Here is a 57671-nt window from a genome sequence, read left to right as displayed (position 1 = left end):
GGAGGAGCGGCCCGCCCGTAGATCGAGGAGCGGGCGGCGCAGCCGCACGCGTCACGAGATCGGAGTTGCGAAGGGTCCAACCGGTTTCGTGACGGTCACGCGCCTTCGGCGCGCGGCCTCCTCAACATTGAGGATGGTGGTGGTGGTTCCGGGTCCGTGGCCTGGCCTTCTCCTCGCCCGACTCTCACGATGTCATTCGTAGGACTTGTCGGTCACGGTTCCGGGGCCGCTGCCGTTGGTTCGGTCGGAAGGGAAACTCGCCGAAGGACACTCCAAACGAGACGCCATCAGAGCCCTCAAGCGCTACCTCTGCCGCGAGATCCTCGCCGCCCTCAAACACGACCTCAACCCCACTTGACATCCATAGGACTGTCCTACGGACTCCCGCCGACCCAGGAGCGCCCCCCGTCCGCAGATCGAGGAGCGGCACCGTCCGCAGATCGAGGAGCGGCCCCGTCCGTAGGTCGAGGAGCGGGCGGCGCAGCCGCACGCGTCACGAGATCGGAGGAGCGAAGGGTCCAACCGGTTTCGTGACGGCCACGCGCCTTCGGCGCGCGGCCTCCTCAACCTACGGACTCCCGCCGACCCAGGAGCGGCGCCCGTCCGCAGATCGAGGAGCGGCACCGTCCGCAGATCGAGGAGCGGCCCCGTCCGTAGGTCGAGGAGCGGGCGGCGCAGCCGCACGCGTCACGAGATCGGAGGAGCGAAGGGTCCAACCGGTTTCGTGACGGCCACGCGCCTTCGGCGCGCGGCCTCCTCAACCTACGGACTCCCGCCGACCCAGGAGCGGCGCCCGTCCGCAGATCGAGGAGCGGCACCGTCCGCAGATCGAGGAGCGGCCCCGTCCGTAGGTCGAGGAGCGGGCGGCGCAGCCGCACGCGTCACGAGATCGGAGGAGCGAAGGGTCCAACCGGTTTCGTGACGGCAGCGAGCCTCCGGGTCGCCGCCTCCTCAACCTACGGACGCGGCCGCGCTCACGCGACCTGCACGAACCAGATCTGGTGCATCCGATAGACCATCACCGCGCAGGCGAGGATGGCGATGCCCACCACGAGCGTCTGCCACTCGCCGCGCTTGTCGATCAGTGCCCACATCACCGCGGCCGGCGGGATCAGCAGCGCCGAGATCAGGTAGACCCAGTACTCGAGCAGATCGCCCGTCGGCCCACCACCGAGGATCGGGGCGACGAACGAGGCGACCGCCTGCACGATCAGCGTGAGGAACGCGATCGCGGCAGCACCCAGGATCCAGTCGTTGAAGGGCTTCCGCGCGAAGCCGACGATCGCGACGCCCGCGCCGATCACGCCCAGACCGATCGCCTGCGCAAGCATGAGCCAGCTGATCATCAGTGCACCTCAGTCGGTCGGGAAGTTGGTCACCGGCAGCAGCCGGTTGCCGGAGACTCGGGCGATGCCGATCAGTCGTTCGCCATGCACGGCGGCGACGATGCCGGCCTCCCCCTCGAGCGCGGGCGTCTTGCGACCGTGCGCGAGGTTGGCGGCGCGCTCGTCGTCGAGCTGCGCGACGGGCAGGATGCGGGCCGCAGCCAGTGCGGGCGGCACGAGCAGCTTGGCCGCGCCCTCCTCGGGCAGCGCGTCGGCGATCGGCGCACCATCGACGTCGAACGGGCCGACGTGCGTGCGGCGCAGCACCGTCAGATGCCCGCCCACGCCGAGCGCTTCTCCAAGGTCACGCGCGAGCGCCCGGATGTAGGTGCCGCTCGAGCAGTCGATGATGACGTCGGCCTCCGCACGGGCCCCGGGGCGAAACTCGAGCAGCTCGAACCTGGAGACGGTCACCGCGCGCGCCTTGAGCTCGACCTGCTCCCCCGCCCGCACGCGGTTGTAGGCGCGCTCACCATCGACCTTGATGGCGCTGACCGACGAAGGCACCTGTTCGATGTCACCCGTGAGCGCCGCAATCGGGGCCGCGAGGTCGTCGCGCGTGACGTGCGACGCATCCGCCGTCGTCGCCTCCTCGCCCTCGGCGTCATCCGTCGTCGTCGCCGCTCCGAGCGCGATCGTCGCCGTATAGGTCTTATCGAGGCCGACCATATGGGTGAGCAGGCGTGTCGACGGCCCGATGCCGAGGATCAGCAGGCCCGTCGCCATCGGGTCCAGGGTGCCGGCGTGCCCGACCTTGCGGGTGCCGAGGGCGCGGCGCGCGCGGCTCACCGCGGTGTGGCTCGTGATGCCCTGCGGCTTGTCGACGAGCAGGATGCCGTCTGGGCTGGCGGGGGCTGCTGACACCCTGCGAGCCTACCGGCGGCTAGCCTGGCCGACATGGCGGCGACGAGTGAGCAGACCCCCGCGCGGCAGCGGATCGCGGTGATCGGTGCAGGTGCGATCGGCGGCACGATTGCGGCTCGGCTCGATGCCGTCGGGCACGACGTCACCGTCACCGCGCGGGGCGAGAACCTGGCGGCGATCCGCGAGCACGGGCTGCGGCTGAAGGGCGCCTTCGGTACGCATGTGGCGCGGGTGACGGCACTCGAGGTGCTGACCGAGGCCCCGGATGTCGCGATCCTGGCAGTCAAGGCCACCGGAGCGGTCGAGGCGCTGGAGGCGAACCGCGCTGCACTCGAGGGCGTGCCGCTGCTGGTGGTGCAGAACGGGCTGGGCGGAGAGCGCGCCGCGGCACGGCTGCTGGGGCACGAGCGCGTCGCCGGCGGCATCTCGCTGATGGCCGCGAACTCGCTCGAGCCCGGTGTCGTCACCGTGACCGCGGACGGCGAGACGATCGTCGGCGGCGTGGAGGGTGCGCGGTTCGCCACGCTGCTGACCGAGGCGCTGCCGACCAGCGAGACGCCCTCGATCGAGGGCGCGCAGTGGACGAAGCTGCTCATCAACATGGTGAACGCGATTCCGGCCATCGTCGGGCACTCGGTGCAGGACGTCATCCGCGACCCGGGACTGCGGCGCGTGATGCTCGCGTCGATGCGCGAGACCGCCCGCACGGGACTCGCGGCTGACGTGCGGTTCCAGCCGCTGCAGGGGCTCACTCCCTTGCTCGTGCGCATGGTCGCCTTCGCGCCGCGGCGCATCGCGCAGCAGGTGCCGCTGCGCATCGGGGAGCGACTGGGCGAGGTGCCGAACATGGGGTCGACGCAGCAGTCGATCCGGCGAGGGCAGCTGACCGAGGTGGATGCGATCAACGGGGCCGTCGTGGCGGAGGCTGCGAGGCTGGGCCTGGAGGCACCCGTGAACGCGGCACTCGTGGAGCTCGTGCACGCGGTGGAGCGCGGTCGGGAGTTCATGGCGCCGAGCGTGGTGCGGCAGCTGGCGTGAGTGGATCCGGTCTCGTGACGCGGGCGGCCGGAGGCCACACGCTCCTCGACCTACGAGGGTCGGACCCCGTCTCGTGACGCGGGCGGCCGGAGGCCGCGCGCTCCTCGACCTACGGGAGGCGGGTCAACACGAGTCGGCGAAGGACTGGAAGGGCTTCCGCCAGTCGGTGTTGTCGACGATGAAGGTGGCCTTGCTGCGCGGCTCGCTCACTCGCTCGTAGAGGTCGTGCGCCTCGCGGTAGCGCGCGTGCGACGCGTGGTGCACGTCAGGATGCGCGCCGTCGCGCGCTCGCAGGCGCTCGCCGCGCACGCGATCCTCCGTGTCGAGGTAGACGACCGCGTGCCACTTGCCGGCCAGTGCGGGTCGCTGCAGGAAGACACCGTCGACGAGCAGCACCGCATCCTGGCCCGCCGTCTGCCACTCCATCTCGACTGGGGCATCCCGATGCAGATCGAACGCGGCTGTCTGAAAGCCCGTGGAGCCGCCCATCCGGAACGGCTGCAGCAGCACCCGATCGAGCAGCTCGGTGTCGAAGGCGTCCTCGTAGTAGCCCTTCGAGGAGTGGCGGCCCTGTCGGTACCGGAACGCCTGCGGGCGATGGAAGTCGTCGACCGAGGCGCGGAACGCCTCGACGCCTGCGCGCGCGAAGGCGACCTGCAGCGCATCCGCGAAGTGCGTCTTGCCCGTGCCGTCGCGTCCCTCGACCGCGACCAGTCGTCTGCCGCGCGGATTGCGGCGCACCATCAGCTCGGTGAGCCGCGTGTAGAGCTCCTTCTGCTCGGGCGTCCAGGACGCGGCCCTCATGAGCAGTGCGCTGTCGACCATGCCGCCAGCCTAGGTGGAGGTCGAGCGACTTCGGGGCCGGATCGCGCTCAGGTGACCGGCATCGGCGCCGCCACGGGGCGCCGACCATACGCGAGGCGCCGCAGCAGCGCCTCCGCGGGGCCGCGCTTGCCCCGCACGTCGAGGACGAGCGCGACCACCGCCGTCACGAGCCAGACGCCGACCGCGAGCCCGGCTGCGCCCAGCGGCGTCAGCGTGTCGCCGAGGCCGAGGCCCCATGCCGCGAGCAGCGGGGCGAACAGCACCGACTGCAGGAGGTAGCTCGTCAGCGATCGCTTGCCGACCGCAGTGACGGCGCGCGTGACGACCCCGTGTCGGTCGCCGAGGCGGCCTGCGACCAGCCCGATGAGTGCGGCATAGCCGATGCCTCCGGCGACGCCGGTGAGGCTCGATGCGCCCATCGTGGCCCAGGAGATCGCCGTGTCGAAGAGGAGCCCGGCGAACTGCATCGCAGCGAGCGCCCCGCCGAGCCAGCCGACCGCGATGCCGCCGACGGCGATGCGGGCGAGCAGCATCCGATGCTCGCGCGGGCGATCGAGCAGGCCGCTGCGCGCGGCCAAGACGCCCAGCACCACCGACAGCGGCACCGTCAGCGTGATCGCCTGGAGCGGCGTCGCGACGGCCCACAGGCCGAAGCTCTGCAGCATGAAGAGCAGGTAGTTGCTTTGCCCGGTCGGGTAGTCGATGGGTGGTGCGGCCATGACGCTCATGTCGCCCGCGATGCCCGTGCTCAGCACGGCGCCGCTGACGATCGAGAAGAGCGCGGAGGCGGCCAGCAGTCCAGCGAGCACCCACGCGACCACCCGCAGTGCGCGGTCGCTGCGACGCAGCAGCAGCCACGTGACCAGCAGGCCGACGAGGCCGTAGGCGCCGACGATGTCGCCGAACCAGAGCAGCAGCGCGTGCACGGCACCGAACGCGACCATCCACCCATGGCGGATCTGCAGCACGCGGCGAGCCTCGCGCCACGGTGCTCCTGCGGCTGCCTGGCGGCTGTACATCTGCCATATCCCGTAGCCGAACAGGAACGCGAAGAGCGGATACACCCGGCCGTCGATCGCGACCAGGGAGATCAGCTGGTAGACGAGGTCACCGCCCGCGTACCCGACTCCATGTGCATTCGTGACGCCGCGTTCGGCGACAGAGAGCCACCACGGCACGTTGGCCAGCGCGATGAGCAGCAGCATGATGCCGCGAGCGAGGTCCGGCGCGAGGCTACGCCCACGCGCCGCGGTCGCGGCAGCGGCATGGTCGACGATCGGCTCGACGTGCGGCACGAGGTGCGGGCCGACCTGCGGCGTCGCACCGATGGGGCCGGGGTTGGTCGGCACGGTCACATCCCGACGGTACCGACCGCGCCTCTACGCTGACTGGATGCTCGGTGGCGAAATTCTGCAGGCGCTTGCCGCCTGGTATCGCGAGCACGCTCGCGATCTCCCGTGGCGGCGCCCCGAGTTCGATGCCTGGGGCACCGTGGTGAGCGAGATCATGCTGCAGCAGACGCAGGCATCGCGCGTCGCTGTCGAGATCGATCGCTGGCTCGCGCGCTGGCCGACGCCCGCGGATCTCGCCGATGCCCCCACGCACGAGGTGCTGCGGCAGTGGGGCACGCTCGGCTACCCGCGTCGAGCGCTGCGGCTGCAGGACACGGCGCGCGCGATCGTCGAGCGCCACGGCGGCAAGGTGCCGAGGGATGTGGATGCGCTGCTCGCGCTGCCTGGGATCGGCGACTACACAGCGCGCGCGGTCGCGGTCTTCCACTTCGGCGACCGGCATCCCGTGGTGGACACCAACGTGCGGCGCGTGGTCGCTCGCGCCGTGCACGGGCAGGGCGAGGCGGGGCCCGCCAAGCGGCGGGACCTGGCAGACGTCGAGGCACTGCTGCCGGTAGAACCGGGTGACGCATCCGTGATCTCCATCGCACTCATGGAGCTCGGCGCCCTGGTCTGCACCGCACGAGCGCCCGATTGCGGCGCGTGCCCGATCGCGGACGCGTGCGCGTGGCGCGCCGCCGGCTACCCCGTCTTCGAGGGGAAGCGCGCGCCGCGGCAGTCGTCGTTCGCCGGCAGCGACCGGCAGGTGCGGGGCACGGTACTGCGCGCGCTTCGCGGCGTCGACGTGCCGCTGACCGAGGCGGAGGTCGCGCAGCTGTGGCCGGATCCCGAGCAGCTCGACCGCGCGGTCGTGTCACTGGCAGCTGACGGTCTCATCGTGCGCGAGCCCGGCGCGATCCGCCTGCCGGACTGATTCGGTCTCGTGACGCGTGCGGCGATCGTAGGTCGAGGAGGCCGCGGGCACAGCCCGCTGCCGTCGCGAGACCGGATCGACGTGTCTCGTGACGCGTGCGGCTGCGCCGCCCGCTCCTCGACCAACGGGACTCCGCGACCCAGCTCACAGAACGCAAGTCGCCCGCGTCGGTTTCCGGGCAGGATCCGGGCAGCGGCCGCGATCGCGGCCATTCGTGCCGCTGGAGCTTGCGTTGTGCAGCGGGCCAGGCGGCGCCGGTTAGGTTGGGGGCCATGCCCGCACGACACCAGCGACTGACCGACAGCACCGACGAGATCGACGCGGCGCTCGCGGCGATCAGGACCGAGCTGGGGCTCGACGCCGAGTTCCCCGCAGACGCGGTCGCCGAGGCCGAGGCGTTCGCCGCTGATCCGCAGCTGCCAGAGGCCGACCAGACGGATGTCGACTTCGTCACCATCGACCCCGAGGGCTCAACCGACCTCGACCAGGCGCTCCACCTCGCGCGCGATGGCGATGGCTACGTCGTCCGCTATGCGATCGCCGACGTGCCCGCCTTCGTCTCGCCCGGCGGACCGATCGATGCCGAGGCACGCCGCCGCGGCCAGACCATGTACGCGCCCGACGGCCGCGTGCCGCTGCATCCGCCCATCGTGAGCGAGGGCGCGGCCAGCCTGCTCGAGGGGCAGGAGCGCGGTGCGTACGTCTGGACGATGCGCCTGGATGCGGCTGGCGACGTCACGAAGACCACGCTCGAGCGAGCCCGCGTGCGGTCGCGCGAGCAGCTGACCTACGAGACGGCGCAGCAGCGCATCGACGGCGGCGACGCCATGCTGGCGCTGCTGCGCGACGTCGGAGAGCTGCGCATCGCGCTCGAGGAGGCACGCGACGGCGCGAGCCTGGACATGCCGGAGGAGCAGGTGGTCCGCCAGGGAGACGAGTACGTCATCGAGCGGCGCGAGCTGCTGCCGGTGGAGCGCTGGAACGCGCAGATCTCGCTCATGACCGGCATGGAGGCCGCGAACCTGATGCTGCGCGAGAAGCGCGGCATCCTGCGCACCATGCCGCAGCCGCCGGCCGGCGACGTGCGCAGCTTCCGCAAAGAGGTGCGGGCGATCGGCGAGGAGTGGGCCCAGGGCGAGCACTACGGCGCGTTCCTGCGCAGGCTGGACCGATCGAAGCCCACGACGCTGGCGATCCTGCAGGCCGCGCGGCGGCTGTTCCGCGGTGCGGGCTACGACGTGCTGCACAACGGGTCGGATGCTTCACAGCTCGAGCAGGCCGCCATTGGCGCTCCCTACGCGCACACGACCGCTCCCCTGCGTCGCCTCGTCGATCGCTACGTGCTGGTGCACTGCGAGGCGATCGCGAACGGCCGCGAGATCCCGCAGTGGGCGGCCGACGGCCTGGAGGGGCTGGAGGAGATCATGCAGAGCTCCGGGCAGCTGGCGAGCAAGCTCGAGCGCGAGTCGATCGACGTGGTCGAGATCGCAGTGCTGCGCCCGCGCATCGGCGACGAGTTCGACTCCGTCGTCGTGGATGCGCGCAAGAACGGCGCGACCATCCAGTTGATCGATCCACCGACCGAGGCGGCCTGCGACACGGATGCCGAGCCCGGCGAGCGCATCAGGGTGCGGCTCACGGAGGCGGATCTGGGCGAGCGCAGGCTGCGCTTCGCCGAGGTGCAGCCGAGTTGATCTCGTGACGCGGGCGGCCTGCGGCCGCACGCTCCTCGATCAGCGGGTCTCGCCGACTCGATCTCGAGACGCGCGCGGCCACAGGCCGCCCGCGCCTCGATCAGCGCGGCGCTCAGTCCTCGTCGAGCTCGCGGGGCTTGCGGTACGGGTCGGCCTCGCCGGCGTACTTCGCTGCCGCGGCAGCCTCCTGCGCCGCCCTGTCGCGCACGCGCGCCTCGTCGAGCAGGTGCTCGATCGATGCCGCGTTCTCGGGCAGCGCGTCGAGGAAGAACTCGATCGACGGCGTCAGCCGCAATGAGAGTCCCTTGCCGATCTCGCGCCGCACGACGCCCTTGGCGCTCGTGAGCGCCCTTGAGGTCTCCTCGCGCTCCTCATCGGTGCCGAGCACCGTGTAGAAGATCGAGGCGTGCTGCAGGTCACCGGTGACCCGCACATCCGTGATCGTCACGAAGCCGAGCCGCGGATCCTTGACCTCGCGCTCGAGCGCCCTGACGGTGATCTCGCGGATGCGGTCGGCGATCTTCCGCGCCCTGGGGTTCTCTGCCATGTCGTTCTCTCCTCGTTCCTCAGAGACGAGTATGGGGCGACCGAAGCCGCCCCATGCTCACCGCGCGATCAGACTCGCGGCTTCTCCACCATCTCGATGGTCTCGATCTCGTCACCGATCTGCAGATCGTTGAACTTGCCGAGGCCGATGCCGCACTCGTAGTCCGTCTTCACCTCGGTGACGTCGTCCTTGAAGCGGCGCAGCGACTCGATGGCCAGGCCATCGGCCAGCACGATGCCGTCACGGATGACGCGTGCCTTCGCGTTGCGGGTGATCGTGCCGGAGCGAACGATGGAGCCAGCGATGTTGCCGAACTTCGAGGAGCGGAACACCTCTCGGATCTCGGCCACACCGGACTGGACCTCTTCGTACTCGGGCTTGAGCATGCCCTTCAGCGAGCTCTCGATGTCGTCGATCGCACCGTAGATCACGTTGTAGAACCGCACGTCGACGCCCTCGCGCGCAGCGCGCTCGCGGGCCTTCGGGTCGGGACGGACGTTGAAGCCGATGATCACGGCGTCGTCGACCGTTGCAAGGTTCACATCGGATTCGGTGACGGCACCGACACCGCGGTGGATGATCCGCAGGTCCACGCTGTCGTCGATCTCGATCTTCAGCAGCGACTCCTCCAGCGCCTCGACGGCACCGGAGACGTCACCCTTGATGATGAGGTTGAGCGTCTCGACCTTGCCCTGGTCGAGCGCGGTCTTCCAGTCCTCGAGCGTGAGGCGCTTGCGCGCCTTCGCCAGCTGCGCGTTGCGCTCGACGGCCTCACGCTTCTCAGCGATCTGGCGCGCGGTGCGGTCCTCCTCCGTGGAGATGAACGTGTCGCCGGCTCGCGGCACGCTCGAGAGGCCCTGCACCTGCACGGGCATCGACGGTCCGGCCTCCTGCACCAGCTCGCCGCGGTCGTCGACCATCGCTCGGACGCGGCCGTAGGCCGTGCCTGCCACGATCGCGTCGCCGACGCGCAGCGTTCCGGACTGGATGAGCACGGTGGCCACGGAACCGCGGCCCTTGTCGAGCTTCGCCTCGATGGCGACGCCGCGCGCCTCCTTGTTCGGGTTGGCACGCAGGTCGAGACCGGCGTCGGCCGTCAGCAGCACCGCTTCGAGCAGGTCCTCGATACCGGTGTTCGCCAGCGCCGAGACGTCGACGAACATGGTGTCGCCGCCGTACTCCTCGGTGACGAGGCCGTACTCGGTGAGCTGCTGACGCACCTTGGCCGGGTTGGCCTCTGGCTTGTCGACCTTGTTCACCGCGACCACGATGGGCACGCCCGCGGCCTGGGCGTGGTTCAGCGCCTCCACCGTCTGCGGCATGATGCCGTCGTCGGCGGCGACCACGAGGATCGCGATGTCGGTCACCTGGGCACCACGGGCACGCATGGCGGTGAACGCCTCGTGACCCGGGGTGTCGATGAAGGTGATCGCGCGGTCCTCGCCCTCGTGCTCCTGCCAGACCTGGTAGGCGCCGATGTGCTGGGTGATGCCGCCGGCCTCGCCGTCGATGACGTTCGCGCCACGGATCGCGTCGAGCAGACGCGTCTTGCCGTGGTCGACGTGACCCATGACCGTGACGACGGGCGAGCGGTACTCGAGATCCTCTTCCGACTCGTCCTCGAGCTCCTGCGCGAGGTCGATGTCGAAGCCCTCGAGGAGCTCCTTGTCCTCGTCCTCGGGGCTGACGATCTGGATGCGGTAGCCGAGCTCCGCACCCAGCAGCTCGAAGGTGCCCTCGTCCAACGACTCCGTTGCCGTCGCCATCTCACCGAGGTGGAACAGCACCGTCACGAGGTCGCCGGGCATCGCGTCGATCTTCTCGGCGAAGTCGGCGATCGATGCGCCGCGGCGCATGCGCACGACGGTCGTGCCGTCGCCGCGACGGACCTTGACGCCACCGATCGACGGCGCCTCGCGCATCTCGAACTCGAGCCGCTTCGTGCGCTTCGACTTGCGGGACTTGCCCTTGGCGCCACCCTTGCCGAACGCGCCGGCAGTGCCGCCGCGACCGCGACCGCCGCCGCGGCCCGCGAATGCGGGGCCGCCACGACCGGGAGCTCCCCGGCTCGGCGCGCCCTGACCGGGACGCTGGAACCCGCCAGGACCGCCGCCTGCACCGGGACGTCCGGCGCCGCCGCCGCGCGGGGCGCCGGGGCGCGGCGCGCCGGGACGGGGAGCGCCGGGGCGAGGGGCGCCGGGACGCGGAGCCGCCGGACGCGGGCTGCCGCCCTGCTTGCTCGTGAAGGGGTTGTTGCCGCCGCGCGGCCGACCCATCCCCTGGCTCGAGGCGAACGGGTTGTTGCCGGGCCGGGGCGCGCCGGGGCGCGACATCGGGCGCGGGATCGCGTTCGGGGTGGGCGCATCGCCGTCGGGCTTGGGAGCCTCGGCCTGTGCGGGCTGCTCGGCCTGTGCCGGCTGCTCCGCGACTGGCGCCGGCGCCTCGGGTGCTGCCTGCGGAGCGGGTGCCGCCTTGGGCGTCTCTGCGGGCGCGGGGGTAGCCGGCGTCTCCGCCTTGGGGGATGCTGCGGGCTTGCGCGCCGCGGGCGTCTTGGGGGTCGCCTTTGCGGGGGTCTTCTCGGCCGGCTTCGTCTCGGCGACTGCGCCGCTCGAGCCCTCCGCCTGCAGGGCTGCCTTGAGCTTGCGCGCGACCGGGGGCGCGACTGCAGAGGCGGGTCCCTTGACGAACTCGCCCATCTCCTTGAGCTTGGCCAGAGCGACCTTGCTCTCGACGCCTACTTCGGCGGCGATCTCGTGAACGCGTGGGTTTGCCACATTTCTCCTGTCCTGGTCCACCCAGAACAGGGCGGACGTCATTTGCTGACGGGTCTCATTTCGAGCTGCTCATCAGTTGTCCATGTGCGTTTCGTTCCTTCGGTCGGGGCTCTGGGCGAGCCCGTCCTGTGCCCATCGTGCGATGGGCGTCATATCCAGGTGCTGCTGCCGCAGAGCTCGTGGAACGGCGCGGAGCGCTCGTTCCACGCATCGCTGCGTCGGGTGCACCCAAGCGCCTCTGCCGGGAAGCCGTCGACCGTGATCGACGACCGCCTCACCGCCCTGCGCAGCGATCCGCACCAGAAGTGCGGGTTCGGTGCGCGCGCGGCAGCCTAGACACGTACGGATGGAGAACACTCTACAGGACGACACGCCCGGGCGGTGGAGCTGAGAGCAGCGAGGTCTCGTGACGCGCGCTCTGCGCGCTCCTCGAGGGCCGCAGCAGCGAGGGCTCGTGACGCGCGCTTCGCGCGCTCCTCGACCTTGAGCCCTCCGCGCGCAACGCGGCTTCGCCGCATTGCGCGCTGCGGGCTCAATCCTCCATCACGGAGTCGGGCTGGATGTCGATCTTCGCGCCGGTCAGCTTCGCAGCCAGTCGCGCGTTCTGACCCTCGCGGCCGATCGCGAGCGAGAGCTGGAAATCGGGCACGAGTGCGCGCACCGCCCGCGTCTTCTCGTCGAGCAGGAACGCATCCGACACCCGCGCGGGGCTGAGCGCGCTCGCCACGAACGCGGGCAGGTCCTCGGAGAAGTCGACGATGTCGACCTTCTCCTCGCCGAGCTCCGCCTGCACGGCGCGCACGCGCGCCCCCATCTCGCCGATGCACGCACCCTTGGCGTTGATGCCGGGCTCGGTCGCCCGCACGGCGATCTTCGAGCGGTGCCCTGCCTCGCGCGCGATCGCGACGATCTCGACCGTGCCGGCAGCGATCTCCGGCACCTCGAGCGCGAACAGCCTGCGGACGAGCGACGGGTGCGTGCGGCTGACGGTCACCTGCGGGCCGCGCTGGCCGCGCTCCACCTTCGTGATGAACACGCGCATGCGCTTGCCGTGCTTGTACTCCTCGCCCGGCACCTGCTCCTCGGGGGGCAGCAGCGCCTCCATGTCGTCGCCGAGCTTCACCTGCACCATGCGCGGGTTCGTGCCCTGCTGCACCACGCCGGCGATGATGTCGCCCTCGCGGTCCTTGTAGACGCCGAGCACACTCTCGTCGCTCTTGTCGCGCAGCGCCTGGAAGATGACCTGCTTCGCCGCGGTCGCAGCGATGCGGCTGAAGTCGTCGGTGGTGGCGATCGACTCGCCGATGCGATTGCCGTCCTCGTCGAGCTCGGGCTCGTAGAGCGTCACCTCGCCGGTCTTGCGATCGACCTCGACGCGCGGCTGCGGAGCCGCAGGGTCGACCTTCTCGCCGGAGCGCATGTGCGCCTGCAGGATGGCCTGCTCGATGATGCGGATGAGGTCGTCCTGGGAGATCTCCCGCTCGCGCTCGACGGTCTTCAGCACGCTCAGCTCGATCTTCACTTGTGGGCTCCTCTTGTTCCTGCGATTCGTTCGGCAACGAATGCCGACCGGTCAGTCTACAGGCAGCTTCGACCGCGCGTCGGCGGGCGGATCCGGGCGGCGGTGGGTTCACGTGGCGTGCGGAGCGCACCTATGGGTCTAGCGTGTTGCCTCATGGACGTTCTCGACGATCTCATCCTCTCCGCTGGCGACTTCTGGTGGACCTGGATCGTGCTACCGATCCTCGCAGCGCTCGGCATCTACTTCACGATCCGCTCCGGAGTCGTGCAGCTGCGGCTGCTGCCTGCGATGTTCCGCGTGCTGGGCGACAAGACGCCGAAGGCTCGCGACGGCAGCGCGCAGTCGGTCTCGTCGTTCCAGGCATTCACCATCTCGGCGGCCAGCCGTGTGGGGGTCGGCAACATCGCCGGCGTCGCCACCGCGATCGCCTTCGGCGGCCCGGGTGCGGTGTTCTGGATGTGGACGATGGCGTTCGTCGGCGGCGCCTCGGCGTTCATCGAGTCGACGCTCGCCCAGCTCTACAAGCACCGCGACGCTGACGGCTTCCGCGGCGGTCCCGCCTACTACATGCAACGAGGCCTCGGGCAGCGATGGATGGGGATCCTGTTCGCCGTGATCCTGATCGTCTGCTTCCCGTTCGCGTTCTCGTCGCTGCAGGCGAACACCATCGTCGCCACCGTCTCGTCGACGGTCGGTTCCGACGCCGCGTGGCTGCCGTGGGTCATCGGCGGCATCGTCGCGATCCTGACGGGATCCATCGTCTTCGGCGGCGTGCGGCGCATCGCGAAGGTCACCGAGTCGCTCGTGCCGACCATGGCGCTGCTGTACCTGCTGCTCGGCCTCATCATCGTCGCGATGAACGTCACCGAGGTGCCGCGGGTGATCAGTGAGATCTACGCGGGCGCGTTCGGGTTCCAGCAGGTCGCTGGCGGCGCGATCGGCACGATCCTCATGCAGGGCGTCAAGCGCGGCATGTTCTCGAACGAGGCGGGCCTCGGCTCGGCCCCGAACGCCGGCGCGTCGGCGGCCGTGACGCACCCGGCGAAGCAGGGCCTGGTGCAGACGCTCGGCGTCTACTTCGACACCTTCCTCGTGTGCTCGATCACCGCGTTCATCATCCTGGTCTCGACCCCGGACCTCACGGGCGCCGAGGGCGGCATCGGCCTCACCTTCGACGCGATCACGGGCCAGCTCGGCGCGTGGGCGGGCATCGCGCTGTCGCTCATCGTCTTCCTGCTGGCGTTCTCGTCGATCATCGGCAACTACTACTACGGCGAGTCGAACATCGAGTTCATCACCGAGCATCCCGCAGCACTGACCGCCTACCGCGTGCTCGCGGTGCTTGCGGTGCTGGGCGGATCGGTGATCGCCACCGGTCTGATCTGGAACACGGCCGACCTGCTGATGGGCATCATGGCGATCGTCAACCTCGTCGCCATCGGCCTGCTCTCCGGCGTCGCCTTCAAGCTGCTGCGGAACTTCGACGAGCAGCGCAAGGCCGGCAAGGACCCGGTCTTCACCCGCGACATGCTGCCGGAGGTGCGCGGCATCGAGGTGTGGGAGAGCGTCGAGTCGGTCACCGGCCAGTGGGAGACGGTCGACCCGGAGGAGACGACGCAGACGCGCTGAACGCCTGCCGATACGCCGCAGGGCGCTGTCTCCTCTCGGAGCAGCGCCCTGCGGCGTTCGTGCGCGCGCTTCAGCGGCCGAGCGCGTGCTCGAGCTGCGCGATCTCGACCGTGGACCGCTCCCCCGTCGCTCGATCCCACACCTCGACGCTGCCCTGCACCGCGTCACGCCCGACGACGACGATCTGCGGCACGCCGATGAGCTCCGCATCGCCGAACTTCACGCCCGGCGAGACCTTGGGGCGGTCGTCGAAGAGCACCTCGAGTCCGCGGCGCTCGAGATCGGCGACGACCGACTCCGCGACCTCGAAGATGGCGGCGTCGCGGCCGGTGGCGACCACGTGCACGTCGAACGGCGCGACCTCGCGCGGCCAGATGAGGCCCTTCTCGTCGTGGCTGACCTCGGCGATGGCCGCGAGGTTGCGCGTCACGCCGATGCCGTAGGAGCCCATCGTGACGGTGACGAGCTTGCCGTTCTCGTCCAGCACCTTGAGCCCCAGCGCCTCGGCGTACTTGCGGCCCAGCTGGAAGACGTGGCCGACCTCCATGCCGCGCTCGAGCGTCACGGGGCCGGAGCCGTCGGGCGCGGGGTCGCCCGCGCGCACGTCGGCGGCCTCGACCCATCCGTCGCCCGCGAAGTCACGGCCGGCGACCAGGCCGAAGACGTGCCTGCCGGGCTCGTTCGCGCCCGTGATCCAGCTCGTGCCGTCGGCGACGCGCTTGTCGAGCAGGAAGCGGATGCCCGTGGCCGATTCCTCGCCCAGCACGGGGCCGGATGCCGTCCAGGGCCCGATGTAGCCCTTGACGAGGCCAGGGTTGGCCTTGAAGTCGTCCTCATCCGCTGCCGTCACCGCGGCGGGCTGGAACGCGACCTCGACGCGCTTCTCGTCGATCTCGCGGTCGCCGGGGATGCCGACGACCACGAGTTCGCGCGTGCCATCCAGGTGCGTCAGGCGCAGCACGACGTTCTTCAGCGTGTCGGCAGCGGTCCACGCGCGACCGTCCTCCCGCGGGAAGCGCGCATTGGCGTCGGCCACCAGGGTGTCGATCGTCGGGGTGTCCGGGGTCTCGCGCACCACGGCATCGGGCAGGCCATCGGTCGGCAGCGGGTCGGGCGCGGCCGTCTCGAACGCCTCGACGTTGACGGCGTAGCCGCCAGCGGAACGAACGATGGTGTCCTCGCCGACCGGGGTCGGGTGCAGGAACTCCTCCGACTTCGAGCCGCCCATCGCGCCCGCGTCGGCGGCGACGATGACGTAGTCGAGACCGAGCCGGGCGAAGATGCGCTCGTAGGCGTCGCGCTGGCGCTGGTAGCTGGCCTCGAGCGCCTCGTCGGAGATGTCGAACGAGTAGGCGTCCTTCATCGAGAACTCGCGGGCGCGCAGCAGCCCCGCGCGCGGGCGCGCCTCATCCCGGTACTTGTCCTGGATCTGGAAGATCGTCAGCGGCAGCGACTTGTAGCTCGAGACCAGGTCCTGCACGAGCAGCGTGAAGACCTCCTCGTGCGTGGGCGCGAGCAGGTGGTCGGCGCCCTTGCGGTCCTGCAGACGGAAGATCCCGTCGCCATACTCCGTCCAGCGGCCGGTGCGCTCGTACGGCTCGCGCGGCAGCAGTCCGGGGAACAGCACCTCCTGCGCGCCGGCCGCCTCCATCTCCTCCCGCACGATGCGCTCGATGTTGCGGCGCACGCGCAGCCCCAGCGGCAGCCAGGAGTACAGGCCGGCGCCGGAGCGGCGGATGTAGCCCGCGCGCAGCAGCAGGCGGTGGCTCGCGACCTCGGCCTCGGCCGGGTCCTCGCGCAGGGTGGTGAAGAAGAGCTGGGAGAGGCGGATCACGATCCCGAGTCTAGATCGGCTCACCAGGGCTGCTCGACGCTGGGCCCACCGCCGTCGCCGGGCTCGCCCTCGTCGAACTGATCCTGCTGCTGCTGCTCCTCCTGCGCCTCCTGGTTCTGATCCTCCAGCTGCTCCTCGGGCGACTGCGGCTCGTCGCCCTCGCTGCCGTCGCCCTCGCCCTCGCCCTCGCCGTCGCCCTCACCGTCACCGGACTGGTCCTCGATCTTCGACTCGATGCGCGGCACCGCCGCCTCGAACTGCTCGGCGGTGTCGGCCTCGCCCGGCAGCGGGTCGTCGAAGCAGCCCTCGGGCTGGGCGTCGATGAGCGCGAGCGCCTCGGAGTAGAAGCCGTTCGCGGCCTGCGTGTCCTGTGCATCGCGTGCCACATCGCCCTGCTTCTCGACCGCGGTGACGAGCGAGGCGACGATCACGCAGTGCTCGTGCAGCTGGCCCGCCGTCTCGGGCTCGCCGTGCAGCACCACCGCCCGCTCGAGCGCCGCCCTGCCCTCCTCGAGCGTGCCGGCCATGGTCAGGTTGACGCCGAGCGCGAAGGGCGCCTTCCACGGCTCCACCCAGTTCCAGGTCTCGAGGCCGCGCGCGGCATCCGCCCCCTGGGCATAGGCGCGCGCGTCGAAGCGGTCGATCGCGGTCTGCGACAGCACATTGACGCTGATGAGCTTGCCACCGAGCACGAGCGCGGCGATCGCAACCGGGATGAGGCCCAGCATGATCCACCAGCGGAGCGTGCGGCGCCGGTCGTCCGTGAGCACGCGCTGGCTGCGGGGGCGACTCATCGGGCACCGCCCCGCGCCATGAGGCCGCGCGTGGTGCGCAGCGAGCGCGCGAGGCTGAACGCCTCGGCGGCGAGCAGCAGCGCGATCGGGATGCCGAGGATCCACGCCACCTCGAGCCGCGCCTCCTCCGTGCTGTTCAGATCGGCCTCGCCGTCGAGCGCCGCCATCGGGCCCAGCGCATCCTCGATCGGCAGCGCGGGCGTGCGGTGCAGGTAGGTGATGCCGAGCTGGTCGGCGATGCTTCGGAGGCGATCCTCATCGATGCGGCTGATCGCGTCGCCGCCGGACGGATCCTGGAGGTACTGCTCCTGCTGAGCGGGGTCGAAGCTCGAGACGCGCATGCGGCCGCCCTGCTCGGTGCCGTAGCCGAGCACGAGGCCGCGGTCGACGTGGTCTGCGACATCCGCGAAGGACTGCGGCTCGCCGTCGGCGGTCTGCTCCCCGTCGCCGAGGTAGAAGACGACTGCGGGCGACGACGGGTCCGCAGCCTCGGTGCGCTCGAGCTCTGCCAGCAGCAGGTCGTGCGCGACGGCGACCGAGGTGCCGCGCGACTGCTGCGCGATCTCGGGCTTGAGGGCGCGCACCATCTCGATCACCGCGGAGCCGTCGTCGGTGAGCGGCACCCGCAGCGTGGCCTGGGAGTCGAACGAGATGACGGAGATGTCAGCACCCGCGAACGAGCGGGCGATCTCGATCACGTCGGCCTGCATGCCGTTCAGGCGCGGGTCGGTGCCCCAGTCCTCGGCGGCGACCGACTGCGACGTGTCGATCATCACGAACACGCGCGCCTGGATCGAGGCCGTCGGCACCTCGCCGCCGGGGAGCGCCGGCCGGAATGCCATCGCGACCGCCAGCAGCACGAGCAGGGTGCGGCGGATCCAGGCGAGCCTGCGGCCGCGGGCGATCGCGAGCTGCCACCCGCACAGAGCGAGCGCCAGCACGCCGATGACGACGACGAGGACCGGCTGCGCGGCTTCGAACGAGAGCATCACAGGCGCACCCTCCAGGCCACGGCGCAGAGCGCACTCACGATGATGAGCGCCACGAGCGGCAGCGAACCCGGGCGGTCGACCACCTGGATCTGCGGCGGCGTCTCGATGTAGCCCGCCTCGATCGCGTTGACGCGCTCGACGATCTGCGGCACGGTCTGCGCGAAGTCGAGCGGGAAGTACGCGCCGCCGGTGCCCTCCGCCGTGTCGCGGAGCTCCTGTGACTCCATGTCGCCGCCGAAGTCGAACGGGTTGATCGCGTACACGCGCACCTCGTGGTCGACCGCGAGCTGGCCGGCCTGCGGCAGCGAGAAGATCTGCTGGCCGTTCACGATGTTGTCGGTGGCGAGGATGATCGAGCGCGGTCGCTCGCTCGCCTCCAGGTCGGCGAAGTCGAGCACGCAGGAGGCGAGCCCGTCGCCGACGAGCGAGGCGCCGAGGCCGTTCGCGGTACCGGCGAGGTAGTTGAACTGCTCATCCGGGCCGAGCGTGCCGCTGAGCGCCCGCTGGTAGCGGCCCAGCTGCGCCTCGATGTAGTCGTAGTCGCTCGTGAGCGGGAAGGCCATCACGCTCGACGCGTCGAAGATGCGCATCCCGATGCGCTCACCGTCGAGCTCCAGAGCGACCTGCTGGTAGACGCCGAGGATCTCGGCATCCACGTCGACCATCGAGCCCGACACGTCGAGGCAGAGCATGATGTCGCGCTTGTAGTCGTCCTCCTGGTTGGCGTGGATGCCCGACGGCCGCGCTCCGACCGTTGCGGCCACCCCTGCACCCACGAGCGAGAGCAGCAGCGCACCACCGATCCACAGGCGGTAGCGCAGCAGCGCGCTGCGGAAGACGGCGAGCGAGGTCATCCGGTCGACATGCGCGACAGGCAGACCGCGGTCGCGCCTACGGCGGGGCAGCCACAGCCCGAGCACGGCGAGCACGACCGCGACCACCACGAGCGCGCCGAGCAGCCACGGCCACAGCAGCATCACATCCACGTCGCCACCACCTGCCTCGCCGCCGAGATCGCGGCGTCGGGGTCGTGCTTGGCCGCGCGCCGGAACGACGACGGGTAGTACTGCGAGACGGCACCCTCGACCGAGGGGAGATCGGCCTCGCCGAGGTCGCGCAGCGTCATGACCTCTGCCATCACACCCGTCGACTCGTGGGCGAAGAAGCGCAGCACCAGGCTCAGCCGCTGCGAGAGCTCGCGCGCACCGAGATCACCGGCAGCGTGCTCGGCGGCGACCTCGTCGATCATCCCCAGGTACTTCTCCTTCACACTGCGCACATCGATCGGCACGGGCGGTGGCGGGGGCGGCGTGAGGATGCCGCGGGGCCTCGTCCACAGCCAGGCGAACGCGTAGGCGGCGATGACCAGCAGGATCGCGCTCGCACCGAGCACCCACCACGGGCCGTAGCCGAACGGGCCGTAGGTGTCGGGGGCGGGCAGCATCGCCAGCTCGTGGGCCAGCTCAGCGGCGCGCACGTCGATGCCTCTCGAGCAGACGGAAGAGTGAGCCGATCGTCGTGGCCGACGACGAGATGCGGGTGGATGCGATCCCGAGCGAGCGCAGACCCGCCTCGAGGCGCTCGCGGCGCTCGAGGCTCGCGCCGTCGAAGGCGCGCCGCAGACCGCGATCGCGGCGCAGGAAGGCGGGCAGGCCGATGCCGGTGTCGACGCCGACGAGCTCCCGGTGGTCGCCCGCGCGCGCCATCAGGTCGGCGTCCCCGATCGACACCCACAGCACCTCGTGCCGCGCGTGGAGCCGGCCGAGGTGCACATCGAGGTCGTGCGTGTACGCGAGGTCGTCGGCGATCACGACGATGAGCGAGCGGCGCCGCATCCGTCGCACCGCGTGCTCGAGCACGGCCTCGAGGTCGGAGTGGGGCCCGTCGACGGCGACGGCCTCGTGGATGCGGCGCAGCATGCGCTCGAGGTGCGCCTCGGAGCCGCCCTCCTGCATGTCCTGTCGCCGCTCCCGGTCGCCCATGAGGAGCGCGACGCGGTCGCCGTGCCGCGTGGCTAGGTAGCCGAGGATGCCTGCGGCGAGGATCGCCAGCTCGCGCTTCGACTCCCCCGACTCGGCGGTGGCCGCCATGTTGCGGCCGGAGTCGACCACCAGCAGCACGTTGTGCTGACGCGAGGCGATGTAGCGCTTGACGAGCGGCACGTGGCTGCGCGCAGTCGCCTTCCAGTCGATGTCCTTGACGTCGTCGCCCGGCTGGTACTCGCGAAGGTCGTCGAAGTCGTGGCTGCGACCGTGGTGGATCGACGCGTACTCGCCGTCCAGCAGCTCGAGGGTACGACGATGCGCGTGAATCGACATGGTCGTCTTCACCTTGCGCAGCCGCCGCTCCACGACGCGGCCTACGGTGTCCGGACGGCGCCGAAGACGGCGTCGATGATCTGCTCGCTGCTCACGCCATCCGCCTCGGCCTCGTAGCCGAGGATGATGCGGTGCCGCAGGATCGGGTGACGGAGATCCTTCACGTCCTCGGGAATCACCCAGTCGCGGCCCTGCACGAGTGCGAGCGCCCTGGAGGCCTGCGCGAACGATAGCGAGCCGCGCGGGCTCGCGCCGTACTCGATGTAGCCGGCCAGCTGCGCCCCGATGTAGTCCTCGGCGTGACGCGTCACGTACATGAGCTGCACGACGTAGTTCGTGATCGCCTGATCGACGTAGACGCGCTTCACGAGGCCCTGCAGGAAGCGCACGTCGTCGAGCGTGACGACCGGCTGATCGTGCCCGTCGTCGAAGACGCCCGCCTCCGCGCGGCGCACGATCTCGGCTTCCTCCGTGGGCGACGGGTAGGTCAGCACCTCCTTCAGCAGGAAGCGGTCGAGCTGCGCCTCGGGCAGCGTGTACGTGCCCTCCTGCTCGATCGGGTTCTGCGTCGCGAGCACGATGAACGGGGCGGGCAGCGGGTGGGTCTCGCCACCGATCGACGTCTGCCGCTCCTGCATCGCCTCGAGCATCGCCGACTGCGTCTTGGCGCTCGAGCGATTGATCTCGTCGAGCAGCACGAAGTTCGCGTGCACCGGGCCCAGCTGGGTGCGGAACTCGCCCGAGTGCTGGTCGTAGATCTGCGTGCCGACGATGTCGCTCGGCAGCAGGTCGGGGGTGCACTGGATGCGGTGGAAGGAGGCGCTGACCGATCGCGCGAGCGTGGCGGCGGCGGTCGTCTTCGCCAGCCCCGGCACCGACTCCATGAGCACGTGGCCACCCGTCAGCAGCGCGACGAGCAGCGAGCGCAGCAGCTGGTGCTGGCCGACGACGGTCGACTGGAACGCCTGCTCGATGGAGCGGATGATCGCCTTGGCGCGCTCCAGCTCCTCTGGCGTGATGGGGTCGCGTCCGGGAACTGCAGAGGTCACGCGATGCTCCTTGGGCTCGATCGCCGCGAACTCCGCGGCACGGTCTGACTGGCTCTCGCCTCGGTCACGCTATCTGCTCGTCCGAGCCGGTCGCTGAGGAAGCACCCGGTGCGGGCTGTGCCCGGGTCGCCAGGATCGCCGCGATCACGATGATCGCGATCACCGGCAGCATCGACAGGTTGAGACCCACGTAGCCCACCAGGCCCAGCACCGGTCCTGCCAAGGCCCCGGCGCTGGCCCCCGCGAGCCCCATGAGGAGGTCGCTGCGACCCTGCAGCGCCGGGCGCAGGTCGGCCGAGACCGCGCCGGCCACGAGCGTCGAGCCCGCGACGGTGGTCGCGCTCCAGCCGAGTCCCAGCAGCGCCAGCGGGATCGGGGCGAAGTCCGAGTCGACGCTGAGCCCGGTGAGGACCGCCGCGGTCAGCAGCACGGCACCACCGATGGCGACGCCGCGCCCGCCGAAGCGGTCGGTGAGGAAGCCGAAGACGGGCGACAGCGCATACATGCCCGCCGTGTGGGCGCTCATGGTGAGCCCGATCATCGTCAGGTCGTGGCCCTGGTGCCCGAGGTGCACGGGCGTGAGTGCCATCACCCCCACCATCACCGCCTGTCCGCCGGCGATCGTGATGACGGCGGCGAGCGCGCGGGGGTGCCGCAGCAGGCGCAGGCGCGGGATGACGCGATCGGTGGTCTCGACCAGGCCGCGCGCGGTGAGCAGCGGGTCGGGGCGCAGGCCCAGCCACAGCAGCACGATCGCGACGACCAGCGCGGCGGCCGCGATCAGGTAGGCCCCGACGAGGTGCGGCAGGCCGAGGCCGGTGCCGAGCGCGTCGCCCGCGGGGATCAGGTTCGGCCCGATGATGACGCCGACGGTCGTCATCCACACCACGAGCGACAGGTCGCGACCGCGATGGCGCGGCGACGACAGGTCGGTGGCCGCGAAGCGGGATTGCAGGTTGATGGCGGTGCTGGCGCCGAGCACGGCGAAGCCGGGCAGCACGATCCACACGCTGCCGAGCGATCCGCCGAGCGCGAGCATGAGGGCGCCGCCGAGCGCGATGAGCGCGCCGGTGGCGAGCGAGACGCGGCGGCCCCGACGGTCTGCGAGCCGAGCCAGCGGCACGGCCAGCAGCGCGCCGCCGAGCGTGATCATGGTCGCAGCCAGGCCCGCGAGCGCGGGGTCACCCGTGACCTGCTCCACCAGCAGCGAGCCGACGCCGAGTGCGACACCGTTCGAGAGCCCGCCGAGCGCCTGCCCGGCGGAGAGCACGGTGAGCGTGCGCCGCTGGACCGCGCGCACGTCCGCCGTGCCGAGGGTCGTCATCCGCGCAACACCGGCATCGGTTCGGGACGTCACGCCGGTCAGGCCGTGACGATCTCGGCCTCGCCCGAGGGCAGGCCCTCCTCGTCGGCGATGCGGCGGGCCTCTTCGATGAGCGTGGCGACGATGTCGGCCTCCGGCACGGTCTTGACGACCTCACCCTTGATGAAGATCTGGCCCTTGCCGTTGCCGGATGCAACGCCGAGGTCAGCCTCGCGGGCCTCGCCCGGACCGTTCACGACGCATCCCATGACGGCGACGCGCAGCGGCACCTGCACGTCCTTGAGGCCCTCGGTGACGGCATCCGCCAACGAGTAGACGTCGACCTGTGCGCGACCGCACGAGGGGCAGGAGACGATTTCGAGCTTGCGCTCGCGGAGGTTGAGCGACTGCAGGATCTGCATGCCCACCTTGATCTCCTCCACGGGCGGGGCCGAGAGCGAGACGCGGATGGTGTCGCCGATGCCCTCGGCGAGCAGGATGCCGAACGCGGTCGCCGACTTGATCGTGCCCTGGAACGCGGGGCCCGCCTCGGTGACGCCCAGGTGCAGCGGCCAGTCGCCGCGCTCTGCGAGCATCCGGTAGGTCTTCACCATCACGACCGGGTCGTTGTGCTTGACCGAGATCTTGAAGTCGTGGAAGTCGTGCTCCTCGAACAGGCTCGCCTCCCAGACGGCCGATTCGACGAGCGCCTCGGGCGTCGCCTTGCCGTACTTCTCGAGCAGGCGCGGGTCGAGGCTGCCGGCGTTGACGCCGATGCGCAGGCTCGTGCCAGCGGCCTTCGCCGCCTTCGCGATCTCGCCCACCTGGTCGTCGAACTTGCGGATGTTGCCGGGGTTCACGCGCACCGCGGCGCAGCCGGCGTCGATGGCCGCGAAGACGTACTTCGGCTGGAAGTGGATGTCGGCGATCACCGGGATCTGGCTCTTCTGCGCGATGATGTGCAGCACATCGGCGTCGTCCTGCGTGGGGACGGCGACGCGCACGATGTCGCATCCCGTGGCGGTGAGCTCGGCGATCTGCTGCAGAGTCGCGTTGATGTCGGTGGTCTTCGTCGTGGTCATCGACTGCACCGAGACGGGTGCGTCGCCACCGACGAGCACCTTGCCGACCTTGATCTGTCGGCTCTTGCGGCGGGGCGCGAGCGTGAGCGGCTCGGGCTTGCCGAGATTGATGGCTGCCATGACCCCCAGCCTACGCGGCCCGCGCCGCACGCCCTCCGTGCGCGTCGTGCGCGTCGTGCGCGTCGTGCGCGTCGTGCGCGTCGTGCGCGTCGTGCGCGTCGACCGAGCCTGTGGTTCGGGATCCGAAATATCCGCTCGCGATGCCACAGGCTCCGTTGGCGAACGGGCGTCGGCGGGGCTGGCAGGATCGTCGGGTGATCACCGCAGCGGCAGACGGCTCCTCCCTCGGCAACCCCGGCCCGACCGGCTGGGGCTGGTACATCGACGACGAGCGCTGGGCAGCGGGCGGGCAGCGGCAGGGCACGAACAACATCGGCGAGCTGTCGGCGGTGATCGACCTGCTACAGCAGACGGGCGAGGTCGACGAGCTGCTGATCCTGTGCGACAGCAAGTACGTGATCGACTCGATCACGAAGTGGATGCCGGGCTGGAAGCGCAAGGGGTGGAAGAAGGCGGACGGCAAGCCGGTGCTCAACCGCGAGCTCATGCAGGAGCTGGACCGGCTGATGGCGGCACGGAAGGCTGCGGGCGGCGTCGTGCGCTTCGAGTGGGTGAAGGGGCACGCGGGGCATCCGCTGAACGAGGCGGCCGACAGGCTCGCGAACGGGGCGGCGGTGGCGTATCAGCGGGGCGCGGTGCCGGATGCGGGGCCGGGGTTCTCGGCGGATGCTGCGGCGGTCTCGAGACGGCCGGCTGCGCCGGCCTCCTCGACCAACGACGTCGTCGCCCCGGCCGCAACCCCGCAGGTCGAGGAGCGCCCGGGCGGAGCCCGGACGCGTCACGAGACCGCAACCGTCCCAACCCCGCAGGTCGAGGAGCGCCCGGGCGGAGCCCGGACGCGTCACGAGACCGCAGCCGCCCCCGACCTCTTCGACGGCTTCGATTTCCTGGCCGACGAGCCCGCCGAGGCCGAGGTCGTGCGACTTGAGCGCTCGTTGCTCACCGACGAGGTGCGCTCGGATTCGGCATCGGTCGCCGCGCTGCTGCATCCGGACTGGGAGGAGATCGGTGCATCGGGCCGGCACTGGAGCCGCGACGAGCTGCTCGCCGAGATCGCGCCGCTGCCCGAGCCCGTCGAGCTCGAACTGCTGGCCGCGCACGAACTCGCTGCCGACACGATCCTGCTGGTGTGGCGCTCCGTGGGTGACCGACCCGCGCTCCGCAGCTCGCTGTGGCAGCGCTCCGGGTCCCGCTGGCGGCAGCGCTTCCACCAGGGCACGCGGGAGGCGTAGTCGGGCTCGCAGGCGACGCCCCGGGCACGAATCGAGGAGATGTCGCCAGGAGAGGACGAATGGTCCTCGGTTCGGGACAGATCGCGAATCCGTCCTCGATCTGGGACGGCTCAACCACCGTCGCGGGCCGCAACCACCGTCGCGAGCCGCAACCACCGTCGCGAGCCGCAACAGCCGTCGCGGGCCTCAGCCGCCGAAGACGCTGACGGGCTTCACGATGTCGGCGTAGATGAGCAGCACGCTCATGACGCCCAGCACGGCCGTGACAGCGAGCGTCACGGGCACCCACTTCGCGGTGTCCAGCGGCGTCGCGACCTTGCCGCGAAGCCTCGCCCAGCCGCGTCGCACCGCGTCGACGAGCGCACCCAGCACGTGGCCGCCGTCGAGGGGCATGAGCGGGATGAGGTTGAAGACGAACAGCGCCACGTTGAGGCTCGCCAGCAGCTGCACCATGGCGCTGATCCGCTCGACGATCGGCACCTGATCGAGCGACGCGATCTCACCGGCCATGCGCCCGACGCCGACGACCGAGATCGGACCGTTCGGGTCGCGCTCCCCCGGGCCGAACGCGGCCTCCGCCACATCCACGAGCCGCTGCGGCAGGTTGATGATCAGCTCGCCGACGCGCGCGACGTTGTCGCCGACCGCGGGCAGCACCGCGGTCAACGGCTGCTGCTCGACGACGTACTGCGGGCCGACGCCGACGAATCCGATCGTCTCGGTGACGGGCTCGCCCCCGGCTTCGACGATCTGACCGGTGTCGTCGATGACGTAGCGCTCGGTCTCGAGCGGCGTCACCTGCAGGTTCAGCTGCTCGCCGTCGCGCTCCACGACGAACGGCACCTGCTGCCCCGCTAGGTCGCGGATCGCGGTCTGGATCGCGCTCCAATCCGCGACCGGCTGCCCGGCGATCTCGACGATCGTGTCACCCGGCAGGATGCCCGCCTCCGCGGCCGGCGCGAGCGGGTCGTCGGCCTCGCACTCGGTGCGGTCGGCGGATGCGGCGATGACGCACTCGGAGACGCTCGAGATCGTGGTCGACGGCACCGCGATGCCGAAACCCGACAGCACGACACCGTAGAGCACGACCGCGATCACGAGGTTCATGAACGGGCCGCCGAGCATGATGATGATGCGCTTCCAGGTGGCGAGGCGCCAGAACGCCCGATCCTCCTCGCCCTCGTGGATCGTGTCGGCGCTCGAATCCCGCGCATCCTGCACGAGCGTGTCGAGGAAGCCCGTGGAGGCATCGCGCGACTCCCCACCGGGGCGCAGCGGCGGGAACATGCCCGACATGGAGATGTAGCCGCCAAGCGGGATCCACTTCATGCCGTACTCGGTCTCGCCGCGCCGGAAGGAGAAGATCGTCGGTCCGAAGCCGATCATCCACTGGCCGACGCGCACGCCGAAGAGCTTCGCGGGCCAGAGGTGCCCGAGCTCGTGCAGGCCGATCGAGACGGCGAGGCCGACCACGACGACGAGCACACCAACGATGTAGAGGATGACGGCTTCCATCAGCGGTCAAGGCTAATGCCATAGGCAATGTGCTTACGCTGGCGACCATGTCCACGAGCCCTGCGCGACGCCCGTCGGCCCGCCGACCGGTCGCGGAGCGCGTGCCGCGCGCTGCCTCCGATGGGCGCGGCATTGTGCTGGGCGCCATCGGGCTGCTGCTCGTGGTGGTGCTGGCCTGGATCATCACGCGCCCCACGCCGGATCCCGTCGCGCAGACGGCTCACGTCGAGGGCACGCTGCCACAGGCTGTCGGCGAGTGGAGCGGGCGCCAGCTCGCGAACGCCGCGATCGTGATGCATGCGGGGCGCGATCTGGGCCTGTCGGAGCGCGACGTGCGCATCGGCGTGATGACCGCCATGGGCGAGTCGAGCCTGCGGGTGGTCGACTACGGCGACGAGGCGGGACCCGACTCGCGCGGACTGTTCCAGCAGCGCACCGGGTGGGGCGACTACGAAGTGCGCATGGATGCCTACGGCTCTGCCGTGCTCTTCTACCGGGCGCTCGCGAAGCTGGACGGCCGCGAGGGGCTCGCTCCCACGCGGGTCGCGCACGCGGTGCAGATCAATCGGGATCCGGAGCACTACGCGCGCTGGTGGGGCGACGCCGGGGATGTGGTGGCGGCGATCGATCGCGCCGGGGTGGAGGTCGTGGTGGAGCCACGGGTCTAGGACCGGTCTCGTGACGCGCGCGGCTGCGCCGAGCGCTCCTCGACCTACGGGAGGCGGACAGAAGCAAGACCGGTCTCGTGACGCGCGCGGCTGCGCCGGGCGCTCCTCGACCTACGGCGGGGGCGGGCGCGGGGCAGCTAGCGGTTGACGCCGGCGACCTCGTCGGCGATGCGACGCGCCCAGCGCTCGGCGGCCAGCACCCGCTCGAGCGTGAGCTCGCCCGGCTCGTGCTGCTCCAGCACCCGCTCGATCGTGGGGATGATGTCGAGGAAGCCGATCTCGCCCAGGTGGAAGGCCCGCACCGCCTGCTCGTTCGCGGCGTTGAACACCGCCGGGTAGGTCGAGCCCAGCCGCCCGACGTGCTTCGCGAGCGCGACCGCAGGGAACGCCTCCTCGTCGAGCGGCTCGAACGTCCAGCTCGACGCCGTCGACCAGTCGAGCGGCGCGCCGGCGCCCGGGATGCGGTTCGGCCAGTCGAGGCCGAGTGAGAGCGGCAGCCGCATGTCTGGCGGCGAGGCCTGCACGATCGTCGAGCCGTCGTGGAACTCCACCATCGAGTGCACGATCGACTGCGGGTGCACGGTGACGTCGATGCGATCGAGCGGCACGGCGAACAGCAGGTGCGCCTCGATCACCTCGAGCCCCTTGTTCACCATGGTCGCCGAGTTCGTCGTGACCATGGGGCCCATGTCCCACGTCGGGTGCGCGAGCGCGGCGGCGGGCGCGACGTCGGCCATCCGCTGCCGGCTCCACCCGCGGAACGGGCCACCGGATGCCGTGAGCACGAGCCTGCGCACCTCGCCGTGGGTGCCGGCGAGCAGGCACTGCGCGATGGCCGAGTGCTCGGAATCGACCGGCACGATCTGCCCCGGCCGAGCCCTCGCCATCACGAGGTCGCCACCGGCGATGAGCGATTCCTTGTTGGCGAGCGCGAGCGTGCGACCGGCATCGAGGGCGGCGAGCGTCGGGGCCAGGCCGACCGAGCCGGTGATCCCGTTCACCACGACGTCGCACTCGACGGACTCGATCATCGTGACCGCGGCGTCCGCACCGAGTGCCGCCTCCCCGCCGAACTCCGCCTGCTGGGCGTCGATCCCCGCACGGTCGGTGCCCGCGACGAGGCCGACGACCTCGAAGCGGTCCGGGTTGGCGCGGATGACGTCGAGGGTCTGCACGCCGATGGAGCCGGTGGAGCCGAGCAGGATGACGCGGCGGCGCTGGCCGTCAGCGGATGCCCGAATGCCGTTCACGCGTGCGCCTCGCCCTCGGCGACGGTCTGCCCGCCGGCGACGATCGTCGGCGCATGCAGCACGGGGAAGTTCACCGACGATGCGATGAAGCAGTCGGTGCCGGCCTGCACGTGCGCGTCCAGTGCGTCGGCAGCCTGTGCAGCATCCTCGATCGTCACCACCGGGTGCAGCACCACGCGCGTGAAGCGGCCGCCGGTGCCCGCGGTCTCCATGGTGCCGACGGCGCTGTCGCGATAGCCGGTCACGACGATGCCGCGGCTGGCCGCCTGGTGCAGATAGCTGAGCATGTGGCACTGCGCGAGCGCCGTGACCAGCAACTGCTCCGGGTTGTGTCGTGCTGCGTCACCGCGGAAGGTCTTGTCGGCCGAGCCGAGGATGTCGGGCAGCCCCTCGATGCGGACCACGTGGTCGCGCCGGTACGAGCGGTGGGTGGCGGTGCCGGCGTCGGCCGCTCCGGTCCACTCCACATCGACGGTGTACGCGTGCTGCATCGGCATGCGGCCAGCCTAGGTGGAACCGGCAGCGGGCGCCGCGTCCTGTCGGGAAGCATGCCGCCCGGCGTAGACTGGGGGCATGACTGACATTGCTGCGCCCTCTGCCTCCCGTTCCCTCGTGACCGAGATCCCCGGTCCGAACTCCCGCGCGCTCCTCGAGCGCAAGGAGCAGGCGGTCGCGCAGGGCATCCCGCACCAGCTGCCGGTGTTCATCGCCGAGGCCCACGACGCGATCATCACCGATGTCGACGGCAACCGCTTCATCGACCTGGGCTGCGGCATCGGCGTGACCACGGTCGGCCACACGAACGACGCGGTGGTCGCGGCCGTCCGCGAGCAGGTCGGCAAGCTCACGCACTCGCTGTTCGGCACCACGCCGTACGAGCCCTACGTGCGGGTGGCCGAGTACCTGCAGCAGCACACCCCCGGCGACCACCACAAGAAGTCGTTCTTCATCAACTCCGGCTCCGAGGCGGTCGAGAACGGCGTGAAGATCGCCCGCAAGTTCACGGGTCGCCGCGCGGTCGCGGTCGTCGAGCACGGCTACCACGGTCGCACGAACCTCACGATGACGATGAACTACAAGCCCATGCCGTACGCGACGGGCATGGGGCCGCTGGCGTCCGACATCTTCCACGCACCGGGCTCGTACCCGCTGCAGGACGGCCTCACGGGCGCAGAGGCCGCCGAGCGCACCCAGTACTACCTCGACAAGCACGTGGGCGTCAGCGACCTCGCGTGCCTCGTGATCGAGCCCATCCAGGGTGAGGGCGGCTTCATCGTGCCCGCCGACGGGTACCTGCCCGCCATGCAGGAGTGGTGCACGGCCAACGGCGTCGTCATGATCGCCGACGAGGTGCAGTCGGGCATCTGCCGCACCGGCAAGACCTTCGCCTCCGACCACTTCGGCTGGGTGCCGGACATGGTGCTCTCCGCCAAGGGAATCGCCGGCGGCCTGCCGCTCGCGGGCGTCACGGGCCGCGCCGAGATCATGGACTCCGTGCACACGGGTGGCATCGGCGGCACCTTCGGCGGCAACCCGGTGGCATGCGCCGCGGCAGTGGCGGTGTTCGAGCAGATCGAGTCGAACGACCTGAACGGTGAGGCGGTCCGCATCGAGCGGGTCCTCCGTCCGCTGCTCGACGGGCTCGCCGAGAAGTACCCGGAGATCATCGAGGTGCGCGGCAAGGGTGCGATGATCGCGGTCGAGTTCATCGACCCCGAGTCGGGAGCGCCCATCCCCACCGCGCCGATCTCGCAGGCGGCCGGCAAGGACGGCGTGCTCGTGCTGACCGCCGGCACCGACTACAACGTGCTTCGCTTCCTGCCGAGCCTCGCGATCACCGATGACCAGCTGCGCGAAGCTGTGGAGGTCATCGACCGCGCGATCGAGTCGGTGCAGAGCGCCGGCTGATGCTGATCGGGGTCCCGCGCGAGGTCAAGGCCGACGAGGCGCGGGTCGCGCTCACCGCCACCGGCGCGACCGAACTGGTCGCCCGTGGCCACGAGGTCATCGTGGAGCGCGGCGCCGGCATCGGCAGCGGGATCCCGGATGCCGCCTACAGCCAGGCGGGCGCGCGCGTCGTCGCGACCGCTGCCGAGGCGTGGTCGGCCGAGCTCGTGCTGAAGGTGAAGGAGCCGATTGCGCAGGAGTTCGACTTCCTGCGCGATGACCTCACGCTCTTCGCCTTCCTGCACCTCGCGGCCGCTCCCGAGCTGGCGCAGGTGCTGATCGAGCGCGGCACCACGGCGATCGCCTACGAGACGGTGCGGGCGCCGGACGGCTCGCTGCCGATGCTCGCTCCGATGAGCGAGGTGGCGGGTCGACTGTCGGTGGTGCAGGGGGCCCTCCTGCTGACCGCGCCGGCAGGCGGCGCCGGACTGCTGCTCGGCGGCGTGCCCGGCACGCGCGCGGGCCACACGGTGGTCCTGGGCGGCGGCGTGGCCGGCACGGCAGCGGTCGAGATGGCCGTCGGCCTCGGCTCGCGCGTCACGGTGCTCGACGTCTCGCTCCCCCGGCTGCGCCAGTTCGACACCGTCTACGGGGGCCGCGTGCAGACCCTGCACTCGAACCGCGTCACGGTCGATGAGGCGGTGCGCGATGCCGACCTCGTGATCGGTTCGGTGCTGATCCCGGGTGCGAAGGCACCGAAGCTCGTCTCGAACGCGCTGGTCGCGGGCATGCGCCCCGGCTCCGTGCTCGTGGACATCGCGATCGACCAGGGCGGCTGCTTCGCGGATTCGCGCCCCACCACGCACCACGATCCGACCTTCCGCGTGCACGAGACGGTCTTCGCGTGCGTCGCCAACCTGCCGGGGGCGGTGCCGCGCACCGCGACGGAGGCGCTCACCAACGCAACCCTGCATGCCACGCTGCGGCTCGCCGATCGCGGCTGGCGCGAAGCGCTGCAGGCAGACGCGGGCCTTGCGCAGGGGCTCAACACGACAGGCGGTCGGGTCGGCAACGACGCGGTCGCCGCGGCGCTGCAGACTCAGGCGACGCCGCTCGCGTCACTGCTCGCGTAGCGGATCCGCTCGAAGCGCCCGTCCTGGAGCACCCAGGCGGGTGCCTCGCGCATCGGGGGCGCCGGTGGCGCGTGCCTGAGCACCTGCCGCAGCGCGCGCTCCTCGACGCCCAGCACGACAACGGGACGCTCGGCGCGCAGCCGGTCGAGCTCGCCCCACGCGGCCTCCCACTCGGCAACGGATCCGATCACGAGCGACCCGCCCGCGGCCTCGCCCGGTCCGCTCGAGGGCCCGGCGAGCGCGGCGGGCACGCGCACGCCGGGCCCCAGCACCACCGCAGCCGGGCCGCGCGGCAGCGGTACGAAGCGGGGTGCGCGGCGCGGCGCGGCGGCATCCGGCAGCGCGAGCTGGATGCGCTCGTCGCGCAGCCACCCGGCGCCGGCCGGCAGCGTGCTGTCGTGCAGCCGGCCCTCACCGCCCGCGACGACGTGCTCCTGGCGGCTCGCGATCCGCAGCAGGATGCGCACCTCGGCGAGCGCGGCGAGCTGGCCCATCGCCGTGGAGACGCGCCGGACGGTGACGGCGACCGGATGCCCCTCTCGCATCCGTCGGGCGATGGCGTGCGCCGCCGAGCTCTGGTGCTCCTCCGAGAGCCTGGCCAGCTGCAGGTCGAGATCGTCCACAACCAGCGGCCCGGGCTCCTGCAGCGCATCCCAGAGCGCGTCCTCCCGGTCGACGACCTGGCAGCCGAGCTGCTGCGCGAGCAGATCCGCGAGCGCCGTGCGACCGCTGGCCGCGCCGCCGACGGCCAGCAGGGGCCCGTCGAGCGACGGGCGCCACCCGACGGGCACGATGCACTGCTGGGCTGGCCGGTCGACGAGCCCGAGCCGGACGCCCTCGGCATCGACGGCGGCGAGCGGCAGGGATCGCGGCAGCGGCTCGCGCCACGGGCGGGCCGCTCGGGGCTGGCCCGCCGATGCGGCCACCAGCGCCCGCAGGTGCTCCGCGCTCGCGAGGGCAGCCTGTGCCGAGCGCGTCGCGCCGCCGCTGACGCGCACGATGCAGCGTCCCCGCGCCGCGAGCGGGATCGCTGCCGCCGCAGCCGTGCCGGTCACCGCCACCGCGTCGTGCTCATCCGTCACGCGCAGCGAGATGCGGATGCCGCAGTTGGCCAGCAGCGCGTCGCGCACCGCCTCTGCGGGTCGCTGCGTGCACAGCACGAGGTGCACACCGAGCGAGCGGCCCCGCGCAGCCAGGTCGACGAACAATCGGTGCAGATCGGGCAGCTCGTGGAGCATCGCCGCGAACTCGTCGACGACGATCACCAGGCGGGGCAGGTCGACCGCCTCCTCGATCGATCTCGCATGCTGGTCGGCGAGCAGCCGCTCGCGGCGCCGCAGCTCGGCCCGCAGGCTCTCGATCGCCCGCAGTGCCCCCGCTTGATCCAGATCGGTCATGACGCCGACGCAGTGCGCCAGCGCGTGCAGCGCTGCGAACGACGCGCCGCCCTTGAAGTCCACCAGCAGGAACGAGACCTCTGCCGTCGAGCGCCGCGCTGCGATCGCGGCCACCCAGGCGATGAGCAGCTCGCTCTTGCCGGAGCCGGTGGTGCCGCCCACGACCGCGTGCGGGCCGTCACGCACGAGATCGAGCTCGATCGGCCCATCCGCGACCAGGAACACGGCGGCGAGCCCACCCTCCGCGGCCGGCAGCTCCTCGAGGCCGACGGCCGTCGGCAGCGTCCCTGCGCGACGGAATCCTGCATGGTCGGCGGCGCGCGCAAGCGTCTCGATCCCCGCGATCGCCTCGCGCTCGCTCAGTGCCGCAGGCCTGCAGCATCGCTCCCCCACCCGCGCCCGGTCCAGCGCTGCGTGCACCACGATGCGGCATTCGCGCGGCAGGCCGGCCGCGCGCTCCGCCACGGCGACCGTCAGCTCCACCGCATCGCCGACCAGTCGCACCGCGCTGCCGGGCTCTCGATGCACCACGTGCGGCAGCGCCTCCAGCCAGTCCCAGGCGATGTCGTCGGGCACGATCGCCTCGGCGGCGCCCGGCGGCACGGCATCCAGGACCTGCACCACGACCGCTCCCGCGAGCGCCAGCGCCACGAGCCGCGGTCCGACGATGCCGATCCCCTCCCTCGCGTCGACGACGATGGGCCCGTCGATGACCGCCGCGGCTGTGCGCAGGCGATCCGCCGCCTGCGCGGCTCCCAGCCGCCGCACGGCCGGATCCGACGCCGGCACCGTGCCCTCGAGCGCGATCCCCGACGGCAGTGGGCCGGTGCCGAGCACGACCGACACCGGCGAGTCGGCGGCGCGTCGCCAGCGGTGCGGATCGTGCGGCGGGCGGGCGGCGACGCTCCTGGGCCCCGGATGCGCGGCCGCGAACGCCTCGCGCCGCTCTTCCAGCGCGACGTCCACGCGCTGGGCGACCTCGCCGAGCTCGACCCGCCAGCGCTCGGCCTCGCGCCGCCACCGCCTGCGGCGCGTGCGACGGCCGTCCCCGAGACCCGCGACCGCGATGACGGGACCGAGCAGGGCGAACGCCAGCACCGTCGGCGTCTGCAGCAGCAGCCACAGCGCACCCGCGCCCAGCACCGGCGCGAGGCTCGCGAACAGCGGGAACGGCGGCGGCTCCGCGTCGGTCGGCGGCCGTGGCAGATCGATGCGGGTGTCCATGGCCGAAGCATGCGATGCCCGCGGGCCAGCCGTGGCAGCGGTCCCGACGCCCTGTGGAGAGCGTCCTCAGCGCTGGACGAGCGACGCGGGATTGAGCTTCGCGAGCAGCGGTCGCAGCCGCCCATCGCGCCGATCGCGATCGCTCAGCACCGCGGCCCCCAGATCCCAGGCGGTCGCCACATCCAGCGGGGTCGGCGGCGCTGCGGCGAAGACCGCGCGATCGACGCGCTGCGCGAGCTCGCGCATGCGCAGATCCTCGCCCGACTGCTCGAGCCGGGTGCCGACCGGCGACAGCGTCTCGCCGCGATCGCGCAGACCGTCGACGACCTCTGCCCACGCTCCCTCTGCCTGATCGCGCGGCGCATCCGCGCGGCGGCGACGGCGGCGGCGGACCAGCTTCGCCAGCACGAGTCCGACGGGGATCGCCGCGATGAGCGCGATCAGCCCCAGCACGCCCCCGATGGCAGCGAGGGTCCGAAGCAGCCGTGCCGCCCCGTCATCGACATCGGCGGGAGCGCTCGGCGCCGCCGGGTCGGCACCGTCGTCCTGCCCGCCGGGAGCGGGCGCGGGTGCCTGCAGCACGGGCGGCTCCTCGACGACGACGGGTGCCTGCTGCTCCTCCTCCGGGATGGGCCGGACGTCCGGCAGCACATCGATCCCCGCCCATCCCCCGGTCGTGCGGACCTCGATCCAGGCAGCGGCGTCCGCCCCCAGGACGGTCGTCGGCGCTCCGGTCTCGATCGTCGGGGTGAACCCCACCACCACGCGCGCGTCGAAGCCGAGCTGGCGAGCGAGCAGCATCGCGACGGTCGCGTACTGCTCGCCGTCGCCGATCATGCGCTCGGTGAAGAGCTCCTCGAGCCGGATGAGCGAATGACCCGGCCGTGACGGCACCTCGTCGCCCACTCCGTGGCTGACGTAGCCGTCGGTGCGGATGCCCGAGAGCATTGCCGAGAGCCGTGCACCGGGCGTCGTCGCGCCGCCGGTCCAGGCGGCCAGCGCTGTGAGCATCGCGTCCGGCAGCGTCTCCGAACCCTGTCGCGGGTCTGCGGGCTCCAGCGCGGCCACGTCCTCCGGCGCGACGACGCGGCCGGACGGCCGCGAGAGCATCTGATACCCGTCGCCCCGCTCGAGGCCGCTGCCGACGACGAAGGCGCCGAGGCGCTCGTTGCGATGCAGATCGGCTGCCAGCACGTCGGCGCGCGCTCCGACGAACCGGATCGCCGACGGCCTGCCCACGACCGGAAGCCACTGCGTCGAGAGCTCCCCGATCGTCACGCCGATCACCCGGCCCGCGCCGGGCTCGGCTGCGGCAACGCGCTCGAACGGCATCGGTCCGACGCCCAGCACCTCGCCGTCGTACCGATTGAGCACGGCGAGGCGGATGCGGTCACCGGGCTCGAGGCCCGTGGCGGTCAGCTGCGTGGCCGCGCGATCATCCGGCGACCAGTAGGCGCGATACGCGGACAGCGGCGATGCGCCCTGCAGTTCGATCGACGTCGGGCTGTCGCCGCGCAGCACCATGCGCTCCGGCAGCTCGACGCTCGCTCCGGCCGCCGAGGCGGCGCCGACCGCCAGGGCGGCGACCAGGACGCCGGCCCCCACGCGACGTGCGAGCGAGGAGAGCGCTCTCGGGGCGCGGCTGCGGCGCCGTGCCTGCCGCACGACGGCGACGTAGCCCGCGATCGGCACGAGCATGATGAGCCCGCTCAGCCACGGCTCGGGCAGGTCCCTCGGGCCCCAGAGGATCGACCACACGCCGATGAGCGCCGGTGCGAGCGCCGCGGTCTCCGCACGCTTCGAGCGCAGCGCGATGGACACGCCGACGACGGTCGCGACGAGCACGAGCACGACGGGTGCCATCAGCAGCGAATCGCCGATCCCGACCGGCAGCCCGATCGTGAGCAGCCGTCGCCACGAGAGGACGGTCGCGGCCATCGCGTCGGCGAAGGCGGGCAGCCACGCACCCTCGGGGATGCGCTGGGGCGCGGTGAGCGGCACCGCGAGCAGCGCGATCGCGGTGAGCCCGGCGATGATGAGCAGCAGCGGACTCCAGCGGCGGACCGCGCCGACCCAGCCGATCGCAGCGCCCACGAGCACGACGACCCCGAGGGCGACGACGAGCTGCAGCGTGCCGAAGATCCACCACATGGGCGCGCTGGCCGCCGCGATCGCGAGCAGCAGGACGCCGACGGCGGGGGCACGCTGGATCATCGCTGCCTCGACTGCCCGATGCCGCGGGAGAGATCCTCGATGGCGCCGACCGTCACGACATCCGCGTCGCCCAGTCTCGCGCGCGACGGCAGCGCACCGACCGCGGCGCGGACCACGACGGAGACGACGCCCGCCGGCATGCCGTTCGCGGCCGTGCGGAGCGTGCGGGGCGGCACCTTCGAGCCGGTGACGAGCCAGGCGAGGCTGCCGGACGCGGTGCCGCGAGCGGCGCGCGCCGCGGGCGCGATGCCGTGCGATCGCCGCGGCTCGAGCACCGCGAGCGCATCGAGCAGTCGGTCGCGCGTGACGGCGTCGATCGCCGGGGCCTCACCACGATCGGCCCCCGGGCTCTCGACCACGCGCAGCCGGCGACGATCCGACATCGCTGCGAGCCCGAGCGTGCCGACCAGCGAGAGCGCGAGCTCGAAGTCGTCCCCGTCGTACTCGGCGGGGTCGGTGGAGAGCACGATGAGCGTGTCGGCGCGCCTGGACGGCTCGAACTGCCGCACGAGCAGCGTGCCGTGGCGGGCGCTCGAGCGCCAGTGCACGAGCCGTCGGTCGTCCCCGGGCGCGTACTCGCGCAGGCTGTGGAACGACACGTCGTCGGCGGTGCGCTCGGCGGCCGCCTCGCCGTCGAGATCGCGCACGATGCCGCCGGCGCCCCCTGGCAGCCGCACGACGCGCGGGTGCACGACGAGCGTGCGCGACTCGGTGAGCCGATGCCGGCGCTCGAGCACGCCGAACGGATCGGTGCGCATGATCGTCGCCGGCCCGATGGTCCGCAAGCCCCGGCGCGAGGTGTCGAGCGGCACGCTGCGCACGACGCGCCCGCCGACCTCGATGGCGGGGATCTCGAGCACGGCCGCCTCGTCGCCGATGTCGAGGTCGACCTGGCTCGGGGTCGCCGCGCGCGTGGGGCGCGAGACCTCGACGAGTGCGAGCGCATCCGCGCCCACCGGCACGCGCTCGGCACTCAGACCGATGCGCGCGCGTGCCCAGCGCTCGCCGATGATCCACGGAACGGCCGCGACGATGAGCACGCCGGCGGCGACGGCGGCCACGACCGCCTCCGTCCATCCCAGGGTGCGCGCCAGCACCGCTCCGCCCAGGACGACAGCGAACAGCGTCCACCCCCAGGGGGTGATCGCGCGCAGCGCGCCGTCGACCCAGCGCATCTCAGCGCCTGGGCGGCGCCACGGTCAGCATGAGCTGCTGGACGATGCTCTCGGGGCGCACGTCGTCGAACTCTGCCTCCGGCTGCAGCACCAAGCGGTGCGCGAGCGCCGGCACGGTGAGCGCCTTCACGTCGTCCGGCGTGACGTAGTCCCGGCCGTGGATGGCGGCCCACGCACGAGCGGTGCGGACGAGCGCGAGCGCACCGCGCACCGAGACGCCCAGCCGAACCTCGTCGGCCTCGCGCGTCGCCTCGACCAGGCGCGCGACGTAGTCGACGATGGATGGCTCCACGTGGACGCCGCGGATCGTCGACGCCATCGCCAGCACCGATCGCGAGTCCGTCACCGGCTCGATCTGCTCGGGGAGCACCTCCTCGCCCGAATCGGTGAGGATGCGCAGCGTCGATGCGTGATCGGGGTAGCCGATGGACGCCTTGAGCGCGAAGCGGTCGAGCTGCGCCTCCGGCAGCTGATAGGTGCCGGCGTGCTCGATCGGGTTCTGCGTGGCGATCACCATGAACGGCTGCGGCACGGGATGGGTGATGCCGTCGACCGTCACGTGCCCCTCCTGCATCACCTCCAGCAGCGCCGACTGCGTCTTCGGGCTGGCTCGGTTGATCTCGTCGGCGAGCACGATGTTCGCGAACACCGGGCCCGGACGGTACTCGAATTCGCTGCGACCCTGATTCCAGACGCTCACGCCCGTGATGTCGCCGGGCAGGAGATCTGGTGTGAACTGCACCCGGCTGGCCGTGCCGTCGATCGTGGCCGCCAGCGCGCGGGCGAGCGAGGTCTTGCCCGTTCCCGGATTGTCCTCGATCAGCAGGTGGCCCTGGCTGAGCATGGCGGTGAGCGAGAGCTGCACCGCGAGCGGCTTGCCGACCAGCACGCGCTCGACGCGGTCGACGATCTGCTCCGCCAGCTCCTGGACGCTCGAGACATCGACGTGCACGACGGGCTCCTCCCTGCTCACAGCCCGCAACCCGCGACAGTCGGCACGGGGTCTCGGTGGGGCCCGGACTCCAGATAGGTTACGACGCCAGAGGCCCTCACCTGCGTCGCCCCCGCCGGAACCGGCTCTGCTGCCGGCTGCTCGGGGCTCCACACGCCGTCGACCCGGTAGGAGGCGACGACCGAGCTCTGGATCGTCGACGACGCGTTGGCGGGCGCGCCGGCTCGCAGCGGCACGAGCGGCACGCACGAGTCGACGGTCGCCTCGAGGTTCAGCGGGGTGCCGCTGCCGACGGCGGTCCCGTCGGAGCAGATCGAGCCGTCCCCCGCGCCCGATGGTGCGCAGACCCGCAGGTCGACGCTGGCGGTGCGCCCGTAGACGAACGACGTGGTCGTCGGCGTGAGCCACGACCCCTGGCTGACCCGCGCCCAGACCGGCTCCGTGGCCTGCGGGGACTGACGGATGCGCGCTTCGAACCACTGCCCCTGCGGCAGGGTCGGGACCGCGGTGAGCCGCAGGTCGAGCGCGTCGTCACGCACCTGGCCGGGGCCCGCAGCCACCCGGACGGCCGACGCATCGACGGGCGCGGGCTTGCCGAACACAGGGTCGGATGTCGAGACCGAGCAGTGCCAGCCGTTGTCGGCAATGACCGCGACCACTACCCGAGAGCCCTCGCTCACGGTGCGCGAGCCCGTGAGGCCCACCCCGCCCGCCGGCGCCCCGCCGCCGGCGCTGCTGCACGAGAGCGAGGCGAGGTCGGCCACGGGCACGATCCGCATCGTGTAGCCGACGCTCGACGCACCGCCGGCATCGACGCGAGACCAGGTCGCGGTGACGGTGCTCGCGGTGCGATCCGTGATGAGCACGGCGGTCGTGGAGGGCTCTCCGACCGCCGTGAACGGCACCGGGGCGCTCGGCCAGCGCCATCCCTCGTCGGGAACACCGGCGGCGTTCACCGCAGCGACCGCGACGCCGTAGGCAAGCCCGGGCGTGAGGTCGCTGACCACACTCGAGCGCTCGCTGGCCCCGGTGCGGACGATGCGGTCCGCGCCGTTGCCGGTCACGCGCACGAGATACCCCTCGACGGCGGTGCCACCCTGCGGCTGCTGCACCCCCTGCCAGGAGATGCGGACGGATCCGGGATCCGTGGAGGGCACGGCCTGCACGCCCTGGACGATCGCGGGGCGCCGGTCGGCGTGCACCGGCTCTGACGGCGCGGAGCGGTCGCTCGCGCCCAGGGCATTGATCGCGACGGCGCTGAGCCGCAGCTCGACGCCGGCGGGCAGACCCTCGATGCGGCAGCGCGGCTCGACGCCGCATTCGTAGGACACGCCGTTGCCCTCGATGCGGTACCCCGTGATGGGGCTGCCGTTCGCGGGCGGGGGCTCGATCATCATGGTCACGACGCCGTCAACGTGCTCGTCGAAGGCCTGCACGGGCGGCGCGGGCGCATCCGGGACATCCTGCACCGTGACCGCGATCGGGCTCCAGACGCCGCGACGGGGATCGCCGGTGACGTCGAGCACGAGCACGCGCACGATGGTCGTGCCGATCACGGCGCCGCTCGTGACCGAGATCGTGACGCGGTCGCCGTCGAGCGTCGCCGAGACGCCGCGCGCGGCGGCGCCGTCCTCGTTGATCGCGGCGATGCGCAGCGGTGATCCCGGGAACGGGTTCGATGCGTCGTCGTTGAGGAGCGGATCGACCGTCGCGGTCTGGCCGCGCTGCACGGTGACGGCATCGCTGCCGGGCGCGACCTTCGGCTTGGTCGTCGAGATCACCGAGAGGCTGATCGGTCCGGGCACGCCTTCGCCCGCGGCGTCGCGCACCGCGACCTGCATCTCGGCGGCTGTGCCCGCGGACGTCTCGGCGAGTGCCTCGATCCGAAGGGTCGTGCCGTCGACGGCCGCTCGGAAGCCGTCGGGCACTGCGCCGTCGATCGACCAGACGGCATCGGCGAGCCGCGCAGGGTCCGACGCCCGCGTCACGCGCGCCAGATCGATCTCGCGTGCGCTGCCGGGCTCCAGCTGCACGAACGATCCGAGCACGCTCAGCGGCTGGTCGTCGCCCGGCACGACCTCGATGGGCAGCACGATCGCGCCGACGCGCCCTTCCGGGTCTGTGGGGGATGCGCCATCGGTGACCTCGAAGGCGATGCTCGCGGGCCCGGAGTAGCCGGCGGGCGGCGCGTACCGCAGCGTGCTTGCGTCGATGACGGGGTTGCTGCCGTCACTGGGTGAGGCATTGACCGTGCTGGCGTCCGTGATGAAGGCCCCGTCGCCGTCGACGGTGGCGACGACGTCGTCGATCGCGATCTCCAGCGTCCCTCCGGCCTCGACCCTGAGCGGTGCCACGCCCACGCGCAGCTGCGGCAGCGCGTCGAGGCGACCGGGCACCGCGATCACCGCCGTCGCCGAGGCGGTCGGATCGTCGGTGCGCGCGACCGTGTACGGCACGAACCGCGTGCGGTCGCCGACGGCGATCTCGAGCGCGCCGTCCTCCCGCAGCGTCACGCCCTCGGTCTGCATCGGCACCGATGCCTCCAGCACATCGGCGCGCCCATCGCGGACCGAGGCGTGTGCGAGCGGATCGATCACGACGGTCTCCGCCTCCGCGATCGACTGGATGGCGACCTGCACGTCATCGACGTCGGGCACCGGCGGCGGCGCGGCCGGATCGACGTCGATCCGCAGCCAGCTCGTGGACGCGGTCCCGGCGGCGTTCTCGACCGTGACGAGCACGCCGATGTCATCCGGGCTGGCGCTGGCGGTGACCAGCACGGCGCCGTCGCGCTGCTCGGCGGCAGCCCCTGGCGTGCTGACCTCGACGCCGACGATCTCGAGCGGCAATCCTGCGGGGTCGCTGTCGTTGTCGAGCACCGGCACGACGAGCGTCGAGTCGGGTCGCATCTGCGCCGCATCCGCGACCACCACGGGAGGCAGCGCCGGCCCTGCGGGCACGACGGCCACCCGCACGGTGCCCTCGGAGACAGCCCCCAGGTCGTCCCTGATCCGGTAGCGGAACTCGTCCGTGCCCGGGGAGTACTCGCCCGCCTGGTATCGCAGCGTCGCGCGGCCCGGGTGCGTCACGAAGCCCAGTGCCGGCGCAGACGACGGGCCGAGCAGCTGCACCGGGTCGCCGTTCGGGTCAGCGTCCGACAGCGGCAGGACGAGATCGACGCTCGCGCCCGCGACGACACGCGCCTCCACCGTGGGCGCGACGGGTGCCGCGTTGGTCGTCTGCGCTGCCACGACGACCCGCATCGTCACCTCCGCGCTCGCACTCTGGCCGTCCGGTCCGATGACGGCGTAGGCGGCCGAGTACGTGCCGGGCTCGCTGGCGGCGATGTACCGCAGCCGATCCCCGTCGGCGAACAGCAGGCCGGCCTCGGGAGCGGCGACGAGCTGCGGGTCGAGCTCGATCGGCAGCCCGTCCGGCTGTTCGTCGTTCGCGAGCACGGGGATCTCCACGAGACCCCCCGGCCGCACCGAGACGACATCGTCGCGAGCGATGGGCGGCTGCACGACCGCCGCCCCCGCCTGCGATGCCAGCAGCACGCCCGTCGCCGAGGTGATGCCGTTGGTCACGGTGTACTCGATGCTCGCCTCCTCCTGGAGGTCGTCCGTGAGCTCCAGCCGCAGCCGCTCGCCGTCGATCACCGCCGCCTCCACGCCGGGAACCTCCGTGCCGGCGCCCGTGAGGGCGACCACGCCGCCCGCCGGGTCGTAGGCGAGGTCTGCGACGTCGAGCTCGATCGAGCTGATCGCGGGGATCGCTGCACGCATCGGGAGGGTCACGGGCGCCGAGGACGCATCGGCGCCATCGAGCACCCGCACCGCCACCTGCCCCTGCATCGTCGATGCGCCGTCCGAGACCACGTAGGCGAAGCGCAGCATCCCGGACTCGGTCGGCGCGACGCGGATCGTGCCATCGGAGAAGCTGGCCTCGACGGGCAGATCCTCCGCGACCACGTTGTGCAGGCTGAGCTCACCGGTGCCCCCGCGCGCTGCCAGCAGCGGCTCGAGCAGGAGCTCGCTGCCCACCCGGGTGGTCGCCGTGACGGGCTGCGCGGTGATGGGGACGGTGCCCGCGAGCACGGTGAGCTCGATCGCTGCCGTCGACTCCACGGTGCCGTCGGTGACCGTCACGAGCACCTCCCGCTGGGCGCCTGCCCGGCCGTCCCGGAACTCCAGTCTGCCGTCGGGGCGCACCGAGACTCGATCCGGCGCCTCGACCTCGGCCGCGACCACCGCGAGCGCATCGCCGTCGGGATCGACCCAGCCGTCGAGCGCGTCGAGCACGATGTCACCACCTGCCTCCAGCGTGGCCTGCTGCGGACGCACGAGCTCCGGCGCCTCGTTGCCCACGCGGAGCGCGACGGACGCGGTCGCGACCGCCGTCGCCGTGCCATCCGAGATCTCGTACCGGACGACCGCGTCGCCCTCCGAGGGCGCGACGAGCCGGATGCTCCTGCCGTCCGGCGTGAGGCTCACGGACGCGTCCTGCCGTTCGACTGTCGCATCGGTGATCACGATCGGATCGCCGTTCGCATCCGAATCGTTGAGCAGCACCGGCAGCAGCGTGACGGCACCGGGTCGGGCACCGAGCTCGTCGTCGACGGCGACCGGGGGCTGAGGCTCGGCTGCGACCGTCTCGGCGATCGTCTCCCCTGCTGCGGGGGTCTCGGGCGCAGGCTGGTCCTCGTCGAGCTGCCAGCCGGTGATCCGCTCGCCGTCATGGTCGAGCGCCCACGCGTCACCCGAGCCTGCGTCAACGGCCGCGGTTGCGCTGCCGCGCTGCTGGATCCGCAGCTGGGCGTCGCTCGCGACGCCGTCGAGGGAGAGGACGACCGGCTCGGCACCCTCGCAGGAGCGCCACGCCGTGCCATCGAGCCAGGCGGCGAACAGGCACCCGCGGTTCGCGCTCGGACGCGCCGCAGCGCCGCTCGCACCGGAGGCAACCACCGTGGATGCGGCGATCCCCAGCGGCTGCCGCACGAGCGAGTCGTCCGTCGCGTAGTGCACGGAGGAGCCGGCATCACCCGGCTCCTGCAGACGCACGCCCGTCGCGTCGATCGTCGTCTGCCAGGTGGTGGTCGAGAGCACCCCGGAGCCCGCGTCGTAGAGCACCCAGTCGTCCCCGAGCGTCGTGAGCTGCAGCGCGGGCGACGTCGGTGAGACCGGAGCGCGGTCGCTCCCCACGATCTCGCCCGCGCGATCGACCCGCAGCACCCGACCCAGCCCGGGCGACGCAGCGACCAGGTCGTGCTCGCTGAGGACCGCGACGCCGCCGCGGCCGAGCGCGATGACGGGCTCACCCAGCGGCGCGCCCTCGGCGAGGGCGCCGGTCGTGGAGCGCCAGACGTCGCCCGTCGACGGCGACGTGATGACGACGCGGTCGTCGCGCGCGTGCACCTCCGCCCCCGGCGCGATCGGCACCGTCGGACCCGGTTGCGTCGCACCGTGCTGGACGACCCGCACCGTGGATGCGTCCCGGTCGACGATGACGGTGGCATCCGCCGCGTTGTGCGCCTCATCGGCATGCCCGACCTGCACAACCCGCTCGATCGTGGCATTGGCGGTGTTCGCCAGGCCGATCACGCCCTCCTCGTTGTTCGCGATCCACACGCTCGAGCCGTCGAGCTGCGGCTCGACCGCCGCGTAGCCCGGAGACAGCACCGCGCCGGCGACGACACCGACGGCGAGCAGGGTGCCGAGCGCTGCACCGGCGCGACGCTTCACGGCAGCGGCTCCGCGCAGGCCTCGGTGGGCTCGCCCGTGGAGCCGTCGCGATTGACCGCGACCGTGATGCAGAGCCGTTCATCCGGTGTCCCCACGAGCGAGAACTCGCGGCCGCCCTGGATGAGCGCGTCACCGGTCGACGGCACGCGCACGTGATAGGTGTCGGTGTCGACGAGCCCGGGGTCGGCCCAGCTGAACACGACCCTGCCCGACTCGGGCACCGCCTCGATCTCGGCCACCACGGGGATCTGCTGCGAGACGCTCGAGAGCGCCATCGCGGCGACGGCGACGATGCCGAGCACGACGACGCTCGCGACGCCGACGCCGATGCCCACCGCGACGCGCTTGGGCTTCTGCGGCTGACGCCTGCCGGTCGACTGCGAGATGTCCACGCGGCTTCCCGTGATCCCGGCGCTGCGCCGCGAGCGGCGCTGCCGCAGGCGGAGGGCATCCTCGTCGGCCTTCGGCAGCGACTCGGGCGCCGCGGCGGCGGCCCACGCATCGACCTCCACCTCGATCGGCGTCTCGGTGAAGCCGAGCTCGCGCTGCGCTCCCTGCAGGGCGAGCAGCATCGCCTGCACCGATTCGAAGCGATCGCCCGGCTTCGCCGAGAGCGCCCTGTCGAGCACGGCACGCAGGGGCTGCGGGATGCTGCGCGATGGGAGCAGGTCGTGGTTCATGATGCGGGCACTGAGCGCATCGTGGTCATTGGCCCTGCCCGGCTGCTCCGCGGGACTGCGACCGGCGACGAGCGAGAAGATCGTGGCGGCCAGCGACCACACCTCGGTCGCAACGGTCCCGCCCGTCTCGCCCCGCAGCACCTCCGGCGCCGCCCACGGCACCGAGATGCCGGCAGCCTCCGAGGCGTCGTGCTGCAGACCCGCGATGCCGAAATCGCTCAGCACCGGGTGCCCGAATGAGGTCGTCAGGATGTTGGCGGGCTTGATGTCGCGGTGGAGCACGCCGGCGCGGTGGGCGGTCTCGACTGCCGCACCGATGCGGATGCCGATCCGCAGTGCCGCCTCTGGGGCGAGCGGCTCGGTGCGGAACCGCTCGGCGAGGTCGGGGCTCGCGAGCTCCATCACGAGGTACGGCCGGCCGTCGCTCGCGACACTCGCACCGTAGACCGTGAGGATGCCCGGGTGCGACGACAGCCGACCCATGAGGTTGACCTCCGAGCGGAAGGCGCTGCGCACCTCCTCGTCGACGAGCTCTGCCAGCAGCACCTTCACCGCGACCGGACGTCGCGGCAGCGCCTGCTCGTACAGGAAGACATCGGCATACCCGCCCGTGCCGAGCACGTGGAGGTGCGAGAAGCCGGGCAGGACCGGCGGCGCAGAGGGGAGCCGCCTGGCCATCAGGACCGCCTGGTCTCCTCGTCGCGCAGCGTCGTGCGCGGCACCGTGCGGTCGACATCGTCGACGGTCGGGGCCTTCGTGACATCGATGACGATGACGGTCACGTTGTCGCGACCGCCGCTGTCGAGCGCGGCGGAGACCAGTGCGCTCGCGGCGGCCGCGGGATCCTCGTGCTCCGACAGCACGCGCTCGATGTCGACGTCGCGCACCTCCTTCGTGAGGCCGTCGGAGCAGACGAGCAGGCGCAGCTGCGGCATGATCGGCAGCAGGAAGTAGTCGGGCACGGGGTCGATGCCGGCGCCGACGCCGCGCGTGACGACGTTCGCCTCCGGGTGCGTCTCCGCCTCCTCCTCCGTGAGCAGGCCGGCGTCGATGAGCTCCTGCACGACCGAGTGGTCGATGGTGATGCGCGTGAGGCGCTCGCCGAGCATCGCGTACGTGCGGGAATCGCCGACGTTGAAGACGGCGAAGTGCGGCGCACCGTCGTGCAGCGCGAAGGCACAGCCGGTGACGGTCGTGCCCGCGGCGCCATCCCCCTCGCCCAGCTTCTCGATCGCGTCGGTCGCGTTGCGCAGCGCATCGACGACGTCGATCGGCTCGACCGCGTCCATGCCGCGCAGCCCGCCGAGCTGCTCCGCGACCGCCTGGCTCGCGAGGTCGCCGTGCGAGTGACCGCCCATGCCGTCGGCGACCGCGAAGATCGGCGGCTGCGTGACGAGGGAGTCCTCGTTGTGCTGGCGGCGGAAGCCGGTGTCGGTCATGCCCGCCCAGCGCACGGCGAACCGACTGCCCTCAGGCCCCTGTGTGGCGTACTCGCCGGTCGCCGCTCCGATATGGGTCACGCCCTCCAGTCTCCCATGCCTCGGGCGTTCGGCGCGCATCGCCCGCGGGAGAGCGTCGGAGCTACAGCTTGCCCCTCAGGATGCGATGCCAGTAGGCCTGCGGCAGCGCGTACCGGTCGAGCAGGTGCCACACGGGCGTGGAGCGGATCTGGTCGGGCACGGGCAGGCTGCGGCGCACGCGCAGCGCGCGGTCGTACTCGCCGAAGGACAGGCTGCGTCTCGCGGTCGCGATCGGCGCGACCGTGTACCCGTCGTAGCGCTGCAGCGGCATGCCTCCGCGAGCGCGCCGGATGTTCTCGACGGCGATCTTCACCTGCTGGCGCAGCCCTCCACCCGTGCGACCGGAGCCGAGATCGGCGGCGTCGCCGACGGCCCAGATGCGCGGGTGCACCCGGTGGCGGAGCGTCTCGGGGTCGATCGCGACGAACCCGCCGGTGCCCGGACCGTCGAGTCCGGAATCGGCGATCATCGCCGGCGCGGCGTACGGCGGATGGAGTGCGACGAGCTCGGCGCGCTCCACGCCGGACCCATCCGGTCCGGTCAACGTGACGTCGGCACCGTCGATGCGCTCGATGCGCGTTGCCAGCCGGACGTCGACCCCGTAGTCATCCAGGTGCCGGCGGATCTCGCGCTCGATCGCCTCCACGGCATGCAACCGCGCGCCCTCGTGCGCCAGCACCACGTGGATGCGGTCGAGCACCCCCGCCGACTGCCACATGTCGCAGGCGATGAAGAGCGGCTTGAACGCCGTCTCCTGCCCCGAGGCCGGCTGGTCGTGCACGTGGAAGATCGCCCGCCCGCCCGTCATCCCGGCGAGTCGCGTGCGCGCGTCGCCAAGCGCGCCGTCGACGAAGGTCGTGATGGCCGTGCCCTCGGCGAGGGCCGCCTCGGCACCCGGCAGCAGGTCCCAATCGATGCGCGCGCCCGGTGCGAGCAGGATGTCGCGGCCGCGCACCTTGCTGCCGTCCGCGCAGTGGACGATCCGCTGCACCGGGTCGATCGAGACGGCCGCGGTGCGATGCCACGCGACGCCGTCGGGGATCAGCGAGGCCTGCGGCCTGGCCAGCTCGTCGAAGTCGGCCAGCCCTGTGCCGACGTAGTGCTGCAGCGGCTTGTAGACGTGCCGGTCTGCCGGTTCGATGAGGCCGACGTCTTTGCTCCCCCGGCGCAGCAGGTGCGCGGCCGCCGAGAGCCCGCCGTTGCCGCCGCCGACTACGAGGACGTCGTGCACGTGTTCAGTCGTCATGCCGCGACGGTACCTCCCGCCGCTGGGTGAGCACCCAGTCGGGCGCTCCTCTCGCATCGACGATGTCGCGCAGCAGCGGCGCCATCGTGAGTGACGGGTCGATCACCATCGCGAGCTCGGCGCAGCGGCCCGCGGTTCGGCCCCTGCCCACGAAGAACTGCAGGAAGCCCACGATGACGAGCAGCGGGGCGCGCGACTCGAGCGGCACGGCTGCGGCGATCGTCGTCCAGCGGCGCAGCCGGTCGTGCAGGACCGCCGCCTGCGGTGCCGGCCCCATCCCCAGGAAGCGGGTGGCGGCGGCATCGACGGCGAGCGGCGTGCCGCGCTCGATCGCGGCCAGCGTTCTGGCTGCGGCGTCCTCGCCATCGATCGCGAGCTCGATCGCGAGGTCCCGCATCGCGGGGCTCTCGACGAGCGCGCTCGCGATCGCCGCCGCAGTCGCCGCCGCGGCCGCCGTCTTGGTTGCCGCCGCATCGCCCGTCTCCGACCCCGCTTCCAGGTGCGCTGCGAGCGCGACCGCGCGTTCCAGCGCCGCGATCGGGTCGGCACGTGCGGTGTCGAGCACCTCGGGCTCGAGGTGCTCGAGCCGCTCCGCGACGGCTCGCATCGCCGCACCATCCTCGTCGCCCGGCACGCCCGGGATCGATGCGGGCAGCGGCACCCCCGGCAGCGGGTCCTCGAGCAGGTCGAGCTCGGCGCGCGGGCCGCGCGCGCCATCGGGATGCGCGTAGTCGCCCCAGGCGTCCGGAGCGAGCGCGAGCAGGTCGAGCGTCACGACGCCGCAGCTGCCGAGCCGCTCGCACACGCGCCGCAGCTCGCTGCGCAGCGGCAGCGGACCGGCGCCGAGCGGAGCGCCGAGGCACGCGATGAGCACCACAGCCTCGCCGCCCTGCATGGCCGTGAGGATCGTGTTCGCCGTGACCGCGACGTCGCGCGGACCCGGCAGGTCAAGCATCATCGGCATGCCCGAGCGGCCAGCCGTGAACGGCAGCACGACGAGCGAGGGCGGGGCGAGCGGCCCCACCAGGCGCGGCAGCACACGGAGGAGGGACTGCGGGGTGCGAATGCGAACGGTGTCCATGCGCGTGAGCATGCGACATGACGGGATACCGCCGCGGCAGGCTGCAGCGACCTGTGGAGAGCCGCTGCCGCGATGCCCGAGGCCGCGTCGGCACGGGGCTTGCTGCATACCCCTAGGGGGTATATGGTCTGGGCATGAGCGGTACACACGAACCCCACTCGCAGGAGCACGATCAGCGTTCCGACATCGCAGCTGCAGCCCGCGATGCGTCCGCTGATCACCGCGGCCACGCGACGCACGGCGGCGACGCGACGCACGGCGGCCACGGCGGCCACGACGGTCACGTCGCGATCTTCCGACGCCTCTTCTGGTGGATGCTCGCGCTCTCGGTGCCGACCGTGCTGCTCAGCGGCATGTTCGCGTCGATCGTGGGATACACCCTGCCCGACTGGCCATGGCTGCCGTGGGCCTCGCCGGTGCTCGGCACGGTGCTCTACGTCGTCGGCGGCCGGCCCTTCCTGACCGGTGCTGTCGACGAGCTCAGGGCGCGCAAGCCCGGCATGATGCTCCTGATCGGGCTGGCGATCACCGTCGCGTTCGTCGCATCGTGGGCCTCGTCGCTCGGCCTCGTCGACCACGAGCTGGAGTTCTGGTGGGAGCTCGCGCTGCTCGTGACCATCATGCTCTTCGGCCACTGGATCGAGATGCGCTCGCTCGCGCAGACATCATCGGCGCTCGACTCGCTCGCGGCGCTCCTGCCCGACGAGGCCGAGCGCGTCGTCGATGGGGGCACCGAGCGGGTCGCCCCCGACGAGCTGCAGCTGGACGACGTCGTCATGGTGCGACCGGGCGCGCGCGTGCCCGCGGACGGCGTGATCGTCGACGGCTCCGCGAGCTTCGACGAGTCGATGATCACCGGGGAGTCGCGACCCAGCGCCCGCGGTGTCGGCGACCGGGTCGTGGCGGGCACCGTCGCGACCGACTCCGGCGTTCGCGTGCGGGTCGATGCGATCGGCGACGACACCGCACTGGCAGGGATCCGCAGACTCGTGGCCGACGCGCAGGCCTCGAGCTCGAAGGCGCAGCGGCTCGCCGACCGTGCCGCAGGATGGCTGTTCTGGTTCGCGCTGGGCGCCGCCATCATCACCGCGGTCGTCTGGACGGCCGTCGGCCAGCCCGACGCGGCGGTCATCCGCGCGGTCACCGTGCTCGTGATCGCCTGCCCGCACGCCCTGGGGCTCGCGATCCCGCTCGTCGTGTCGATCGCGACCGAGCGCGCGGCACGAGGCGGCGTCCTCGTCGCCGACCGGCTCGCACTCGAGACCATGCGGCGGGTCGACATCGTGCTGTTCGACAAGACCGGCACGCTCACCGCTGGCGAGCCCGCCGTGCTCGAGCAGATCGCCGTCGACGGCGACACCGACGGACTGCTCTCCCTCGCAGCCGCCGCCGAGGCGCCGAGCGAGCATCCGCTTGCCAGGGCGATCACGAGGGCGGCAGAGCGAGCCCGGCTGACGGTGGCCGAGGCGGATGATTTCACCTCCTCCCCTGCCGTCGGGGTCACCGCCACCGTCGACGGTCGGCGCGTGCGCGTCGGCGGACCCCACATGCTCGACGAGGAGGGAGCGAGCGAGCTGCCGGAGGTCGAGGCGTGGCGTGAGGAGGGCGCGATCATCCTGCACGTCGTGATCGACGGCGTCGTGGCGGGCGCGCTGCGGCTGGCCGACGAGATCCGGGCCGAGTCGCGACAGGCGGTGGATGCGCTGCACGCGCTGGGCGTCGAGGTCGGCATGATCACGGGCGACGCCGAGGCCGTCGCACAGGCGGTCGCACGGGAGCTCGGAATCGACCGGGTGTCTGCGGGCGTGCGCCCCGAGCACAAGGAGCGTGAGGTCGCGCAGCTGCAGGCCGAGGGCCGCACGGTGGCGTTCGTGGGAGACGGGGTCAACGACGCGCCGGCGCTCGCTCGCGCTGACGTGGGTCTCGCCATCGGTGCGGGAACGGATGTCGCGATCGCGTCAGCGGATGTGATCCTCGCCAGCTCCGACCCGCGCAGCGTGCTGTCGGTCGTGCAGCTCTCGCGGGAGAGCGCGAAGAAGATGGTGCAGAACCTGTGGTGGGCGGCCGGGTACAACGTGCTGTCGGTGCCGCTCGCCGCCGGGATCCTCGCGCCGATCGGCTTCGTGCTGCCGATGTCGGTGGGCGCGCTGCTCATGTCGGCGTCGACGGTGGTGGTGGCGCTCAACGCGCAGCTGCTGCGTCGGCTCGACCTCGATCCCGCACACTCTGCTGAGCGGGTGCTCGCGGATCGCTAGCGTGGGGTGATGCGCACTCGCCCAGAGCTCACCGGATCCTTCGGCGCCGTCGCCTCCACGCACTGGCTCGCATCGTCGAGCGGGATGGCCGTGCTGGAGCGCGGCGGCAACGCCGCGGATGCCGCCGTCGCGACCGGCTTCGTGCTGCACGTGGTGGAGCCGCACCTCAACGGTCCCGGCGGCGACCTGCCGCTCATCGTGCGGGTGCCCGGCTCCGAGCCTCGCGTGCTGTGCGGGCAGGGCGTGACGCCCGCTGCAGCCACGATCGAGGCGATGCGCGCGGACGGCATCGAGCACATCCCCGGCACCGGCCTGCTCCCCGCGGTGGTGCCGGGCGCCGTGCCGGCGTGGCTCACGCTGCTGCGCGAGCACGGCAGCTGGGCGCCGGCCGACGTGCTGTCGTTCGCGATCGAGCTCGCCGACCGGGGCCACCGAGTGCTGCCTCGGGTCGCCCGCACGATCGCGGGCCGTGCCGACTTCTTCCGCGAGCACTGGGCCGCCTCCGCGCGGCTCTGGGCCGATCCCGCCCCCGATGACTGGGCCGTGATCCGCAATCCCGCGCTCGCCGAGACCTATCGGCGCCTCGCTGATGCCGGTCGCGGCAAGGAGCGCGAGGCCGCGTGCGACGCGGCGATCGCCGCCTGGAGCGAGGGCTTCGTCGCCGAGGCGATCGATCGCCACTGCCGCGTCGCCAGCATGGACTCCTCGGGCGACGCGCACGCGGGACTGCTGACGGGTGACGACATGGCGGCCTGGCGGCCGACGTGGGAGCAGACGCTGTCGCTGCCGTGGCGCGGCACCACCGTGCACAAGGTGGGCGCCTGGTCGCAGGGTCCGGCGCTGCTCGCGCAGCTCGGCATGCTCGAGCCGCTGCTGCCGGCGGCGGCGGATGCGTTCGACGCGGAGCTCGTGCACGTCGCGACCGAGGCGGCGAAGCTCGCCTTCGCCGATCGCGATGCCTGGTTCGGCGACGGCGCCGACCTGTCGCGGCTGCTCGCGCCCGACTACCTCGCCGAGCGGCGCGCACGCATCGGCGCGCAGGCATCGCGCGAGCTGCGACCGGGGGCGCTGCGCGGCGAGCCTCGGATGCCTGCGGTGCAGACCGTGCACGAGGCCGAGACGCCAGAAGGCGCCGGTGAGCCGACCCGAGGCGACACCTGCCACGTCGATGTCGTCGACCGCGACGGCATGGTCATCTCGGCGACCCCGTCCGGCGGCTGGCTGCAGTCGAGCCCCGCGATCGCGGAGCTCGGCTTCTGCCTGGGCACGCGAGCGCAGATGCTGTGGCTGGAACCGGGCCTGCCCACGAGCCTCGCCCCCGGCATCCGCCCGCGCACCACGCTGTCGCCGACGATGCTCGTCGATGACGACGGCTCGGTCGCTGCGCTCGGCACCCCGGGTGGCGACCAGCAGGATCAGTGGCAGCTCTCGATGCTGCTGGGCATGCGCGTGCTCGGCCTCACACCCCAGTCGGCGATCGACGCCCCGGCCTGGCACACCACGCATCTCGTCTCCTCGTTCGAGCCGCGCGTGTGGGAGCCGGCCGGCCTGCATGTCGAGTCGCGGCTGGGCGAGACGACCATCGCGGAGCTCCGTCGCCGCGGTCACGACGTGACCGATGCGGGACCCTGGTCGCTCGGTCGCCTGTCGTTCGCGTCGTACGACGCCGACGGCACGATCCGGGCGGCGGCGAACCCTCGGGGCGAGCAGGGCTACGCGGTGGTCCGGTAGCACGGAGCTCGCCCGAGCAGGCGCTAGCCTCGTCGAGGCAGACGGTTCGAGACGGGGAGCGACGACGGATGCAGTCGACGACACGGTGCCGCACGCGCGCGGCTCGATGGGCTTCCCTGACGGTGGTGGCGGCACTCGCGCTCTCAGGATGCGTGCCCCAGCAGGAGCCGCAGCCGACGACGTCGCCGACGCCGAGCGCGGTCGCTCCGTCACCGACGCCCACTCCCACGCCCAGCCCGACACCGACCGCCGCCGCTGACCCGCTGCCGGAGGGCGCCGTCACCGCGCTGCTGCTGGGCACCGACTCGCGAACGCCCGGCAGCATGACCGGGCAGGCGGATGCGATCATGCTCGCGCAGATCTCGGCGGATCGCGAGTCGCTCTCGCTCGTGTCGATCACGCGCGATTCCTGGGTCCCGCTCGCCGGCGGCCTCGGCTCCGGCAAGATCAACTCCGCGTTCGCACGCGGCGGCACATCGGTGATGACCGAGACCGTGTCGTCGATGTTCGGCGGTCTCGAGATCGACTATGTGGTGCAGGCGGACTTCCAGGGCTTCATCGCGCTGACCCGCGCGCTCGAGGGGTTCGATGCGGAGAACGAGCATCCCACGCGGGTGACCGTCAACAGCACCGGCCGAGTGGTCGACTTCACCGCTGACCCCGTGCACCTCGCGGGCACCGACGGCCTCATCTACGTGCGCCAGCGCAAGGGCCTGCCGCAGGGCGACCTGGACCGCACCGAGCGGCAGCGCGCCGCCGTGATCGGCATGATGGAGCGCATCGATGAGATCGCCGCCGCGAACCCGGCAGAGCTCGTCAAGGTGTTCGGCCACTTCGCCGACCGCCTGAAGATCACCGGCGAGCTGTCGATCGACGACATGATCGCGCTCAGCGATCTGAGCCAGAACCTCGAGCGCGGCGACGTCGTCAGCCTCATGGCGCCGATCACCGGCTTTGGGACGGTCGGTGGGCAGTCCGTCAACACGGTCGACCTGGCGCAGACCGCGGCCCTGGGCGACGCGCTGCGGGCAGGCGACATCCAGCCGTACATCGATCGCTACGGCACGGAGTACTGACCGGGCGCACCCGGCAGCCTGACGCAGCGCGCCCGCGCGCTCTCAAGCGGTGCCGAGGGCTGCCCTCTCGGCACCGATGGTCGTGTCGGGTCCGTGGCCGGTGTGGACCACCGTCTCCCCGGGCAGCTCGAACAGCCGCGACCGAATCGACGCCTTGATGAGCGCCTCATCGCTGAAGGATCGTCCGGTGGCACCGGGGCCGCCCTCGAAGAGGGTGTCGCCGCTGAACAGCACCCCGAGGTCGGGTGCCCAGAAGCACACCGCACCGGGCGCGTGCCCGGGCGTGTGGATGGCGCGCAGCGTGATGCCGCCGACGGTGATCTCCCACCCGTCGTCGAGGTCGACGTCCCAGACGCGGCCCTCGGGCGCATGGGTGAGCTCCCACAGCGGCCGGTCGGCGGGGTGCAGCATCACCGGGGCGCCCGTGCGCTCGCGGAGCTGCGGCGCGACACGGCAGTGGTCGTCGTGAGCGTGCGTGAGCAGGATCGCACGCAGGGTGCGCTCCCCCACGAGCGCCATGATGGCGTCGACGTCGTGCGGGGCGTCGATCACGACGCACTCGCGGTCGTCGCCGACCACCCACAGGTTGTTGTCGACCTCGTGCGTCTCGCCGTCGAGCGAGAAGGTTCCTGAGACCACCGCGTGGTCCACGCGAGCGCTCACGCGAACATCACCACCGATCGCAGCACCTCACCGTGATGCATCTTCTCGAATGCGGACTCCACGTCATCGATGCCGATCTCCTCCGACACGAACGCGTCGAGATCGAGCCGGCCCGAGGTGTAGAGGTCGACGAGCATGGGGAAGTCGCGGCTGGGCAGGCAGTCGCCGTACCAGCTCGACTTCAGCGCACCACCGCGGCCGAAGACGTCGATGAGCGGCAGGTCGGGAACGCGCATGTCGGGCGTCGGCACGCCGACCAGCACCACGGTGCCCGCGAGGTCGCGCGCGTAGAACGCCTGCTTCCAGGTCTCCGGGCGGCCAACGGCCTCGATGACGACATCCGCGCCCTCCGCGCCGGTGTAGACCTGGGCGCAGATGCGCTTGATCTCCTCCACCGGGTCGAGCTTCGATGAGTCGACCGTGTGCGTGGCCCCGAAGCCGCGCGCCCGGTCGAGCTTCTTGGCGTCGATGTCGACGGCGATCACGGGGCTCGCGCCGGAGAGGGCCGCACCGGCGATGGCGGCCATGCCGACACCGCCGCAGCCGATCACCGCTGCAGACCTGCCGCGCGTGGTCTCGCCGGTGTTGATGGCGGCGCCGAGCCCTGCCATCACGCCGCAGCCCAGCAGGCCGACGGCCGCGGGCCGGGCATCGGGGTCGACCTTGGTGCACTGGCCGGCAGCGACGAGGGTCTTCTCTGCGAACGCCCCGATGCCGAGTGCGGGCGAGAGCTCCGTGCCGTCCTCGAGGGTCATCTTCTGCTTCGCGTTAGCGGTGTTGAAGCAGTACTGCGGCTCTCCGCGGCTGCACGCGCGGCAGCTGCCGCAGACCGCGCGCCAGTTGAGCACCACGAAGTCGCCCGGCGACACCGTGGTGACGCCTTCGCCCACGGCCTCGACGACGCCCGCGGCCTCGTGGCCGAGCAGGAACGGGAAGTCGTCGTTGATGCCGCCCTCGCGGTAGTGCACGTCGGTGTGGCAGACGCCGCAGGACTGCACGCGCACCACGGCCTCCCCTGGGCCCGGGTCGGGAACGTTGATCGTCGTCACCTCGACGGGCGCACCCTTGGTCCGTGCGATGACGGCTTTCACCTGCTGCATGGCTGGTCCTCTCGATCGGCCCGGAAGGTGGGGAGGGCTCCATGCAATCTCATGGAGATCGAAACCCGCAAGCGAGCCCCGTTCAGGCGAACAGATCGGCGATCTCCTCGACGGTCGCGGGGTCGAGCGATCCGTTGCCGGCGGCTGCGTTCTGCGCGATCTGCTCTGGGCTGGTCGCGCCGGCGATGACGCTCGTGACGGCGGGCTGCGCGAGCAGCCACTGGAAGGTCGTCTCCAGCATCGTGCGACCAGCGTCGCGGGCGATGCGCTCGTACTGCTCGATGCGCGCCCAGTCGACGCCATCCAGCAGCTGCGGCTTGAGCGCCGTCAACCGCCCATCGGCCGGACCCGTGCCGCCCGAGTACTTGCCGGAGAGCAGCCCATTGGCGAGCGGGAAGTAGGGCAGGAAGCCGATGCCGGTCTCGAGCACCGCGGGCAGCACCTCGCGCTCGACGTCGCGGGCAACGAGCGAGTACTCGTCCTGCGCGGAGACGAAGCCGTTCTGCGTCTCGACCGCGGCGGCGGTTGCGATCTGCTCCGGGGAGAAGTTGGAATGTCCATAGGCACGGATCTTGCCCTCGGCGACCAGCTCGTCAAGCGCGCGGACGGTCTCCTCGATGGGCGTCTCCGGGTCGGGCGTGTGCATCTGGTAGAGATCGATGCGATCCGTCTGCAGCCGTCGCAGCGATGCTTCGACGGCGTTGCGGATGTATCCGCGCGCACCCTTCGCGCCCCACGCCTCCGTGCCCTCGACGGCGAGATCCTGGTGGCCCCACTTGGTGGCGAGCACGATGCGGTCGCGGGCGGCACTGCCGGCCTTCGCGATCGCGACGCCCATGAGCGTCTCGGACGTCGTCGCCGGGTTGCCGTAGATGTCTGCCGTGTCGAACAGCGTGATGCCGTGATCGATGGCGGCGTGGATGACCGCGTCGGTGCCCGACTGGTCCTCGGTGCGGGTGCCCCGGCGGCCGAAGTTGTTGCAGCCGAGCCCGATCGGTGAGACCTGGATGTCGCTGGATCCGAGTGTGCGCGTCATGCCCCCAGGCTAGCGAGCGCACCCTGATCATCGGCCGTCGCCGGCCGCCTTCGACCGCCTCGCGGACTGCGCGCGAGGCTTGTGCGGCTGTGTCGCGGCGATCGTCTGCGCGACCTCATGCAGCCAGTCGATGTCGTCCATCGCGTCATCATCGACGATGCCGTACGGCTTCGACCCCGGGTAGGCCTCACCGCGCGGCAGGTGCTCGGTGAGCTCCGCTGCTTCTGGCACCAGCTTCAGCAGCAGGGTGTCGTCGCAGACGAAGCCGAAGATGCGGTCATCGCAGTAGATTGCCTGCTCGCCGAACATCGGCTGCAGTCGGATCGGCAGCGGCTCGAAGGCCTCGCGGATGCGCTCGAGTGTCTCCGGTCGGTTCGTCATGCGGCGAGCATGCCACGCCCCCCGGATCGCGTGGGGTCCGGATCTCGAGCCGCGACCGGCCTCGACACGCTGGACTCAGGGGGCGGCGGGCGAGGGGATCTGCCGAGCGCGCGGGCCAGGAGGCTGCGGTTGCGGTTGCGCGCTGTGTCGACTGCGCCCTTCAGAACGGCATGGCGGCGGGTGGCGCGTTGGATTGCTCGGGTTCGCCGCGTTCGTGGGTGCCTCGTGGCCGGTCGTCGGTGGTTCTCGTGCTGGTGAAGCGTGGGCCTTGGGGTTGGGGTTCGTCGCGGTAGGTGTCGCCGAGGGGGTTGGTCCATTCGAGGATGCCGTCGGCGAGTTGTTGGACGGCCCAGCGGGTGGCGTGCTTCATGGTGTGGTGGCGTCGGCAGAGGTGGGCGAGGTTGGCGAGGGCGGTGGTGCCGCCGTCGGCGTAGGCGCGGGTGTGGTCGGTGTCGGCGCGGCTGACGGGGTTGTTGCAG

At 71.8% G+C, this 57671-nt stretch carries 45 protein-coding genes; 11 read left to right on the top strand and 34 right to left on the bottom strand.

The window, feature by feature from the left end:
• Positions 1-974: 974 nt before the first annotated feature.
• Both ACJJVL_RS05095 and truB read right to left on the bottom strand, forming a co-directional pair.
• Positions 975-1346, bottom strand: coding sequence for a hypothetical protein (locus tag ACJJVL_RS05095; protein WP_405217237.1), 372 nt, complete (start codon positions 1344-1346; stop codon positions 975-977).
• Positions 1347-1355: 9 nt separating this feature from the next.
• Positions 1356-2249: a tRNA pseudouridine(55) synthase TruB gene (gene truB, locus ACJJVL_RS05090; RefSeq protein WP_405217236.1), complete on the bottom strand. Its 894-nt coding sequence runs from the start codon at positions 2247-2249 to the stop codon at positions 1356-1358.
• 33 nt (positions 2250-2282) lie between these two features.
• Here truB and ACJJVL_RS05085 point away from each other — a divergent pair, with 33 nt between their 5' ends.
• Entirely contained in the window at positions 2283-3287 is a 1005-nt protein-coding gene (locus tag ACJJVL_RS05085) for a ketopantoate reductase family protein (protein WP_405217235.1), read from the top strand.
• 123 nt (positions 3288-3410) lie between these two features.
• Here ACJJVL_RS05085 and ACJJVL_RS05080 read toward each other — a convergent pair whose 3' ends face one another.
• Complete coding sequence (locus tag ACJJVL_RS05080) at positions 3411-4112, bottom strand: uridine kinase (RefSeq protein ID WP_405217234.1); 702 nt, start codon at positions 4110-4112, stop codon at positions 3411-3413.
• A gap of 47 nt (positions 4113-4159) precedes the next feature.
• Entirely contained in the window at positions 4160-5467 is a 1308-nt protein-coding gene (locus ACJJVL_RS05075) for a DUF418 domain-containing protein (protein WP_405217233.1), read from the bottom strand.
• A gap of 37 nt (positions 5468-5504) precedes the next feature.
• Here ACJJVL_RS05075 and ACJJVL_RS05070 point away from each other — a divergent pair, with 37 nt between their 5' ends.
• Positions 5505-6377 (top strand): A/G-specific adenine glycosylase, encoded by an 873-nt coding sequence (locus ACJJVL_RS05070; protein WP_405217232.1) that lies wholly within the window; start codon positions 5505-5507, stop codon positions 6375-6377.
• Positions 6378-6649: 272 nt separating this feature from the next.
• The gene (locus ACJJVL_RS05065; protein ID WP_405217231.1) at positions 6650-8071 is read left to right on the top strand and encodes an RNB domain-containing ribonuclease; all 1422 of its coding nucleotides are present in this window, start codon (positions 6650-6652) and stop codon (positions 8069-8071) included.
• A 112-nt stretch (positions 8072-8183) separates the two neighbouring features.
• Here ACJJVL_RS05065 and rbfA read toward each other — a convergent pair whose 3' ends face one another.
• The 4 genes from rbfA to nusA form a co-directional block, all read right to left on the bottom strand.
• Positions 8184-8618, bottom strand: coding sequence for a 30S ribosome-binding factor RbfA (gene rbfA, locus ACJJVL_RS05060; protein WP_405217230.1), 435 nt, complete (start codon positions 8616-8618; stop codon positions 8184-8186).
• Positions 8619-8686: 68 nt separating this feature from the next.
• On the bottom strand, positions 8687-11392 hold the full coding sequence (gene infB, locus ACJJVL_RS05055; RefSeq protein ID WP_405217229.1) for a translation initiation factor IF-2: 2706 nt from the start codon (positions 11390-11392) through the stop codon (positions 8687-8689).
• Between the two features lie 72 nt (positions 11393-11464).
• Positions 11465-11692: a YlxR family protein gene (locus ACJJVL_RS05050; protein WP_405217510.1), complete on the bottom strand. Its 228-nt coding sequence runs from the start codon at positions 11690-11692 to the stop codon at positions 11465-11467.
• Positions 11693-11924: 232 nt separating this feature from the next.
• Positions 11925-12914, bottom strand: coding sequence for a transcription termination factor NusA (nusA, locus tag ACJJVL_RS05045; RefSeq protein WP_405217228.1), 990 nt, complete (start codon positions 12912-12914; stop codon positions 11925-11927).
• Positions 12915-13067: 153 nt separating this feature from the next.
• Between nusA and ACJJVL_RS05040 the strand changes: the two genes are divergently transcribed.
• A complete protein-coding gene (locus ACJJVL_RS05040) occupies positions 13068-14543 on the top strand; it encodes an alanine/glycine:cation symporter family protein (RefSeq protein ID WP_405217227.1) in 1476 nt (491 codons plus the stop codon).
• Between the two features lie 70 nt (positions 14544-14613).
• Here ACJJVL_RS05040 and ACJJVL_RS05035 read toward each other — a convergent pair whose 3' ends face one another.
• From ACJJVL_RS05035 to ispG, 9 genes are all read right to left on the bottom strand, one after another.
• Positions 14614-16380 carry a proline--tRNA ligase gene (locus tag ACJJVL_RS05035; protein ID WP_405217509.1) on the bottom strand — a complete coding sequence of 589 codons (1767 nt, stop codon included), beginning with the start codon at positions 16378-16380 and terminating at the stop codon, positions 14614-14616.
• A 17-nt stretch (positions 16381-16397) separates the two neighbouring features.
• The gene (locus ACJJVL_RS05030; protein WP_405217226.1) at positions 16398-17171 is read right to left on the bottom strand and encodes a hypothetical protein; all 774 of its coding nucleotides are present in this window, start codon (positions 17169-17171) and stop codon (positions 16398-16400) included.
• The gene (locus ACJJVL_RS05025; RefSeq protein ID WP_405217508.1) at positions 17168-18160 is read right to left on the bottom strand and encodes a VWA domain-containing protein; all 993 of its coding nucleotides are present in this window, start codon (positions 18158-18160) and stop codon (positions 17168-17170) included. The genes ACJJVL_RS05030 and ACJJVL_RS05025 overlap by 4 nt, the downstream gene beginning before the upstream one ends.
• On the bottom strand, positions 18160-19149 hold the full coding sequence (locus tag ACJJVL_RS05020) for a vWA domain-containing protein (protein WP_405217225.1): 990 nt from the start codon (positions 19147-19149) through the stop codon (positions 18160-18162). Before ACJJVL_RS05020 ends, ACJJVL_RS05025 begins: the two co-directional genes overlap by 1 nt.
• Complete coding sequence (locus ACJJVL_RS05015) at positions 19140-19640, bottom strand: hypothetical protein (protein ID WP_405217224.1); 501 nt, start codon at positions 19638-19640, stop codon at positions 19140-19142. The genes ACJJVL_RS05020 and ACJJVL_RS05015 overlap by 10 nt, the downstream gene beginning before the upstream one ends.
• The gene (locus ACJJVL_RS05010) at positions 19627-20481 is read right to left on the bottom strand and encodes a DUF58 domain-containing protein (RefSeq protein ID WP_405217223.1); all 855 of its coding nucleotides are present in this window, start codon (positions 20479-20481) and stop codon (positions 19627-19629) included. Before ACJJVL_RS05010 ends, ACJJVL_RS05015 begins: the two co-directional genes overlap by 14 nt.
• A 41-nt stretch (positions 20482-20522) precedes the next feature.
• On the bottom strand, positions 20523-21530 hold the full coding sequence (locus tag ACJJVL_RS05005; RefSeq protein ID WP_405217222.1) for an AAA family ATPase: 1008 nt from the start codon (positions 21528-21530) through the stop codon (positions 20523-20525).
• Between the two features lie 64 nt (positions 21531-21594).
• A complete protein-coding gene (locus ACJJVL_RS05000; protein ID WP_405217221.1) occupies positions 21595-22887 on the bottom strand; it encodes an MFS transporter in 1293 nt (430 codons plus the stop codon).
• A 5-nt stretch (positions 22888-22892) separates the two neighbouring features.
• Positions 22893-24035, bottom strand: a complete 1143-nt coding sequence (ispG, locus tag ACJJVL_RS04995) for a flavodoxin-dependent (E)-4-hydroxy-3-methylbut-2-enyl-diphosphate synthase (protein ID WP_405217220.1) — start codon at positions 24033-24035, stop codon at positions 22893-22895.
• A 194-nt stretch (positions 24036-24229) separates the two neighbouring features.
• On the opposite strand from ispG, the gene ACJJVL_RS04990 reads away from it, so the two are divergent.
• Positions 24230-25267, top strand: coding sequence for an RNase H family protein (locus ACJJVL_RS04990; protein ID WP_405217219.1), 1038 nt, complete (start codon positions 24230-24232; stop codon positions 25265-25267).
• A 186-nt stretch (positions 25268-25453) separates the two neighbouring features.
• Here the strand turns inward: ACJJVL_RS04990 and ACJJVL_RS04985 are convergent, their stop codons facing one another.
• Positions 25454-26782 carry a M50 family metallopeptidase gene (locus tag ACJJVL_RS04985; RefSeq protein ID WP_405217218.1) on the bottom strand — a complete coding sequence of 443 codons (1329 nt, stop codon included), beginning with the start codon at positions 26780-26782 and terminating at the stop codon, positions 25454-25456.
• A 47-nt stretch (positions 26783-26829) separates the two neighbouring features.
• On the opposite strand from ACJJVL_RS04985, the gene ACJJVL_RS04980 reads away from it, so the two are divergent.
• On the top strand, positions 26830-27450 hold the full coding sequence (locus tag ACJJVL_RS04980) for a peptidase M23 (RefSeq protein WP_405217217.1): 621 nt from the start codon (positions 26830-26832) through the stop codon (positions 27448-27450).
• A gap of 137 nt (positions 27451-27587) precedes the next feature.
• On the opposite strand, the gene dxr is transcribed toward ACJJVL_RS04980, so the two are convergent.
• Positions 27588-28700, bottom strand: coding sequence for a 1-deoxy-D-xylulose-5-phosphate reductoisomerase (gene dxr / locus ACJJVL_RS04975; protein ID WP_405217216.1), 1113 nt, complete (start codon positions 28698-28700; stop codon positions 27588-27590).
• Positions 28697-29197 carry an OsmC family protein gene (locus ACJJVL_RS04970; protein WP_405217215.1) on the bottom strand — a complete coding sequence of 167 codons (501 nt, stop codon included), beginning with the start codon at positions 29195-29197 and terminating at the stop codon, positions 28697-28699. The genes dxr and ACJJVL_RS04970 overlap by 4 nt, the downstream gene beginning before the upstream one ends.
• A 76-nt stretch (positions 29198-29273) precedes the next feature.
• On the opposite strand from ACJJVL_RS04970, the gene ACJJVL_RS04965 reads away from it, so the two are divergent.
• Together ACJJVL_RS04965 and ald are read left to right on the top strand one after the other, a co-directional pair.
• The gene (locus ACJJVL_RS04965) at positions 29274-30608 is read left to right on the top strand and encodes an aminotransferase class III-fold pyridoxal phosphate-dependent enzyme (RefSeq protein WP_405217214.1); all 1335 of its coding nucleotides are present in this window, start codon (positions 29274-29276) and stop codon (positions 30606-30608) included.
• Positions 30608-31720 carry an alanine dehydrogenase gene (gene ald / locus ACJJVL_RS04960; RefSeq protein WP_405217213.1) on the top strand — a complete coding sequence of 371 codons (1113 nt, stop codon included), beginning with the start codon at positions 30608-30610 and terminating at the stop codon, positions 31718-31720. The genes ACJJVL_RS04965 and ald overlap by 1 nt, the downstream gene beginning before the upstream one ends.
• On the opposite strand, the gene ACJJVL_RS04955 is transcribed toward ald, so the two are convergent.
• The 9 genes from ACJJVL_RS04955 to ACJJVL_RS04915 all read right to left on the bottom strand — a co-directional run bounded on the left by ACJJVL_RS04955 (position 31687) and on the right by ACJJVL_RS04915 (position 48950).
• Entirely contained in the window at positions 31687-34341 is a 2655-nt protein-coding gene (locus ACJJVL_RS04955; protein ID WP_405217212.1) for an FtsK/SpoIIIE domain-containing protein, read from the bottom strand. The two genes, ald and ACJJVL_RS04955, sit on opposite strands and share 34 nt — an antisense overlap.
• A gap of 66 nt (positions 34342-34407) precedes the next feature.
• On the bottom strand, positions 34408-36555 hold the full coding sequence (locus ACJJVL_RS04950; protein ID WP_405217211.1) for a transglutaminase family protein: 2148 nt from the start codon (positions 36553-36555) through the stop codon (positions 34408-34410).
• Positions 36552-37730: a DUF58 domain-containing protein gene (locus tag ACJJVL_RS04945; RefSeq protein ID WP_405217210.1), complete on the bottom strand. Its 1179-nt coding sequence runs from the start codon at positions 37728-37730 to the stop codon at positions 36552-36554. Before ACJJVL_RS04945 ends, ACJJVL_RS04950 begins: the two co-directional genes overlap by 4 nt.
• Position 37731: 1 nt before the next feature.
• The gene (locus ACJJVL_RS04940; RefSeq protein WP_405217209.1) at positions 37732-38682 is read right to left on the bottom strand and encodes an AAA family ATPase; all 951 of its coding nucleotides are present in this window, start codon (positions 38680-38682) and stop codon (positions 37732-37734) included.
• Positions 38683-38699: 17 nt separating this feature from the next.
• Entirely contained in the window at positions 38700-44423 is a 5724-nt protein-coding gene (locus tag ACJJVL_RS04935; RefSeq protein ID WP_405217208.1) for an Ig-like domain-containing protein, read from the bottom strand.
• Entirely contained in the window at positions 44420-45781 is a 1362-nt protein-coding gene (locus tag ACJJVL_RS04930) for a serine/threonine-protein kinase (RefSeq protein ID WP_405217207.1), read from the bottom strand. The genes ACJJVL_RS04935 and ACJJVL_RS04930 overlap by 4 nt, the downstream gene beginning before the upstream one ends.
• The gene (locus tag ACJJVL_RS04925; RefSeq protein ID WP_405217206.1) at positions 45781-46623 is read right to left on the bottom strand and encodes a PP2C family protein-serine/threonine phosphatase; all 843 of its coding nucleotides are present in this window, start codon (positions 46621-46623) and stop codon (positions 45781-45783) included. Before ACJJVL_RS04925 ends, ACJJVL_RS04930 begins: the two co-directional genes overlap by 1 nt.
• Positions 46624-46684: 61 nt before the next feature.
• On the bottom strand, positions 46685-47869 hold the full coding sequence (locus tag ACJJVL_RS04920) for an FAD-dependent oxidoreductase (RefSeq protein WP_405217205.1): 1185 nt from the start codon (positions 47867-47869) through the stop codon (positions 46685-46687).
• Positions 47859-48950, bottom strand: coding sequence for a DUF4192 family protein (locus ACJJVL_RS04915; protein ID WP_405217204.1), 1092 nt, complete (start codon positions 48948-48950; stop codon positions 47859-47861). The genes ACJJVL_RS04920 and ACJJVL_RS04915 overlap by 11 nt, the downstream gene beginning before the upstream one ends.
• Positions 48951-49084: 134 nt before the next feature.
• On the opposite strand from ACJJVL_RS04915, the gene ACJJVL_RS04910 reads away from it, so the two are divergent.
• From ACJJVL_RS04910 to ACJJVL_RS04900, 3 genes are all read left to right on the top strand, one after another.
• On the top strand, positions 49085-51205 hold the full coding sequence (locus ACJJVL_RS04910) for a heavy metal translocating P-type ATPase (RefSeq protein WP_405217203.1): 2121 nt from the start codon (positions 49085-49087) through the stop codon (positions 51203-51205).
• Between the two features lie 9 nt (positions 51206-51214).
• The gene (locus tag ACJJVL_RS04905) at positions 51215-52936 is read left to right on the top strand and encodes a gamma-glutamyltransferase family protein (protein ID WP_405217202.1); all 1722 of its coding nucleotides are present in this window, start codon (positions 51215-51217) and stop codon (positions 52934-52936) included.
• A gap of 152 nt (positions 52937-53088) precedes the next feature.
• Entirely contained in the window at positions 53089-54012 is a 924-nt protein-coding gene (locus ACJJVL_RS04900; protein ID WP_405217201.1) for an LCP family protein, read from the top strand.
• 42 nt (positions 54013-54054) lie between these two features.
• Here ACJJVL_RS04900 and ACJJVL_RS04895 read toward each other — a convergent pair whose 3' ends face one another.
• The 5 genes from ACJJVL_RS04895 to ACJJVL_RS04875 form a co-directional block, all read right to left on the bottom strand.
• Positions 54055-54675: an MBL fold metallo-hydrolase gene (locus ACJJVL_RS04895; protein WP_405217200.1), complete on the bottom strand. Its 621-nt coding sequence runs from the start codon at positions 54673-54675 to the stop codon at positions 54055-54057.
• On the bottom strand, positions 54672-55775 hold the full coding sequence (locus ACJJVL_RS04890; RefSeq protein ID WP_405217199.1) for an S-(hydroxymethyl)mycothiol dehydrogenase: 1104 nt from the start codon (positions 55773-55775) through the stop codon (positions 54672-54674). The genes ACJJVL_RS04895 and ACJJVL_RS04890 overlap by 4 nt, the downstream gene beginning before the upstream one ends.
• Positions 55776-55857: 82 nt before the next feature.
• Positions 55858-56811: an aldo/keto reductase gene (locus tag ACJJVL_RS04885; protein WP_405217198.1), complete on the bottom strand. Its 954-nt coding sequence runs from the start codon at positions 56809-56811 to the stop codon at positions 55858-55860.
• Positions 56812-56838: 27 nt separating this feature from the next.
• The gene (locus ACJJVL_RS04880) at positions 56839-57192 is read right to left on the bottom strand and encodes a TfoX/Sxy family protein (RefSeq protein ID WP_405217197.1); all 354 of its coding nucleotides are present in this window, start codon (positions 57190-57192) and stop codon (positions 56839-56841) included.
• 160 nt (positions 57193-57352) lie between these two features.
• A partial coding sequence (locus ACJJVL_RS04875) for an HNH endonuclease signature motif containing protein (RefSeq protein ID WP_405217196.1) occupies positions 57353-57671 on the bottom strand: 319 nt, incomplete at its 5' end.

It is taken from the genome of Agrococcus sp. Ld7 (assembly GCF_045064095.1).
Lineage (GTDB): Bacteria > Actinomycetota > Actinomycetes > Actinomycetales > Microbacteriaceae > Agrococcus.
Note: the sequence above shows the minus strand (reverse complement) of the source record. Positions and strands in the feature narration are given on the sequence as shown.

Coding starts and splice junctions, on each gene's coding strand:
- ACJJVL_RS04880 (WP_405217197.1), bottom strand. CDS start 57,192: ATGACGAACCGACCGGAGACACTCGAGCGCATCCGCGAGGCCTTCGAG.
- ACJJVL_RS04955 (WP_405217212.1), bottom strand. CDS start 34,341: ATGGACACCCGCATCGATCTGCCACGGCCGCCGACCGACGCGGAGCCG.
- ACJJVL_RS05070 (WP_405217232.1), top strand. CDS start 5,505: ATGCTCGGTGGCGAAATTCTGCAGGCGCTTGCCGCCTGGTATCGCGAG.
- ACJJVL_RS04920 (WP_405217205.1), bottom strand. CDS start 47,869: ATGACGACTGAACACGTGCACGACGTCCTCGTAGTCGGCGGCGGCAAC.
- ACJJVL_RS05080 (WP_405217234.1), bottom strand. CDS start 4,112: ATGGTCGACAGCGCACTGCTCATGAGGGCCGCGTCCTGGACGCCCGAG.
- ACJJVL_RS05095 (WP_405217237.1), bottom strand. CDS start 1,346: ATGATCAGCTGGCTCATGCTTGCGCAGGCGATCGGTCTGGGCGTGATC.
- ACJJVL_RS04980 (WP_405217217.1), top strand. CDS start 26,830: ATGTCCACGAGCCCTGCGCGACGCCCGTCGGCCCGCCGACCGGTCGCG.
- ACJJVL_RS05065 (WP_405217231.1), top strand. CDS start 6,650: ATGCCCGCACGACACCAGCGACTGACCGACAGCACCGACGAGATCGAC.
- ACJJVL_RS04970 (WP_405217215.1), bottom strand. CDS start 29,197: ATGCCGATGCAGCACGCGTACACCGTCGATGTGGAGTGGACCGGAGCG.
- ACJJVL_RS04905 (WP_405217202.1), top strand. CDS start 51,215: ATGCGCACTCGCCCAGAGCTCACCGGATCCTTCGGCGCCGTCGCCTCC.
- ACJJVL_RS05030 (WP_405217226.1), bottom strand. CDS start 17,171: ATGAGTCGCCCCCGCAGCCAGCGCGTGCTCACGGACGACCGGCGCCGC.
- ACJJVL_RS05010 (WP_405217223.1), bottom strand. CDS start 20,481: ATGTCGATTCACGCGCATCGTCGTACCCTCGAGCTGCTGGACGGCGAG.
- ispG (WP_405217220.1), bottom strand. CDS start 24,035: ATGGCAGCCATCAATCTCGGCAAGCCCGAGCCGCTCACGCTCGCGCCC.
- ACJJVL_RS04915 (WP_405217204.1), bottom strand. CDS start 48,950: ATGGACACCGTTCGCATTCGCACCCCGCAGTCCCTCCTCCGTGTGCTG.
- ACJJVL_RS05040 (WP_405217227.1), top strand. CDS start 13,068: ATGGACGTTCTCGACGATCTCATCCTCTCCGCTGGCGACTTCTGGTGG.
- ACJJVL_RS04965 (WP_405217214.1), top strand. CDS start 29,274: ATGACTGACATTGCTGCGCCCTCTGCCTCCCGTTCCCTCGTGACCGAG.
- ACJJVL_RS04885 (WP_405217198.1), bottom strand. CDS start 56,811: ATGACGCGCACACTCGGATCCAGCGACATCCAGGTCTCACCGATCGGG.
- ACJJVL_RS04950 (WP_405217211.1), bottom strand. CDS start 36,555: ATGATCCAGCGTGCCCCCGCCGTCGGCGTCCTGCTGCTCGCGATCGCG.
- ACJJVL_RS04890 (WP_405217199.1), bottom strand. CDS start 55,775: ATGCAGCAGGTGAAAGCCGTCATCGCACGGACCAAGGGTGCGCCCGTC.
- rbfA (WP_405217230.1), bottom strand. CDS start 8,618: ATGGCAGAGAACCCCAGGGCGCGGAAGATCGCCGACCGCATCCGCGAG.
- ACJJVL_RS04985 (WP_405217218.1), bottom strand. CDS start 26,782: ATGGAAGCCGTCATCCTCTACATCGTTGGTGTGCTCGTCGTCGTGGTC.
- ACJJVL_RS04930 (WP_405217207.1), bottom strand. CDS start 45,781: ATGGCCAGGCGGCTCCCCTCTGCGCCGCCGGTCCTGCCCGGCTTCTCG.
- ACJJVL_RS05025 (WP_405217508.1), bottom strand. CDS start 18,160: ATGCTCTCGTTCGAAGCCGCGCAGCCGGTCCTCGTCGTCGTCATCGGC.
- ACJJVL_RS04945 (WP_405217210.1), bottom strand. CDS start 37,730: ATGCGCTGGGTCGACGGCGCGCTGCGCGCGATCACCCCCTGGGGGTGG.
- ACJJVL_RS04910 (WP_405217203.1), top strand. CDS start 49,085: ATGAGCGGTACACACGAACCCCACTCGCAGGAGCACGATCAGCGTTCC.
- ald (WP_405217213.1), top strand. CDS start 30,608: ATGCTGATCGGGGTCCCGCGCGAGGTCAAGGCCGACGAGGCGCGGGTC.
- ACJJVL_RS05085 (WP_405217235.1), top strand. CDS start 2,283: ATGGCGGCGACGAGTGAGCAGACCCCCGCGCGGCAGCGGATCGCGGTG.